The sequence below is a fragment of the Cellulomonas algicola genome (assembly GCF_019024305.1).
Classification (GTDB): Bacteria; Actinomycetota; Actinomycetes; order Actinomycetales; family Cellulomonadaceae; genus Cellulomonas; species Cellulomonas algicola.
On the sequence record NZ_JAHKSJ010000002.1, the window covers coordinates 575,857 to 632,866 of the forward strand.

General features: G+C 75.2%; 48 protein-coding genes and 2 pseudogenes (2 of these 50 running past the window's edge). 32 read left to right on the plus strand and 18 right to left on the minus strand.

The annotated features are described in order from the left end of the window. From KOV94_RS02675 to KOV94_RS02695, 5 genes are all read left to right on the plus strand, one after another. Positions 1-342, plus strand: partial view of a type II secretion system F family protein gene (locus KOV94_RS02675; RefSeq protein WP_308160327.1) — the 3' portion only. The gene continues 171 nt to the left of window position 1, outside the view; the window shows 342 of its 513 coding nt (coding positions 172-513); its start codon lies beyond the left edge, outside the window; its stop codon occupies positions 340-342. A gap of 227 nt (positions 343-569) precedes the next feature. Further along, the gene (locus KOV94_RS02680) at positions 570-1,106 is read left to right on the plus strand and encodes a type II secretion system F family protein (RefSeq protein WP_218051143.1); all 537 of its coding nucleotides are present in this window, start codon (positions 570-572) and stop codon (positions 1,104-1,106) included. A gap of 877 nt (positions 1,107-1,983) precedes the next feature. Beyond that, positions 1,984-2,115 (plus strand): DUF4244 domain-containing protein, encoded by a 132-nt coding sequence (locus KOV94_RS20530; RefSeq protein WP_372449426.1) that lies wholly within the window; start codon positions 1,984-1,986, stop codon positions 2,113-2,115. A gap of 59 nt (positions 2,116-2,174) precedes the next feature. After that, complete coding sequence (locus KOV94_RS02690; RefSeq protein WP_225915914.1) at positions 2,175-2,624, plus strand: TadE family type IV pilus minor pilin; 450 nt, start codon at positions 2,175-2,177, stop codon at positions 2,622-2,624. Continuing rightward, entirely contained in the window at positions 2,621-3,001 is a 381-nt protein-coding gene (locus KOV94_RS02695; protein ID WP_124341385.1) for an Rv3654c family TadE-like protein, read from the plus strand. Before KOV94_RS02690 ends, KOV94_RS02695 begins: the two co-directional genes overlap by 4 nt. A 139-nt stretch (positions 3,002-3,140) precedes the next feature. Here the strand turns inward: KOV94_RS02695 and KOV94_RS02700 are convergent, their stop codons facing one another. Further along, the gene (locus tag KOV94_RS02700; protein ID WP_124341386.1) at positions 3,141-5,825 is read right to left on the minus strand and encodes a DEAD/DEAH box helicase; all 2,685 of its coding nucleotides are present in this window, start codon (positions 5,823-5,825) and stop codon (positions 3,141-3,143) included. Positions 5,826-5,900: 75 nt separating this feature from the next. Here KOV94_RS02700 and KOV94_RS02705 point away from each other — a divergent pair, with 75 nt between their 5' ends. From KOV94_RS02705 to KOV94_RS02730, 6 genes are all read left to right on the plus strand, one after another. Beyond that, positions 5,901-6,677, plus strand: a complete 777-nt coding sequence (locus KOV94_RS02705; RefSeq protein WP_218051145.1) for a LamB/YcsF family protein — start codon at positions 5,901-5,903, stop codon at positions 6,675-6,677. A 93-nt stretch (positions 6,678-6,770) separates the two neighbouring features. Beyond that, positions 6,771-7,580 carry a 5-oxoprolinase subunit B family protein gene (locus KOV94_RS02710; protein ID WP_218051146.1) on the plus strand — a complete coding sequence of 270 codons (810 nt, stop codon included), beginning with the start codon at positions 6,771-6,773 and terminating at the stop codon, positions 7,578-7,580. Next, positions 7,577-8,512 carry a 5-oxoprolinase subunit C family protein gene (locus KOV94_RS02715; RefSeq protein ID WP_124341389.1) on the plus strand — a complete coding sequence of 312 codons (936 nt, stop codon included), beginning with the start codon at positions 7,577-7,579 and terminating at the stop codon, positions 8,510-8,512. Before KOV94_RS02710 ends, KOV94_RS02715 begins: the two co-directional genes overlap by 4 nt. Positions 8,513-8,773: 261 nt before the next feature. Continuing rightward, the gene (locus KOV94_RS02720; RefSeq protein ID WP_218051147.1) at positions 8,774-10,606 is read left to right on the plus strand and encodes a ribonucleoside triphosphate reductase; all 1,833 of its coding nucleotides are present in this window, start codon (positions 8,774-8,776) and stop codon (positions 10,604-10,606) included. Further along, positions 10,606-11,292, plus strand: coding sequence for an anaerobic ribonucleoside-triphosphate reductase activating protein (locus tag KOV94_RS02725; RefSeq protein WP_218051148.1), 687 nt, complete (start codon positions 10,606-10,608; stop codon positions 11,290-11,292). The genes KOV94_RS02720 and KOV94_RS02725 overlap by 1 nt, the downstream gene beginning before the upstream one ends. 173 nt (positions 11,293-11,465) lie before the next feature. Beyond that, complete coding sequence (locus tag KOV94_RS02730; protein ID WP_443090073.1) at positions 11,466-11,804, plus strand: STAS domain-containing protein; 339 nt, start codon at positions 11,466-11,468, stop codon at positions 11,802-11,804. A 72-nt stretch (positions 11,805-11,876) separates the two neighbouring features. Here the strand turns inward: KOV94_RS02730 and KOV94_RS02735 are convergent, their stop codons facing one another. The 9 genes and pseudogenes from KOV94_RS02735 to KOV94_RS21445 all read right to left on the minus strand — a co-directional run. Then, positions 11,877-12,896 (minus strand): hypothetical protein, encoded by a 1,020-nt coding sequence (locus KOV94_RS02735; protein ID WP_218051149.1) that lies wholly within the window; start codon positions 12,894-12,896, stop codon positions 11,877-11,879. After that, entirely contained in the window at positions 12,893-13,432 is a 540-nt protein-coding gene (locus KOV94_RS02740) for an RNA polymerase sigma factor (RefSeq protein WP_124344337.1), read from the minus strand. Before KOV94_RS02740 ends, KOV94_RS02735 begins: the two co-directional genes overlap by 4 nt. Positions 13,433-13,510: 78 nt before the next feature. Next, positions 13,511-14,725: a hypothetical protein gene (locus tag KOV94_RS02745; RefSeq protein WP_218051150.1), complete on the minus strand. Its 1,215-nt coding sequence runs from the start codon at positions 14,723-14,725 to the stop codon at positions 13,511-13,513. After that, positions 14,722-15,258, minus strand: coding sequence for a sigma-70 family RNA polymerase sigma factor (locus tag KOV94_RS02750; protein ID WP_124344339.1), 537 nt, complete (start codon positions 15,256-15,258; stop codon positions 14,722-14,724). The genes KOV94_RS02745 and KOV94_RS02750 overlap by 4 nt, the downstream gene beginning before the upstream one ends. Positions 15,259-15,376: 118 nt before the next feature. After that, complete coding sequence (locus tag KOV94_RS02755; protein ID WP_124344340.1) at positions 15,377-16,417, minus strand: hypothetical protein; 1,041 nt, start codon at positions 16,415-16,417, stop codon at positions 15,377-15,379. After that, positions 16,414-16,959, minus strand: a complete 546-nt coding sequence (locus KOV94_RS02760; protein ID WP_218051151.1) for a sigma-70 family RNA polymerase sigma factor — start codon at positions 16,957-16,959, stop codon at positions 16,414-16,416. Before KOV94_RS02760 ends, KOV94_RS02755 begins: the two co-directional genes overlap by 4 nt. A gap of 79 nt (positions 16,960-17,038) precedes the next feature. Then, a complete protein-coding gene (locus KOV94_RS21435; protein WP_443623164.1) occupies positions 17,039-17,332 on the minus strand; it encodes a WCX domain-containing protein in 294 nt (97 codons plus the stop codon). Between the two features lie 108 nt (positions 17,333-17,440). Next, positions 17,441-17,932 (minus strand): annotated as a pseudogene (locus KOV94_RS21440) (hypothetical protein); the annotation flags it as partial. After that, a pseudogene (locus tag KOV94_RS21445) lies at positions 17,878-17,991 on the minus strand (HTH domain-containing protein); the annotation flags it as partial. The pseudogenes KOV94_RS21445 and KOV94_RS21440, both read right to left, overlap by 55 nt. Positions 17,992-18,134: 143 nt before the next feature. On the opposite strand from KOV94_RS21445, the gene KOV94_RS02770 reads away from it, so the two are divergent. After that, positions 18,135-19,259 (plus strand): epoxide hydrolase family protein, encoded by a 1,125-nt coding sequence (locus tag KOV94_RS02770; protein WP_124344343.1) that lies wholly within the window; start codon positions 18,135-18,137, stop codon positions 19,257-19,259. A 74-nt stretch (positions 19,260-19,333) separates the two neighbouring features. Here KOV94_RS02770 and KOV94_RS02775 read toward each other — a convergent pair whose 3' ends face one another. The 3 genes from KOV94_RS02775 to KOV94_RS02785 all read right to left on the minus strand — a co-directional run bounded on the left by KOV94_RS02775 (position 19,334) and on the right by KOV94_RS02785 (position 23,034). Then, a complete protein-coding gene (locus tag KOV94_RS02775) occupies positions 19,334-21,298 on the minus strand; it encodes a diguanylate cyclase domain-containing protein (RefSeq protein WP_218051152.1) in 1,965 nt (654 codons plus the stop codon). Between the two features lie 189 nt (positions 21,299-21,487). Then, on the minus strand, positions 21,488-22,501 hold the full coding sequence (locus KOV94_RS02780; protein WP_218051153.1) for a hypothetical protein: 1,014 nt from the start codon (positions 22,499-22,501) through the stop codon (positions 21,488-21,490). Next, a complete protein-coding gene (locus KOV94_RS02785) occupies positions 22,498-23,034 on the minus strand; it encodes an RNA polymerase sigma factor (protein WP_124341103.1) in 537 nt (178 codons plus the stop codon). Before KOV94_RS02785 ends, KOV94_RS02780 begins: the two co-directional genes overlap by 4 nt. Positions 23,035-23,252: 218 nt before the next feature. Between KOV94_RS02785 and KOV94_RS02790 the strand changes: the two genes are divergently transcribed. The 3 genes from KOV94_RS02790 (at position 23,253) to KOV94_RS02800 (ending at position 27,112) form a co-directional block, all read left to right on the plus strand. Beyond that, entirely contained in the window at positions 23,253-25,553 is a 2,301-nt protein-coding gene (locus KOV94_RS02790) for a sodium-translocating pyrophosphatase (protein WP_124341104.1), read from the plus strand. Between the two features lie 100 nt (positions 25,554-25,653). Continuing rightward, positions 25,654-26,358 (plus strand): ThuA domain-containing protein, encoded by a 705-nt coding sequence (locus KOV94_RS02795; RefSeq protein WP_308160331.1) that lies wholly within the window; start codon positions 25,654-25,656, stop codon positions 26,356-26,358. A 13-nt stretch (positions 26,359-26,371) separates the two neighbouring features. Next, complete coding sequence (locus KOV94_RS02800; RefSeq protein ID WP_124341105.1) at positions 26,372-27,112, plus strand: endonuclease/exonuclease/phosphatase family protein; 741 nt, start codon at positions 26,372-26,374, stop codon at positions 27,110-27,112. Positions 27,113-27,183: 71 nt separating this feature from the next. Here the strand turns inward: KOV94_RS02800 and grpE are convergent, their stop codons facing one another. Beyond that, a complete protein-coding gene (gene grpE / locus KOV94_RS02805) occupies positions 27,184-27,870 on the minus strand; it encodes a nucleotide exchange factor GrpE (RefSeq protein ID WP_124341106.1) in 687 nt (228 codons plus the stop codon). 230 nt (positions 27,871-28,100) lie between these two features. On the opposite strand from grpE, the gene KOV94_RS02810 reads away from it, so the two are divergent. Continuing rightward, complete coding sequence (locus tag KOV94_RS02810) at positions 28,101-29,645, plus strand: DUF7059 domain-containing protein (RefSeq protein ID WP_218051154.1); 1,545 nt, start codon at positions 28,101-28,103, stop codon at positions 29,643-29,645. Between the two features lie 67 nt (positions 29,646-29,712). On the opposite strand, the gene KOV94_RS02815 is transcribed toward KOV94_RS02810, so the two are convergent. Further along, positions 29,713-32,733, minus strand: a complete 3,021-nt coding sequence (locus KOV94_RS02815; RefSeq protein ID WP_218051155.1) for a glycosyl hydrolase — start codon at positions 32,731-32,733, stop codon at positions 29,713-29,715. A gap of 336 nt (positions 32,734-33,069) precedes the next feature. On the opposite strand from KOV94_RS02815, the gene KOV94_RS02820 reads away from it, so the two are divergent. From KOV94_RS02820 to araA, 10 genes are all read left to right on the plus strand, one after another. Then, complete coding sequence (locus KOV94_RS02820) at positions 33,070-34,290, plus strand: efflux RND transporter periplasmic adaptor subunit (RefSeq protein WP_218051156.1); 1,221 nt, start codon at positions 33,070-33,072, stop codon at positions 34,288-34,290. Next, entirely contained in the window at positions 34,283-35,023 is a 741-nt protein-coding gene (locus KOV94_RS02825; protein WP_218051157.1) for an ABC transporter ATP-binding protein, read from the plus strand. Before KOV94_RS02820 ends, KOV94_RS02825 begins: the two co-directional genes overlap by 8 nt. After that, a complete protein-coding gene (locus KOV94_RS02830) occupies positions 35,020-36,252 on the plus strand; it encodes an ABC transporter permease (protein ID WP_218051158.1) in 1,233 nt (410 codons plus the stop codon). Before KOV94_RS02825 ends, KOV94_RS02830 begins: the two co-directional genes overlap by 4 nt. Positions 36,253-36,389: 137 nt before the next feature. Further along, on the plus strand, positions 36,390-37,439 hold the full coding sequence (locus KOV94_RS02835) for a hypothetical protein (RefSeq protein WP_218051159.1): 1,050 nt from the start codon (positions 36,390-36,392) through the stop codon (positions 37,437-37,439). Next, the gene (locus KOV94_RS02840) at positions 37,432-39,621 is read left to right on the plus strand and encodes an efflux RND transporter periplasmic adaptor subunit (RefSeq protein ID WP_218051160.1); all 2,190 of its coding nucleotides are present in this window, start codon (positions 37,432-37,434) and stop codon (positions 39,619-39,621) included. Before KOV94_RS02835 ends, KOV94_RS02840 begins: the two co-directional genes overlap by 8 nt. 306 nt (positions 39,622-39,927) lie before the next feature. Beyond that, positions 39,928-40,761: a pyrroline-5-carboxylate reductase gene (proC, locus tag KOV94_RS02845; RefSeq protein ID WP_124341323.1), complete on the plus strand. Its 834-nt coding sequence runs from the start codon at positions 39,928-39,930 to the stop codon at positions 40,759-40,761. 390 nt (positions 40,762-41,151) lie between these two features. Further along, the gene (locus tag KOV94_RS02850) at positions 41,152-42,141 is read left to right on the plus strand and encodes a LacI family DNA-binding transcriptional regulator (protein ID WP_168678531.1); all 990 of its coding nucleotides are present in this window, start codon (positions 41,152-41,154) and stop codon (positions 42,139-42,141) included. A gap of 222 nt (positions 42,142-42,363) precedes the next feature. Then, complete coding sequence (locus tag KOV94_RS02855) at positions 42,364-43,959, plus strand: xylulokinase (protein ID WP_218051161.1); 1,596 nt, start codon at positions 42,364-42,366, stop codon at positions 43,957-43,959. Between the two features lie 111 nt (positions 43,960-44,070). Further along, positions 44,071-44,838: an L-ribulose-5-phosphate 4-epimerase gene (locus tag KOV94_RS02860; RefSeq protein WP_218051162.1), complete on the plus strand. Its 768-nt coding sequence runs from the start codon at positions 44,071-44,073 to the stop codon at positions 44,836-44,838. Continuing rightward, positions 44,835-46,343 carry an L-arabinose isomerase gene (gene araA / locus KOV94_RS02865; protein ID WP_218051163.1) on the plus strand — a complete coding sequence of 503 codons (1,509 nt, stop codon included), beginning with the start codon at positions 44,835-44,837 and terminating at the stop codon, positions 46,341-46,343. The genes KOV94_RS02860 and araA overlap by 4 nt, the downstream gene beginning before the upstream one ends. Positions 46,344-46,399: 56 nt before the next feature. Here the strand turns inward: araA and KOV94_RS02870 are convergent, their stop codons facing one another. Both KOV94_RS02870 and KOV94_RS02875 read right to left on the minus strand, forming a co-directional pair. Next, positions 46,400-46,819 (minus strand): hypothetical protein, encoded by a 420-nt coding sequence (locus tag KOV94_RS02870; protein ID WP_124341318.1) that lies wholly within the window; start codon positions 46,817-46,819, stop codon positions 46,400-46,402. Between the two features lie 35 nt (positions 46,820-46,854). Further along, the gene (locus tag KOV94_RS02875) at positions 46,855-50,877 is read right to left on the minus strand and encodes an SGNH/GDSL hydrolase family protein (RefSeq protein WP_218051164.1); all 4,023 of its coding nucleotides are present in this window, start codon (positions 50,875-50,877) and stop codon (positions 46,855-46,857) included. A 584-nt stretch (positions 50,878-51,461) separates the two neighbouring features. On the opposite strand from KOV94_RS02875, the gene KOV94_RS02880 reads away from it, so the two are divergent. The 6 genes from KOV94_RS02880 (at position 51,462) to KOV94_RS02905 (ending at position 56,975) form a co-directional block, all read left to right on the plus strand. Further along, the gene (locus KOV94_RS02880; RefSeq protein WP_124341316.1) at positions 51,462-51,659 is read left to right on the plus strand and encodes a hypothetical protein; all 198 of its coding nucleotides are present in this window, start codon (positions 51,462-51,464) and stop codon (positions 51,657-51,659) included. 287 nt (positions 51,660-51,946) lie between these two features. After that, complete coding sequence (locus KOV94_RS02885) at positions 51,947-53,086, plus strand: hypothetical protein (protein WP_218051165.1); 1,140 nt, start codon at positions 51,947-51,949, stop codon at positions 53,084-53,086. 77 nt (positions 53,087-53,163) lie between these two features. Continuing rightward, on the plus strand, positions 53,164-54,669 hold the full coding sequence (locus KOV94_RS02890; protein ID WP_218051166.1) for a chaplin family protein: 1,506 nt from the start codon (positions 53,164-53,166) through the stop codon (positions 54,667-54,669). Between the two features lie 142 nt (positions 54,670-54,811). After that, positions 54,812-55,327, plus strand: coding sequence for a GNAT family N-acetyltransferase (locus KOV94_RS02895; protein ID WP_218051167.1), 516 nt, complete (start codon positions 54,812-54,814; stop codon positions 55,325-55,327). Between the two features lie 101 nt (positions 55,328-55,428). After that, entirely contained in the window at positions 55,429-56,076 is a 648-nt protein-coding gene (locus KOV94_RS02900) for a TetR/AcrR family transcriptional regulator (RefSeq protein WP_124341313.1), read from the plus strand. A 107-nt stretch (positions 56,077-56,183) separates the two neighbouring features. After that, on the plus strand, positions 56,184-56,975 hold the full coding sequence (locus tag KOV94_RS02905) for a putative protein N(5)-glutamine methyltransferase (RefSeq protein WP_218051168.1): 792 nt from the start codon (positions 56,184-56,186) through the stop codon (positions 56,973-56,975). Here the strand turns inward: KOV94_RS02905 and KOV94_RS02910 are convergent. Continuing rightward, positions 56,941-57,010: the end of a DoxX family protein gene (locus KOV94_RS02910; RefSeq protein ID WP_218051169.1), read on the minus strand. The gene runs 335 nt beyond the window's last position; the window shows 70 of its 405 coding nt (coding positions 336-405); its start codon lies beyond the right edge, outside the window — the gene reads right to left on this strand; its stop codon occupies positions 56,941-56,943. The two genes, KOV94_RS02905 and KOV94_RS02910, sit on opposite strands and share 35 nt — an antisense overlap.

Below are 57,010 nucleotides of genomic sequence, written 5' to 3' on the forward strand. Positions count from 1 at the left end.
CGCGCGGTCGTCGCCGCGGCGCAGCTCGCCGCCGACCTCGGGGCACCCCTCGCCGACGTGCTGGAGGGCGTCGCGGGTGCCGTCGCCGCGGACGAGGAGCACGACGCCGACGTCGCCACCGCGCTCGCGGGTCCACGCGCGACGGCACGCGTGCTGCTCGTCCTGCCGGTCGCCGGTGTCCTGCTGGGCACGTTGCTCGGCGCCGACCCGCTCGGCGTCCTGACGAGCGGCGGGGTCGGCACGGGGTGCGCCCTGCTCGGCGCCGGCCTGCTCGTCCTCGGCCGGTGGTGGACCGGTCGGCTGCTCGCGCGCACCGTCGCCGCGGGCCGGCTGGCCGCATGAGCGTCCTCGTGCTGCTCGCGGCGCTGACCGTCGCCGTGGCGTTCCGGAGCGGAGCGAGGCCGCGACTGCGAGGGCTCGCACGAGGTGCCCGTGACGCGCGTGTCGCACGGTCGGTACCCGGCGGCGGACACGTCGGTCCGGGACGAGCGTCGCGCGCGTCGGTACAGCCGGCCGTCGACGAGCACAGTGGGCCGGCGCGCTCCGTCCGAGGTCGAGGTCGAAGCGGCGTGCGAGGTCAGGGCCCGGCCCCGGGGCCGCACGTCGCCGTCGAGGTCCCTGGCGGCCTGCTGGTCCGGACCGTGGCGGCGGCCGGCCACCAGGGAAGGCAGGTCGAGGTCGACGTGGCCCTCGTGCTCGCCCTCGTCGAGGCCGCGCTCACGACAGGCTCCGCGATCCCGACCGCGCTCGCGGCGGTCGGTCGCGCGATCGGCGGGGTCACGGGCACGGCGCTCGAGCGCGCCGGTTCGGCGCTGGTCCTCGGCGCCTCGTGGTCGACCGCCTGGGCCGGTGCGCCCGCGTCCGTCCGGCCCGTGCGCGACGCGCTCGCGAGCGCGTGGGTCGCCGGCGCACCGCCCGTCCCCGGACTCCGCGCGCGTGCCGAGCGGCTACGACGTGAGCGACGCCGAGGCGTCAGGACCGCTGCCGCGCGGCTCGCCGTGCACCTCGTCCTCCCGCTGGGCGCGTGCTTCCTGCCGGCGTTCGTGCTGGTCGGCCTCGTGCCGATCGTGCTGTCGCTGACCGACGGGCTCGCCCACGTGCCCTGACACCCCACCGTCGTGCGCTGCCGACAGGGCCTGTGCGCCGAGGGATGGACCACCCACAGGTCGAGGCCCTCACAGCCCGACGGCACCTGGGCGAGCCCGCTCGTACCACCTCCCAGCTCGCCGCCGCGCCACTCGACGCGGTCACCCAGCCGGTGCCGCTGCCCGGCCGCGACCGGCTCGTCCCCGTCCCAGTGCGCGCCGACCGGGAGCACAGGGGCGACGAGCGTCGCGGGCTCGCCCACGCGCACGACGACGCACCCGTCCACGCGGTCGAGCACGCCCGCGAGCTGAGCGTCGTCGCCGCCGTCACCATCGGGCTCGTCGAGCGCGACGTCCGTCGCCGACGCCGTCGGGAGCGCCGACGGGTCGCCGCACGCGGTCGCCACGGCGATCACGACGCCGATCGTCAGGAGCAGGCGGCTTCGTGCCATGCGGTGCCCCCTCCTCGCCCGTTGATCGGCCGTCGACGACCGGAAGCATCGCAGGACCGACGGCCCACGTCTGTCCCTCGTCGGACGTCGTCCGACGAGCCGTCCACAGCTCCGGGCGGGCGTCGTGTCGTCCACGGTCCCGGTGGCTCCGGCACCGGGAGGCCGCAGGGCGAAGCACGGTGGGACGGCCGCAGGGTGCGGCGAGACGGGTCCTCGGCCCGTCGACGAGAGGAGGAACCGTGCGACGGACGACGGATGGCAGAGTCACGACGGAGACGGCGCGCTCGGGGGACGACGAGGTGGCCCGTCCGGTCGCGACGGGCGCGGGAGCGTTGCCGGGCCGGTCACGCGCGGTGTCGGCCCGGGCACGACGGGGCGTGCGCGCCTGCGGGCAGCTCGGGGCGACCGTGGCGCGACGGGCTCGTCGTCTGGGCGCCGACGCGGGCATGGCGACCGCGGAGTACGCGATCGTCACGCTGGCGGCCGTGGGTTTCGCCGGGCTCCTCGTGGTGATCCTCAAGAGCGGCGAGGTGAAGGGCCTGCTCACGGGCATCGTGCGGCAGGCGCTCTCGCTGTGACCGTCGACGCCGCACGGCCCGACGTGATGACGCGCGAGCGCCCTCGCCTTCGGCCCGCCGTGATCGCCCGGTTCGTCGGTGCCGGAGCGCAGCAGCGAGCCGCGACGAGCGGGGGCGCGACGAGCCGGGCCACGTCGCGGACGGTCGCGTACCGGCAGGCACCGCCCGCCACAGTGCGGGACGCGGGCAGCGTCACGGTGGAGCTCGCGGTCGGGCTGCCCGTCGTCGTGGCGCTCCTCGTGGTCGTGCTGGCCGTCGTCGGGGCCGGGCTGACGCGCGCCCAGTGCCTCGACGGTGCCCGCGCGGGCGCTCGTGCCCTCGCGCTCGGCGAGTCCTCGTCGGACGCCGCCGCGACCGCTCGCCGGGTCGCGGGGGACGGGTCGCGCGTCCGGACGACGCGCGACGGCGAGTGGGTCACCGTCGTCGTCGAGGCGTCGGTGCCCGTCGGTGGGCTGCGGCTCGGCCCCCTGGAGGCCCGGGGGTCGGCGACGGCGCGGGTCGAGCCGTGACGACGCCTGCCGGCGATGGGCGTGATCGGCGTCCGGCCGGCGCCGACGACGGCTCCGTCACCGTCGTCCTGGTCGCGGTCGTCGCGGTCGCGCTCGTGCTCGCAGCGTTCCTCGGCGTCGTGACCTCGGCGCACACGGCCCGGCTCCAGGCGCAGACCGCTGCCGACCTGTCCGCGCTGGCGGCCGCGACCGCGATGCGACGTGGGGGAGACGCCTGCGCGACGGCGGGGCTGGTCGCCGCGCGCAACGGGGCGAGCGTCATCGCGTGCGCGGACGAGGGCGACGGCGTGGTCCGCGTCGGCGCGCAGCGCCGCACGGGCGTCGGTCCTGCCTCCGCGGAGGCGCGTGCCGGCCCGCGGCCGGCGAGCGGCGGGTGAGGGCCTCGGTCGGGCTGACGGTGTCGGGCGCCTCGGTGCCGCGTCGGGTCGACGGCGCCGCACGGTGTCCGACGAGCCCGCTGCTCGGGCGTGGCGGGACGGCGCGGGTGGGCCTGTCGGTCGGCGGTGCGGCGAGGTGTCAGTCGGACTGCGGCGCGTGCGCGAGCACGACGTCGAGCAACCGGACGGCCGCCGCCTTGTCGAGCGGGTTGTTCGCGTTGCCGCACTTGGGGGACTGCACGCAGGCCGGGCACCCGCCCGGGCACGGGCAGGCCGCGATCGCGTCGCGGGTGGCCCGCAGCCACGTCGGCGCCACGCGGAAACCGTGCTCGGCGAACCCCGCACCGCCCGGGTAGGCGTCGTGGACGAACACCGTCGCGTGGCCCGTGTCGGCGTGCAGCGCGGTCGACAGGCCGCCGAGGTCCCAGCGGTCGCACGTCGCGAGCAGCGGCAGGAGGCCGATCGACGCGTGCTCGGCCGCGTGCAGCGCGCCCGGCGCGTCCTCCTCGCCGACGCCGGCGGCCTCGAGCACGTCCGCCGGGGCCGTCCACCAGGCGGCGGCGGTGCGCAGCGTGCGCGGCGGGAGGTCGAGGTCCGTGGCCCCGAGCACCTGGAGGTCAGGGATGCGTTTGCGTTGGTAGCCGAGGACCTGCGTCGTCACGTCGACCGCGCCGAAGCCCCAGGTGACAGGCCCCCACGAGATCTCCTCGTCGACGGAGACGATCTCGGTCGACGTGACCCAGCGCGCCCACGTCCCGTAGTCGACGTCGCGCCGGGTCACGAGCGCCACGCCGTCGTCGAGGTGCAGCTCGTCGACGACGAACGTCGCTCCCTGGTGCACGTAGACGGCGCCGTCGTGGACCGTCGCGTCTGCGGAGGCGGCGTCGACCGTGCCGAGCAGCCGGCCCGTGACCGACTCGACCACGCGGACCGGGTCGCCGCCCGAGCCGCGCAGGTCCGTGAGGCGGGTCGCCGGCTCGGCGTGCGTCCAGTACCAGCCCGACGAGCGGCGGCGCAACGCACCGCGCTCGACGAGCTCGGCGAGCAGGACGGGTGCCTGCGGGCCGAACACGTCGAGCTCGTCGGCGCGCAGCGGGATCTCGGCGGCCGCCGCGCACAGGTGCGGTGCGAGGACGTACGGATTGCCGGTGTCGAACACCGTGGCCTCGACGGGCGTGTCGAAGATCGCCTCGGGGTGGTGCACGAGGAACGTGTCGAGCGGGTCCTCGCGGGCGACCAGCGCGACCAGCCCGTCCGCACCCGCGCGGCCGGCACGGCCCGCCTGCTGCCACAGCGACACGCGCGTCCCGGGCCAGCCCGCGACGAGCACGGCGTCGAGGCCCGAGATGTCGATGCCGAGCTCGAGGGCGTTCGTCGTCGCGAGCGCGCGCAGGTCGCCCGTCCGGATCGAGCGTTCGAGCGCGCGCCGCTCCTCCGGCAGGTAGCCGCCGCGGTATGCGGACACGGCACGCACGAGGTCCGGGTCGACGTCGCGCAGGTGATCCCGCGTCGCGGACGCGACCGACTCCGCGGCACGGCGCGACCGGGTGAAGGCGAGGGTCCGCGCACCGACGACGACCAGGTCGGTCAGCAGGTCCGCGACCTCGGCGGTCGCGGTGCGGCGCGGACCGTCGTGCGGCTCGGTCACCACCCGCTCGCCCGTCCCCGACGGTCCCGACGCCGTCGGGTCGACGACCGCGTCTGCCGTGTGCGCGCGCGCCTCGACGTGCGACGTCCCCGGCGAGGCAGCGGCGAGGTCACCGAGCTCGGACGCAGCGCCGTCCGACCACGCCGACGTGGGCGCGTCGAAGTCCGTCGGCCCGTCAGTCGTCGGGTCGGCGACCGTCCACGGGTCGTCGGGCGCGGGTGGGCCGGGCGCGTCGGGCCGCACCGCGCCCCCGGGCGCCGCGACGGGCGTCGACCACGGGTCCTCGTCCGGGAGCAGGTCGCTCCACGGGGCGTCACCACCGGGGAGCAGCGGTGGCTGCCAGAGGACGAACGTCTTGCGGCCCGCGGGCGACGCGTCCTCGGTCACGGCGGTGACGTCGTCGGCGGGGACGCCGACGAGACGCGCGGCGCTGACCGCGGGGTCGGCCGTCGTGGCCGACGCGAGCAGGAACACGGGCGACGCACCGTAGGACCGGGCGACGCGTTGCAGCCGCCGCAGCACGAGCCCGACGTGCGCGCCGAAGACACCGCGGAACGCGTGGCACTCGTCGACGACGACGTACCGGAGCGCACCGAGCAGCCGCGCCCACCGACGGTGCTGCGGAAGCAGCGCGAAGTGCAGGAAGTCGGGGTTGGTGAGGACGAGGTCGGCGTGCTCCTGGACCCAGCGCCGCTCGTCGAGCGACGTGTCGCCGTCGGCCGTCGCGACGCGGACGTCCCGCAGGGCGGCGGCGCGCAGCAGGTCGTCGAGCGCCGCGAGCTGTCCCGCCGCGAGGGCTTTCGTGGGGCACAGGTAGAGGGTCGTCGCACGGCGGGAGACCGTCTCGATCCGGCCGGGGTCGAGCGTGCGTGCGGCCGCGGAGCCGCGTGCCGCCGTCAGGGCCGGCAGCCAGAAGGCGAGCGACTTGCCCGACCCCGTCGACGTCGACAGCACGGTGTGCCGGCCGGACCACGCCGCGTCGGCGGCGACCGCCTGGTGCGCCCAGGGCTGCTCGACGCCGAGCTGCCGGTAGCCGCGCACGACGTCCGCGTCGGCCCAGGTCGGCCACGGCGCCCGGACCCCCTCGCGTGCCGGGAGGTGGCGGACGTGCGTCAGCCGGTCGGCTCTCCGTCCTCCGGCGAGCAGCGCGTCGAGCAGCTCACCGGTCCGGACCACCGACCCATCCTCGCACCCGCCGACGCGCCGCCCGGCCCGCAGCGGTGCGGTGCGACGACGGGGGAGGATCGGGGCATGGGTGCGCGCATCGACCTCAACTGCGACCTGGGGGAGGGGCTCGACGACTGGGTCCCCGGTGTCGACGGGCCGGAGTCGCGCCTGCTCGACGTCGTGACGAGCGCCAACGTCGCGTGCGGGTTCCACGCCGGCGACGACCGGGTCATGGCGGCCGTGTGCCGGGCCGCGGCGGAGCGGGGGGTCGCCGTCGGGGCGCAGGTGTCGTACCGGGACCGGGCGGGCTTCGGGCGGCGGTTCCTCGACGTCCCGCCCGTCGTCCTGCGTGCCGACGTCGTCGAGCAGGTGCGCGCGCTGCGGCGGGCGGCGGCCGCGGCCGGCACGCGCGTGTCGTACGTCAAGCCGCACGGTGCGCTCTACAACGCGGTCGTGCACCACGCCGAGCAGGCGACGGCGGTCGTCGACGCGGTCGTCGAGGCGAGCGACGGCGACCCGCTGCCGCTCGTCGGGCTGCCCGGCGCGATCGTGCTGGACGTCGCCCGGGACCGCGGTCTGCGACCCGTGCGCGAGGCGTTCGCGGACCGCGGGTACCGCGCCGACGGGACGCTCGTGCCGCGGACCGAGCCGGGGGCGCTCGTCGTCGACCCCGACGAGGTCGTGGCGCGCGTGCTCGCGATGGCGAGGGACGGGCGGATCACCAGCGTCGACGGCACCCTCGTCCCGGCGGACGCGGAGTCGGTGTGCGTGCACTCCGACACGCCGGGCGCGGTCGTCCTCGCCGCCGCGGTGCGACACGCGCTGGACCAGGCAGGGGTCGCCGTCGGCCCGTTCGTCTGACCGGGCGGCCCTTCGTGCGCCGGTCGACCCGGTCGTCCGACCCGGCGGCCTGTCCGCCTGCCCTCGGTGGCCGCGGCGGGGCAGGATCGGCGCATGACCTCCGCGTTGCACGTCGTGCCGTTCGGCGACGACGCGCTGCTCGTCGAGGTCGCGGACCTCGCCGCGGTGCGGCGGCTGGACGACGCCCTGCGGCGCGCGCGTGAGGGAACCGACGCGTCGGTGTGGGGCGCGGTCGTGGACCAGGTGCCGGCGGCGACGACGGTGCTCCTGCGGACGACGCCGGGGGTGGACGTGGCGGCGCTCGCGGCGGCGGTCCGACGGGTCTGGCGGACCGCGCGCACCGCCGACCACACCGGCGACGCGGAGCCGGCGGACGCACATGGGCGGCGGGGTCTCGGCCAGGTCGTCGAGCTGCCCGTGCGCTACGACGGCGAGGACCTCACCGAGGTCGCGGCGCTCACCAGGCTGACGGTCGCGGAGGTCGTCCAGCGGCACGCCGGGGCGACGTACACGGTCGCGTTCGGCGGGTTCATGCCGGGGTTCGCGTACCTGGTCGGCCTGGACCCGGCGCTCCGGGTCCCGCGACGCGCGACACCGCGCGAGCGGGTCCCGGCCGGGGCGGTGGCGATCGCGGACGAGTTCGCCGCGGTGTACCCGGCGGCGACGCCGGGCGGCTGGCGGCTGCTCGGCCGGTGCGACGTGCCGCTGTTCGACGTGGCGCGGACTCCGCCGGCGCTGCTGACGCCCGGCTCGCGGGTGCGCTTCGTCCCGAAGCAGGAGCCAGGGCCGGAGCCGGAGCCGTGGCCCGAGCCAAGGCCGGAGCCGGATCCACGGTCGGAGCCAGGGCGGGAGCCGGAGCCTGAGGCGGCTGCGCCCCACGGACCTGCGGCTGCGCCCGCGTGAACGCGCCAGGTGGCGACGCGGCCCGCGGACGTCGGGAGGCCTCGCCGGGCCGCGAGGTCGTCGCCTCCGGGGCCCTCGAGGTGGTCGAGCCCGGGGTCCTCACGCTGATCCAGGACCTCGGCCGGCCCGGGTGGGCGCACGTCGGCGTCGGGCGGTCGGGTGCGGCGGACGCGTCGGCGCTGCGGCTGGCGAACCGCCTGGTCGCGAACGACGAGGGTGCGGCGGGTCTGGAGCTGCTCATGGGCGGTCTGCGGCTGCGGGCGCGCGGGCCGCTGACGGTCGCGTGCGCGGGTGCGCCCGCGCCGGTACGGGTGGGCGGTGTGCCGGTCGGGATGCACGCCCCGGTCGAGGTGCCGGACGGTGCGGAGATCCGCGTCGGCGCGCCGAGCCGCGGTCTGCGCACGTACCTCGCGGTGCGAGGCGGTGTCGACGTGCCGCCGGTCCTGGGCTCGCGCGCCACGGACCGGCTGGGCGGGATCGGCCCGGCACCTCTCGCGACGGGGGACGTCATCCCGGTCGCAGCCCCGCCCGCGGCCTGGCCTCCCGTCGACGTCGCCCCGGTCCGCCCCTGGCCGGAGGGGCCGTGGCGGCTCCCGGTGATGACCGGTCCGCACGCCGACTGGTTCGACGGCGGGCTCGACGCGTTGTGCGGGGCGGACGGGTTCCGGGTGACGCCGTCGTCGGATCGCGTGGCGCTCCGCCTGGACGGTCCGCGGGTCGTGCGCGTCCGGGCGCGGGCGGCTGCGGAGCTGCCGTCGGCGGGTCTGGTCCCGGGGGCGGTGCAGGTGCCGCCGGACGGCCTGCCGGTGGTGTTCGGCGTCGACCACCCGGTGACGGGCGGGTACCCGGTGGTGGCGGTCGTGCGGGCGTCGGCGCTCGGGGTCCTGGCGCAGGTGCGGCCGGGCGAGCCGGTCCGGTTCGTCCGCGGCTGAGCGCTTCGTCGCGACACGCCCCGACCGGCCGTCCCGCACGACACGCCGCACCCCGCGCACCCCCGTGCCGCGACACGCCGCGCATCCGGACGAGTTTTCGCCGCAGGGCCGTGCGTGCGCCCGCGGAGGCGGGACCTTCGTCCCCCGGAGGCCACGTCGTCGGGCATAGAACTGCCACATCTAGTCCTCCGGGGACGCCTCGACCACAACATGTGGGATCGCTGAGGCGGGAGGGCGCCAGGGACGAAGGGGACACCGCACATGACCGAGCAGGTCGTCGTCGAGGTCGGCTCGTCGATCGACGAGTACCTCGACCGCCGCGACTGGCGCGTCAACGCCAACGCCAACCAGGGCTACTCGCTGGGTGGGCTCATCCTCAACACGGCCGGGAAGGTCGTCGCGAACTACTGGCTGAGCCACGTCTACCCGGCCGAGGTGGGCCGGGCGCACCGCGAGGGCGACCTGCACATCCACGACCTCGACATGCTGTCGGGCTACTGCGCGGGGTGGTCGCTGCGGACCCTCCTGCAGGAGGGCCTCAACGGCGTTCCGGGCAAGGTCGACGCACGCCCGCCGAAGCACTTCGGGTCGGCGATCGGGCAGATCGTGAACTTCCTCGGCACGATGCAGAACGAGTGGGCGGGCGCGCAGGCGTTCTCGTCGTTCGACACCTACATGGCGCCGTACGTCCGGCTCGACGGCCTCACGTACGAGCAGGTCCGCCAGGGGATCCAGGAGCTCGTCTACAACCTCAACGTGCCGTCGCGCTGGGGCACGCAGACGCCGTTCACCAACCTCACGTTCGACTGGACGTGCCCGGAGGACCTGCGCGAGCAGGTGCCGTTCGTCGCGGGCGAGCCGTGCGACTTCACGTACGGCGACCTCCAGGCGGAGATGGACCTGATCAACCAGGCGTACATCGAGGTCATGACGGAGGGCGACGCGAGCGGGCGCGTCTTCACGTTCCCGATCCCGACGTACAACATCACGCACGACTTCGACTGGGACAGCCCGAACGCGGACCGGCTGTTCGCGATGACGGCGAAGTACGGCCTGCCGTACTTCCAGAACTTCCTCAACTCGGAGATGAACCCGGGCGACGTGCGGTCGATGTGCTGCCGCCTGCAGCTCGACCTGCGCGAGCTGCTCAAGCGCGGCAACGGCCTGTTCGGGTCCGCGGAGCAGACGGGCTCGCTCGGCGTCGTGACGATCAACTGCGCGCGGCTCGGCTTCCTCAACCCGGGCGACGAGCACGGTCTGTTCGACGCGCTGTCCGACCTGCTCGACCTGGCGCGCACGTCGCTCGAGCTCAAGCGCACGGTCATCCAGCAGTACATCGACGAGGGCCTGTTCCCGTACACCAAGCGGTACCTCGGCACGCTCGAGAACCACTTCTCGACGATCGGCGTGAACGGCCTCAACGAGATGGTCCGCAACTTCACGGGCGACGCGTACGACCTCACCGACCCGCGCGGGCACGCGCTCGTCGTCCGGGTGCTCGACTTCGTCCGCGCGCGGATGGTCCGGTACCAGGAGGAGACCGGCCATCTCTACAACCTGGAGGCGACGCCCGCGGAGGGCACGACGTACCGGTTCGCGAAGGAGGACCGCCGTCGGTACCACGGCATCCTGCAGGCCGGCACCGACGACCACCCGTACTACACGAACTCCTCGCAGCTCCCCGTGGGCTTCACGGACGACCCGTTCGAGGCGCTGTCCCGTCAGGACGACCTGCAGACGAAGTACACGGGCGGCACCGTCCTGCACCTGTACATGAGCGAGCGCCTGTCGACGCCCGAGGCCGCGCGCGAGCTCGTGCGGCGGTCCCTGTCGACGTTCCGCCTGCCGTACCTCACGGTCACGCCGACGTTCTCCGTCTGCACCCGGCACGGCTACCTCTCGGGCGAGCACCCGACGTGCCCGCGCTGCGCCGACGAGGGCTACGGCGAGGTCGTGTGCGAGGTGTGGACGCGCGTCATGGGCTACCACCGGCCGGTGAGCTCGTTCAACATCGGCAAGAAGGGCGAGCACATGGAGCGCACGCCGTTCCAGGAGCGCGCCCTCGCCGCGGCCGGTGCGGAGCAGCAGGCCTGATGACGGACCGCACGACGACGGCGGCGGCGGACGGGCTCGCGATCGCGGGCCTGACGCCGCTGTCGTCGTGCGACTGGCCCGGCAGGCTGGTCGCGACCGCGTTCCTGCAGGGCTGCCCGTGGCGCTGCACGTACTGCCACAACGCGGCGATCCTCGACCCGCGCACGCCCGGCGTCGTGCCGTGGTCCGACGTGCGGGACCTGCTCGCGCGACGGCGCGGGCTGCTCGACGGCGTCGTCTTCTCGGGCGGCGAGCCCACCCGGCAGGCCGGCCTGGTCGACGCGGCGCGCGAGGTGCGCGACGCCGGCTTCCTGGTCGGCCTGCACACCGGCGGCGCCTACCCCCGGCGGCTCGAGGCGCTGCTGCCGCACGTCGACTGGGTCGGGTTCGACGTCAAGGCGCCCGCGCGCCTGTACCGCGCGATCACGCGGGCCGGGGGCCCGACGACCAGCGCCGACGCGACGTTCAGGTCCCTCGCGCTCGTGCTGGCGTCCGGCGTCGACGTGCAGGTCCGCACGACCGTCGACCCGACCGTCCTGGCACCCGCCGACGTCGACGAGGTCACGGCGACGCTCGCCGGCCTCGGCGTGCGCGACCACGTGCGGCAGGAGGTCCGCCCCGACGGCACGACCGACGAGTACCGGCAGGCACTCGCGTCGGTGCGACGCGTGCCGTCGGCCGTCTGATCGCGGGCATCCCCTGACGGAGCGCGCAGGTGGGCACGACTCGGGACACGTAGCCCTCGGTGCAGCACGCCGATACCGCCGCCCGGGTGAAAACACGCCGCTCGATGCGCTCGTCGCGGGCCCGTCGGGAATGTTTGAATTTCCGACGAGGGACGGGGGAGCACAGGGTGCGCGTGACCAGCAGGGACGTGGGGACGCGGACTGTCGTGGAGGTCGACGGTGAGGTCGACGTGTCCACGGCGGACGCGTTGCGCGAGTGCGTCCACGACCTGCTCGACCGTGAGCGCACCGACCTCGTCGTCGACCTCGGCCACGTGACCTTCATGGACTCGACGGGCCTCGGCGTGCTCGTCGGGTCGCTCAAGAAGGTGCGCCTGCTGGGCGGGCGGCTCCAGCTCGTCATCTCGACCGAGCGGGTCCGCCAGCTGTTCCGCATCACCGCGCTGCTGCCCGTCTTCACGGTGCACGACACGCTCGACGACGCGCTCACGGACGACGGCTCCGTCGCCTGAGCCCGTCCCGCGGTCCCGGCCCACGGCACCGGCCGGCCGCACGGTCCCTCCACCACGCGACCGGCCGGAGGATCAGCGGGGGGCCAGCACGTAGAAGACGGTCTCCACCCCGTCGACCTGCGACGCCTTGATCTCCACCGTCCACTCGGCGAGCGTCGTCCCGTAGAACGACGCGCCAGGCCCTCGGCCTGCGTCGGGTGCCGACCCGTCGAGGAGAGCTCCCGCGCGCGACACCCGGTCGTCGGCCGGCGTCGCGATCTCGACGAACCAGCCGCCGTCGTCGAGGCGTCGGACGTCGAGCAGCTGGCCCGGGACCAGCGGCACGTCGTCGGGGAAGTCGGCGGGCAGGCCCGAGACGGCCGTCTGGTCGACGACGCGCACGGTCCACGACCGGGAGACGGAACCGACGGGGGCGTCGAGCGGGCCGTCGTCGGGTGCGACGTACACCTCGTAGTCGCCCGCGGGCAGCGCGTCACCGCCGGGGCGGCCCGGCTCGTCGCAGGTGACGAGAGGGACCACCAGCGGGTCCCAGCCGGTCGGCGAGTACGGGATGCCGCCCACGACGGTCTGCTCGATCGACGTCCCGACGACCGTCCCCTCGTGCGCGAGGACGACCCGGACGAACGGTGGGGTCTCGACGTCAGGGCGGGGGACGAGGGGGTACGCCTCCAGGTCGCGCACGCCGCCGAAGGACGGCCACAGCCACACCGACGGACCGATGACGCTGGTCAGGGCCCCCTCGTGCGCATCGGGGGGCTGGACGGCGACGTTGGCGTCGTCGGTCGTCGCGGTCAGCGTGAGCGCGTCCTCGACCGGGAGGCCGCGCAGCGCGCCGGTGTCGGAGCCGCAGGTTCCCGCCGGTGCGCCCGCGACGGCGGGCGGCAGGACGCTCGCGTCGCGCCCACTGACCTGCACGGCGCCCACGGCGACGGCGCCGGCGGCGCCCACCCCGACCGCGCCGCGCGTGGCGGTGCGCGCGACGCGCCGTCGCCGCGCGCGGGACCGGACGCGCGTCATGTCGAAGGCCGTCGGGACTCCCGCGGGCTCGCCGTCGATCGTCGCGTGCAGTGTGCGGGACAGGTCGGTGCTCATCGTGCCTCCCGGGTGTTCACGAGCTCGATGTCGGTGGTGCGGTCCGCGTCGAGCGGGCCGAGGACCCCTTCGAGGGCGTCCATCGCGTCGGACAGGTAGCGCTTGACGGTGCCGTCGGCGAGCCCGAGCGTGCGGGCGATCTCCGCGACGGTCAGGTCGTCGTAGAACCGCAGGACGACGCACGCCCGCAGTCGTGGGGACAGGGTCGCGAGCGCGGCCTCGACGCTGGCCCGCTCGACGGCGGACGCCTCGGGCGACTCGACCTGCTCGTCGCGCGCGACGAGGTGCCGGACGCTCCGCCACCGCGTCGTGCGGCGGTGCCCGTCCAGGAACTCGGTCAGGATCGCGCGGCGCACGTACGCCTCGGCAGCCACGGTGTCGCGCAGCGGGCGCGTCCGGCCGAAGCAGCGGACGAGCGCCTCCTGGACGACGTCCTCCGCCTGCCGCCGGTCGCCCGTGAGGTACGTCGCGTACCGCACGAGCGCGTGCCCGCGCACCTGCACGAGGTCGTCGAGCACCTGTTCCCACGCCGCCATGCGTGCCTCCTGTCCGGTCGTCGCGCTCAGGACGCTCGGGGCGCCGAGAACGTTGGGTCGGCCGCCGTCAGGCGCGCGTCAGCGGGGGCGCACCTCGTAGAAGAGCGACGTCTCGTCGCCCTCGTCGCCCGGGTGGATCTCGACGAACCAGCCGGGGACGTCGACGGTGACGCCGAGCGGGTCGCGCCCCTCCTCCTTCGCACCGTCGAGCGCCGTCAGGAGGTCGGCCGCCACGAACAGTCGGTCGTCGCCCGCGACGTCCAGCTCGACCGTCCAGCCGGCCGCGGCGTCACCGGCGACCGCGAGGACGGTGCCCGGGGGCATCGGCACGGCGTCCACGGGGAAGTCGCCGGGCAGGCCGGATGCCGCGCTCGCGTGCGGGGGGATCGTCAGGGTCCACGGCCCAGAGGCGGACGTGAGCGGCCCGCCACCGCGCGCGACGACGACCTCGTACGTCCCTGCCGGCAACGGGTCGCCGCCGACGCCGTCGACCGTGCACGTGACGAGGCCGAGCCGCACCTGCTCGGACAGCAGGCCGCTCGTCGCCCGGTTCCACACGGCGACGGCGTCGGACGTGCCCTCCTCGGGCAGGACGGCCGTCGCGACGACGCGCTCGCCGTGGGTGACGAGCACCCGCACCTGCGCCACGGCCGGGGTCGCCGGCGGTACCTCACCGTCGGCGACCCTCGCGTCGATCGACGCCTGGAGGGCGGCGACGGTCTCGGCGCGCTCGTCGAGCTCGTCCTGGCTGACGTCCTTGCCCGCCGCGCGCGCCGCGAGGCGGTCCGTGTAGCCCTGCTCGACGAGCGCGAGCGTGTCCTGCAGGGACGACAGCTCCGTCGCGGGCTCGCCCGCACCGTCCTGGGGCCGCGAGCTCACGGCCTGCACCCAGACCTCGCGCCCGACGTAGGTGCCGAGGTCGCCGGGTCCGGGCACCGCGCCCGGCCCGCTCGCTGTCGCGGGGAACCCGGGTGCCGACCACGACGACCGCGCCAGGCCCAGGGTCGGGTCCGGGGTGCGCCCCAGGCCCGCGACGCTCGACCCGCACTCGCCGGGAGCCGCGTCGGGGTCGGACGGCAGCACGGTGCGGGCGTCACGCGCCCCCGCGAGGTGGACGGCCCCGAGCGCCATGGCACCCGCGGCTCCGACGCCGACCGCTCCCCGCGCACCGAGGTGCACCGCGCGGCGGCGTCGCGCCTGCGCCCGCACCCGTGGGACGTCGACCGGGGCCGGGCCGTCGGGCCGCCCTCGGTCGACCACGTCGTGCAGCACTGCCGCCAGGTCGATGCTCATCGTGCCTCCTCCACCGTGACGCTCTCGTGCCGGTCGGTACCGGTCGACACCGGCCCCAGCACGTCCTCGAGCTGCCCGACCGCGTCGGACAGGTAACGCTTGACCGTGCCCTCGGCGAGACCGAGGCGCCGTGCGACCTCCGGGACCGTCAGGTCGTCGTAGAACCGCAGGACGACGCACGCGCGCAGCCGCGGGCGCAGCATGCCGAGCGCCGCCTCGACGCTCACCCGCTCGACCACGGCGGGCTCCGGGCCGTCCACGGTCTCGCGCCGGATGACGAGGTGCCGCACGGCCGCCCACCGGGTGCGTCGCCGCTGCCCGTCGAGGAAGGCCGTGAGGATCGCCCGCCGGACGTACGCCTCGGCCGCGACGGCGTCGCGGAGCGGACGAGCCTGGCCGAAGCACCGCACGAGGGCGTCGTGCAGCAGGTCCTCCGCGGTGTCCCGGTCACCCGTGAGGAGCGCCGCGTACCGGGCCAGCGCGTGCCCGCGGACCTGCACGAGGTCGTCGAGCACCTGGTCCCACGCCGCCATCGGCCCTCCTGTCCCGAGTCGTCATGGTCCAGGACGCGGAGGGATGGCGGATCGTTGGTCACCCGCTCGGACGCCGGGCACGGACGCCCGGGAGGTCAGGTCCCGGTGGGTCGGTCGCTCAGCCCACGGGTCGCACGTCGTAGGAGATCCGCTCGCCGCGGTCCCACGGCTGCACGTCGACGGTCCAGTCGCCGCTCGCGGTGACGTACCCGGACAGACTCCGCTCGGTGTCGGCGTGCGCGCCGTGCTCGGCCAGGAGCCGCCAGGCGCGCCCGTGCGCGTCGACGCCGGGCACCCGGACCTCGAGGTGCCAGCCGCCGCCGACGTGCGGCGCGGCCGCGACGAGCTCGCCCGGCAGCACCGGCACGTCGTCGACGGGGAAGTCGTCGGGCAGGCCGGTCACGGCAGGGCCGGGGTCGAGGAGGTCGACGGTCCAGCCGGACGCGACGTCCGCGACAGGCGCGTTCGCCGTGACCGGGCCGTCGCCGACGTACACGTCGTACGTCCCGGCGGGCAGGTCGCTCCCGGCGCACGCGTGGAGGTCGAGCCAGGCGTAGGCGGTGAGCATCGTGGTGCCCGGGACGACGACGGGCTCGGGCGTGTCGACCGTCGCGGCCTGCTGCCACGTCGACGCGGCGTCGTCACCGCGTGCGACGTTCTGCGCCCAGCCGACGACCTCGCCGTCGCGCGCGAGCATGACCCGCATCCCCGCGCCGTCACCCGGCGCGTGGTGGTCGTCCGCGACGTGCGCGGCGACGAGCTCGAGCGTCCGGCCGGCCCACTCCCCGAGCGGACCGCCCGCCCCGACCTCGCGGCCCTCGTCGACGTCGCCGAGCGACCGCAGCTGCGGCGACATCTCGCGCCCCGAGGGCTGGGCGACGACGCGCAGGTCGTCGTCGCGGTGCGTGCGCGCCCACGCGGCCACGTCCGTGCCGCACGTCGTGCCCGGACGCAGCTCGCCGTCCCCCGAGCCGGCGGCGAGGTGCACGCCGCCGGCCGTGACGGCGCCCGCCGCGACGAGCCCGACGGCGCCCTGCGCGCCGGAGCGGACGGCGCGACGGCGTCGGATGCGGCGCAGCAGGTCGGCGGACGTGAGCGGGGAGTCCTGCGTGCCGCCGTCGATCGCGGCGTGCAGGTCCGTGCGCAGGTGCGTGCTCATCGGGAGCTCCTCTCGGGGATGGCGTCGATCAGGGAGACGTCGTCGCGGGCGTCCTGCAGCGGGCCGAGCAGGCGCTCGAGCCGCTCGGTCGCCTCGGACAGGTACCGCTTGACCGTCCCGTCGGCGATCGCGAGGGTGCGGGCGATCTCGGGGACGGTGAGGTCGTCGTAGAACCGCAGGACGACGACGGCGCGCTGCCGCGGCGGGAGGGTCGCGACGGCGGACTGCACGTCGAGGCGCGCGCTGCTCGTCGGCTCGGGTCCGGGTGACTCGTCGGCCCGGGCCAGCAGGTGCTGGACGGCGCCCCAGCGGCGGCGTCGGCGGTGCTCCTCGACGAACAGCGTGAGGATGGTCCGCCGCACGTAGGACTCGGCGGCGTGCGCCTCGCGCAGCGCATACCGGCGGGTGAAGCAGCGCACGACGGCGTCCTGCACGAGGTCCTCGCCGCTGCGGCTGTCGCCCGTGAGCATCGTGGCGTAGCGGACGAGCGCGGCGCCGCGGGTGCGGAGCAGCTCGTCGAGCACCTGTTCCCAGGCGGGCATCGGACCTCCCTGTCGTGGCCGTCATGGTGCACGACGGTCGGCGGGGCCCGGATCGTTGTGGCGGCGCTCCACCCCGGTGCTACGTGCCGGGGACGGCGCGCGCGTAGCGCTCGGCCAGGACCCGGACGTGCGCGACGAGCGCGGGCGGCTCCTCGACGTGGAAGTCGAGGCCGAGCATGCCGATCCACACGGCGACGACCTCGACGCTGTCCCCGCCGGTGACGAGGACGCTGCGCCCGTCGTCGGTGGCCTCGACGGTGCCGACGGTCGGGTTGATGCGGGCCAGCACCTCGTCGGGCGGGGCGTCGACGGTGACGCACGCGTGGACGGTCCAGCCGGTCCGCGCGACCTCGCGGACGGTGAACTCGGTCATGTCGCCGGGGAACGGCGTGGGCGTGAAGCGTCGGCCGCCGGGCGTGCGCAGGCGGAGCCAGTCGACGCGGTACGGCGCCCAGGTCCCGGTCGACGGCGCGCGGGCGACGAGGAACCAGCGGCGCTGCCACGCGACGAGGCGGTACGGCTCGATCTCGACGGGCTCGTCGCGGTAGTAGGCGCGCAGGCCTGGTGGTCGCGGACGGCGTCGGCGAGCGCCGCGAGGACGACCGTGTCGACGGCCGGGTCCTCGACGTTCGAGTCGGTGTTCTCGGGTCCGCTCGCGCTGGCGTCGCGGATCGACGCGAGCCGCCGGCGGAGCCGGTCGGGCATGACCTGCTCGAGCTTGGCGAGCGCGGACCGGGCGGGGTCCTCGAACCCCGCGGTCGCGGTGGTGCGGCGCAGGCCGACGGCGACGGCGACGGCCTCGGCGTCGTCGAGCAGGAGGGGTGGCACGCGCGCACCGGCGCCGAGCCGGTAGCGGCCGCCGGGTCCGCGGACGGCGTCGACGGGGTAGCCCAGGTCGCGCAGCCGCGCGACGTCGTTGCGCACCGTGCGGTCGGTGACGTCGAGCCGCTCGGCGAGCTCGGCGCCGGACCAGTCGGGGCGGGACTGCAGGAGGCCCAGCAGCGTGAGCAGGCGGGCGGACGTCGTGGCCATGGGCGCTCCCGGACCTGGTGCGAACCCGCCCCGGACCGCCGCAGGTCCGGCGGGAGAAGCGGAAAGAACCGTTCCGCAACGGCTCCTAGCGTGAGGGTACCGAGCAGGACGAAGACCCCGCTTACGGACCCGCGGAGACCACCATGACCGCCACCCCGCTCTCGATCCGCCCGTTCGCCGTCCACGTCCCGGACGCCGACCTCGACGACCTGCACGAGCGGCTCGCGCGCACCCGCTTCGCCCCCGCCGCGCCCGACGACTCCTGGGAGTACGGCACCCCGCAGTCGTACCTGCGGGACATGGTCGCGCGCTGGACGACGTTCGACTGGCGGGCGGTCGAGGACCGGCTGAACGCGTACCCCGGCTTCGTCACGGAGATCGACGACCAGCCGCTGCACTTCCTGCACGTCCGCTCGGCGCACGCCGACGCGACGCCGCTGCTGCTCGCGCACACCTACCCGGGATCGGTGCTCGACTTCCTCGGCATGATCGACGCGCTCGTCGACCCGACCGCGCACGGCGGCCGGCCGCAGGACGCGTTCCACGTGGTCGTCCCGTCGATGCCGGGCTTCGGCTTCTCGACGCCGCTCGTCGGGGCGGGCTGGACGATGGCGCGCGTGGCGCGCATTTACGACACCCTCATGCGCGGGCTCGGCTACGACGCCTACGGCGTGCACGGCAGCGACGGCGGCGCGATGGTCGGTCGTGAGCTCGCGATCCTCGACCCCGACGGCTTCCGCGGCGCGCACGTGCTGCAGCTGTTCTCGTTCCCGACGGGCGCACCGGGGGAGATGGACGGCTTCGGCCCGCAGGAGTACGCCGCGCTCGCGCACATGCAGTGGTTCCAGTCGGTCGGCGCGTACAACACGATGAACGCGTCCCGGCCGCAGACCGTCGCCGCCGGCCTCGCGGACTCGCCCGTCGCGACGCTCGCGTACCACGAGCTCTTCGAGAGCTTTGGCAACGGCACCTCGCTCGTGACCGCCGACCAGGTGCTCGCACAGGCCAGCCTCTACTGGCTCACCAACACCTACGCGACAGCCGCGCGGTACCACTACGCCGAGCAGCGGTCGGGTGCGGAGCCCGTCGTCAGCACCGGGCGGATCGGTGTCGCCGTCTTCAAGGACGACTTCCAGACGATCCGCAGCCTCGCCGAGCGCGACAACGCCCGCATCGAGCACTGGACCGAGCACCCGCGCGGCGGGCACTACGCGGCGCTCGAGGTCCCGCAGGACGTCGTCGACGACCTGCGCGTGTTCTTCGCCTGACGCACTCGTCGTCACCCGGTCGGGGGCGGTGACCCGCGTCGTCGGGCCGCCGCCCCCGCGCCCGTCGCCGACGCTCAGCGGCCGCCGACGCCGCGCGTCGTCAGGCCCTCCAGCGCGGCGGCCGCGCGCGCCTGCTTCACGCGGTACATTGCCGCGTCCGCGTCCCGCATGACGTCGTCCGCGGTGCCCGGGACCCGCTCGCTCGTCGCGATGCCGACGCTCACCCCGACCTGCACGGTCGTCCCGCCGACGTCGAGAGGCTCGAGCAGCGCGCGGCTCAGGCGTTCGGCCACGGCCGTCGCGTCGGCCGTCGACGACATGCCGTCGAGCAGCACGACGAACTCGTCACCCCCGAGGCGCGCCGCGAGGTCGTTGGCCCGCACGGCACGGCTGATCCGCCCGGCGACGGCGACCAGCACCTCGTCCCCGACTGCGTGGCCGAGCGAGTCGTTGACCTCCTTGAACCCGTCGAGGTCCAGGAACAGCACGCCGAAGTGGTAGTGCATGTGGTGCTGGGCGCGGGTCACGGAGCGCTGGAGCTGCTCGGTGAAGAGCGCACGGTTGGGCAGCCCGGTCAGCGGGTCGTGCAGCGCGGCCCGGCGCAGCTGTTCCTCCTGGTGCCGCAGCTCGAGCGCGACCGTCAGCAGGGCCGTGCACTGGTAGGGGCTCTCACGTCCGTTCTCGACGCCGGTCTGCAACGGGCCGACGAACGTGAGCAGCCCCCAGTCGCTGTCGTTGACCTTCGCCGGCACGACGAGCACGACGTCCTCGGGGTCGCGCGCGAGCGCGATCACGTCGCGCGGCGGGAACGACCGGACGCCGGTCCGGCGGGCGACCGGGTGCGTCGCGACCGGACCCGCCGCGTCGCCGTCGGGCGAGCGCTCGTACGTCCCGGTCACCCGGAGCGTCCGCGCGTCCGGGTCGGGCACCGACCGCTCGCCGGTCGTCCACAGCCCGAGGCAGCCCGCGCGGGCGAAGGTGTGCCGCATCCAGCGCAACGCGGCCGGGTCCTCGTCGGGCGTGTGCAGCAGGTCCATCGTCAGCTCGTAGTGCATCGCCAGGGTCCGGCCGAGCGCGCGCGCCCCGGCGAACGTGCGCTCGCGGGCGTCGTCCGCCCGGTCGGCTCGGTCGGCGTCCGCCGTGCCGGGCGCCGGGCGCTCGACCGGGCACCCGCACGACTCCCGCGGCACGAACGTCGTCGGCACCCGGACGGTCCGCGGTCCCTCGGCGGCGGCCCGGCGGTCGCGGAGCAGCTCGACCGCCGTCGCGCCGATCGCCTCCATCGGCTGCGCGACCGACGCGAGCCCCGGCGACTCGAACCGCGCCCGGTCGATGTCGTCGAACCCCACGACGGCCTGGTCGCCGGGTACGTCGTGCCCCGCCTCGCGAAGTACCCGCATCAGGCCGATCGCGTTGAGGTCGGTTCCGCACACGACGGCGGTCGACGGCAGCCCCGCCGCGAGCATCGCGCGCGCCGCCACCGCACCGCCGCCCTCGAGGTTGTCGGGCGCGTCGTAGACCAGGTCGTCGGCGGGCACGATCCCGGCCGCGTGCAGGCCGTCGCGGTACCCGTCGTAGCGCTCCGCGACGTCCGGTGCGCCCCGGAACCCGGCGAAGGCGATCCTCGTGTGCCCGTGCGCCGCGAGGTGCGCGACCGCCGCCGCGACGCCCGCCGCGTTGTCGGCGCGCACCGACGTGATCCCGGGCAGCGAGTGCCCCACGAGGACGACGTCCGCACCGCTCGCGTGCAGGTCCTGGACGTAGTCGTCCGCGACCGCGCCGACCGGCACGACGAACCCCTCGACGTGGTCGTGCGCGACGGGCGGCAGGTGCTCGGGCACCGTGTGCGCGTCGATCCGGAACGACGCCGCGTCGAGCGTCTGGACGACGAGGAGGCGGCTCGCGGTGCGCCGCGCGCCCCGCTGCGTGCCGTTGAGCACCCGCCCGTAGAACGGTCCGCCGATGAACGGCGACAGGACGCACACGAGCGGCTCCCCGGAGGGTCGGCGCCTCCCGCCGTCCAGGAGTCCGTCCGCCATCGGTGCCGCCGCTCGTCGTCGCCTCGTCGCGCTGTCGCCCGTGCGTATCGGTCGCCCGGGGCACGTGCTGAGCCGCGGGTCGCGGGACCACCCGCCCGGCGCATCGGGACGCGCCGTGGGCACGGGCCAGGCCGGGTGCGACGGGTCCCTCCACCTGCGCACCCGGCCCGTGACCGGGGACCGCCGCCGTCAGCGTGGCGCGACGTCGTACCGGAGCAGCATGCCGCCGTCGTCGGACGCCTCGACGCCGAACCACACGAGCCAACGTCCGTCCGGGGAGACGAAGGCACCCGACGGGAAGCGGTCGTCGTCGAGCGTCTCGGGGTCGAGGTACGTGGGCGCGTCCGCGCCGCTCTCGAGGCTCCGCTGCGCGTCACCGGCGGGGTCGACACCGACGGCCCGCAGCGTGAACGACCAGCCGCCGTCGGGCCGCTCGGTCGCGTCCAGCAGGGTTGCCTCCGGGAGCGGGAGCCCGGCCGGGAAGCCCGCGGGGAGGGCGACGCCCTTCGGAGCCGTGCTGACCTCCGTCGTCCACGGCCCGGCGAAGCCCGTGCCGGGCGCCTGGGCGACGTAGACGTCGTACCTGCCGGCGGGCACGGCGTCCTCGTCGTCGCACGGCTGCGGGGACACGAACACCGTCCCCGTCTCCCAGACGCCCGACGTCGCCGGGTCGGGCACGCTCTGCAGACGCCACCGCTCGTCGCCCGGCAGGCCGTCCTCGCCCCACGCGACGACGCGACCGTCCCGCGCGAGCAGCACCTGCGTGCCCTCCCGCGGGGCGTCCCCGTCGTCGTTGCGGCGCACCAGCGCGAACTGGAGCCAGTGCGGGTCGGAGACGCCCAGGTCCGTCTCGAGGACGACGTCCGGTGCGCGCAGGTGCTGCTGGAGCGTGCGGTGGACGTCGACACCCTGCCCGAGCGCGAGCCACGTGGGGTCGGGGTCCGGCGGCAACGACTCCACGGCGACCCCGCACAGGTCCGCGGGGGACTCGCCGGCCGCGGTCGTCGCACCCTCGCGCTCGGCGAGCTGCACCCCGCCGATCGCGACCGCGCCCGCCGCGCCGACGCCCACCGCCGCCCGTCCGCCCGCGCGCGCGGCCCGGCGCCGTCGGATCCGCCCCGCCAGCGCGTCCACCGCGAGCTCCGCGTCGGGGCGGCCGGGGTCGACCGCGTCGTGCAACGTCCGGGACAGCAGCCTGCTCATCGCTCCTCCTTCGTCGTGACCAGCTCGATCTCCTCGTGCGCGTCCGGCAGCGGGCCCAGCACGGCCTCCAGCTGCGCGGCCGCGTCGAAGAGGTACCGCTTGACGGTGCCGTCGGACAGGTCCAGCCGGCGCGCGATCTCCGGCACCGTCAGGTCGTCGTAGAACCGCAGCACCACGCACGCCCGCAGCCGCGGCCGCAGCGTCGCGAGCGCCGCGTGCACGTCCAGCCGGTCGGGCGCCGACTGCTCCGGCCCCGACGTCTCCTCCGGGCGGGCGACGAGGTGCCGCAGCCCGTCCCAGCGCACCCGGCGCCGGTACCCGTCGAGGAAGATCGTCAGCACCGTGCGCCGCACGTACGCCTCCGCCGCCCCGACATCCCGCAGCGCCGACCCACGGCTGAAGCACCGCACGAGCGCGTCCTGCACCAGGTCCTCCGCGGACCGCACGTCCCCCGTGAGCAGCGCCGCGTACCGCACGAGCGCGCCGCCGCGCGTGCGGACGAGGTCCCCGAGCACCTCCTGCCAGACCGCCACGTGCGCATCCTCCCGTCGTCGTCCACCGTCACGGAGAAGGACGAACGGGCGACGTGCACCGTTGGTCGCGCGACCCACGGTGGACGTCCACCTGCGCGTCACGTCCTCGTGCGACCCAGGTCACATCGCGTGGCTAGACTCTGCGGGTCCGGCGGCAACGGGGCCGCGGGACAGGCACGGTCAGGGGGAGCGTGCCGGGCACCATCCTGGGAGGATGCATGGTCGAGCTCGGTTCCACGAGCATCACGATCGTCGTGGTCATCGCAGCGGTCGCGGTCGCGTCCCTGGTCGTCGCTGCCGTGCTGCGCCGTCAGGTGCTCGCGGCCGGTGAGGGTACGGCCTCCATGCGCGAGATCGCGCGCGCGGTCCAGGAAGGGGCGTCGGCGTACCTGAGCCGGCAGTTCCGCACCCTGGCCATCTTCGCGGTCGTCGTCTGCGCCCTGCTGTTCCTGCTGCCGGGAGACGCCGGCATCAAGGTGGGGCGGTCCATCTTCTTCCTCGTCGGCGCGCTGTTCTCCGCGTCGATCGGGTTCCTGGGCATGTGGCTCGCGACGCGCGCGAACCTGCGCGTCGCGGCGGCCGCGTCCCAGCCCGGCGGTCGCGCCGAGGGGGCGCGCATCGCGTTCCGCACCGGCGGCGTCGTCGGGATGAGCGTCGTCGGCCTCGGTCTGCTGGGTGCCGCGGCGGTCGTGCTGCTGTACCGCGGCGAGGCGCCCGGCGTCCTCGAGGGCTTCGGCTTCGGCGCCGCGCTGCTCGCGATGTTCATGCGCGTCGGCGGCGGCATCTTCACCAAGGCGGCCGACGTCGGCGCCGACCTCGTCGGCAAGGTCGAGCAGGGCATCCCCGAGGACGACCCGCGCAACGCCGCGACCATCGCGGACAACGTGGGCGACAACGTCGGCGACTGCGCGGGCATGGCGGCCGACCTGTTCGAGTCGTACGCCGTGATGCTCGTCGCCGCGCTCATCCTCGGCAAGGCGGCGTTCGGCGAGCACGGGCTCGTCTTCCCCCTCGTCGTGACGACCGTCGGCGCGCTCGTCGCGGCGCTGGGCGTCGCGATCACGCGGGTCCGCGGCAACGAGAGCGGCCTCACCGCGATCAACCGCGGCTTCTACATCTCGGCGCTCGTGGGCGTCGCGCTCGCGGCCGTCGCGGCGTTCGTCTACCTGCCGTCGTCCTTCGCGGACTTCACGGGCGGCACGGCCGGGCTGGAGAACCACGCGGGAGACCCGCGGCTCATCGCGTCGGCCGCCGTCGCGATCGGCGTCGTGCTCGCCGGGATCATCCTGTGGGTCACCGGTTACTTCACCGGCACGACGAGCAAGCCCACGCTGCACGTCGCCAAGACGACCCTGACCGGCGCCGCGACCGTCGTCCTGTCGGGCATCGGCGTCGGGTTCGAGTCCGCGGTCTACACGGCGGGCATCATCGCCGCCGCGATCTGCGGCGTGTTCCTCATCGCGGGCGGCAACGTCGCGCTCGCCCTGTTCCTCATCGCGCTCGCGGGCTGCGGTCTGCTCACCACCGTCGGCGTCATCGTCGCGATGGACACGTTCGGGCCGGTCAGCGACAACGCGCAGGGCATCGCCGAGATGTCCGGCGACGTCAGCCCCGAGGGTGCGCAGATCCTCACCGACCTGGACGCCGTCGGGAACACCACGAAGGCCGTCACCAAGGGCATCGCGATCGCGACCGCCGTGCTCGCCGCGACCGCGCTGTTCGGGTCCTACGCGGACGCGGTGCGGGTCGCGCTGGGCGACATCACCGGGTCGGTCGGCGACGACATCGCCACGGCGATGCTGTCGTACGACATCATCAGCCCGGTCACGCTCGTCGGCGTGATCCTCGGCGGTGCGACCGTCTTCCTGTTCTCCGGCCTGGCGATCGACGCCGTGACCCGCGCCGCGGGCGCGATCGTCTTCGAGGTGCGCCGCCAGTTCCGCGACTTCCCCGGCATCATGACCGGCGAGACGCGGCCCGAGTACGGCAAGGTCGTCGACATCTGCACGCGCGACTCGCTGCGCGAGCTCGCCACCCCGGGCCTCCTCGCGGCGTTCGCGCCCATCGCCGTCGGCTTCGGCCTCGGCGTCGGGCCGCTCGCCGGGTTCCTCGCCGGGGCCATCGGCGCCGGCGTCCTCATGGCCGTGTTCCTCGCGAACGCGGGCGGCACGTGGGACAACGCGAAGAAGATCGTCGAGGACGGGCACTACGGCGGCAAGGGTTCCGACGCGCACGCCGCCGCCGTCATCGGCGACACCGTCGGCGACCCGTTCAAGGACACCGCGGGCCCGGCGATCAACCCGCTCATCAAGGTCATGAACCTCGTCTCGGTGCTGATCGCGCCGGCCGTCGTCGTGATCTCCGTCGGCGACGACGCCAACCACGTCGCGCGCCTGTCCATCGCGGTCGTCGCGGCGCTCATCGCGTTCGGTGCCGTCATCGCCTCCCGGCTGCGCGCGGCGCGCGTCGACCGTGAGGAGACCGTCGCGGCCGAGGCGGAGCGCGCGCTCGCGCGCTGACCGACCCGCACCACCCGGACGCCGTCTGCCCGATCGGGGGTGGGCGGCGTCCGGCGTCGCGCGGGCGTCGTCGCCGTGGGTGAGACTCGACCGTCCGGCGGTGACGCGGGGCCGATCGACGCAGGAGGTGGCGGTGGCGCGGGTGATGGTGCTCGTCGGGCGGGACCGGTACGGGGACCCGTGGCACGACCACGCGGCGACGTCCGACGCGGTGGCCGTGCTGCTGCGCGACGACGGGCACGCCGTGACCGTCCGCAGCGTGTTCCCGGACGCGCTCGACGACGTCGGCCGGCCCGACCTGCTGGTCGTGAACTGCGGGCAGGGGCCGCTCGACACCGCGGACGCCGACGCGTGGCGCGGGTTCCACGACCGGCGCGCCGCGCTCGTCGACGACGGCGTCGCCGTCCTCGGGCTCCACCAGGCGGCCAACACGTTCGGCGACGACCCGCGCTGGGCGGCGACGCTCGGCGGACGGTGGGACGACGACGTGTCGTGGCACCCGCCGCTCGGCGCGGCACGGTTCCGGGTCGTCGACGCGACGCACCCGGTGACCGACGGGCTCGACGACGTCGACGCGGTCGACGAGCGGTACGCGGACCTCCGCGTCGCGGACGACGCGCACGTGCTGCTGGTGGCCGACGTCTCGGACGACGACGGCGCGACGCGCGCGCACCCCGTCGTGTGGGCCGCCGCCGGTCCGGGCCGCGTCCTCTACGACGCGCTCGGGCACGACGTCCGGTCGTACGCGTCCCCGTCGCGGCGCGCGCTGCTGCGCCGTGAGGTCGCGTGGCTGCTCGACGCGTGATGCGCTGGTCCCCGTGACGCTGCGACTCATGTCCTACAACGTCAAGGGCCTGCAGCAGGACGGGCGGGCCGTGGCGGAGGTCGTGCGCGCCGAGCGCCCCGACGTCCTCGCCGTGCAGGAGCCGCCACGCGGCCCCCTCGGGTGGTGGCAGCTGCACCGGTTCGCGCGACGTGCCGGGCTGCGCGTCGTCGTCGGCGGGCGCGGCGCGCGGACGACCGCGCTGCTCGCCGCCCCCGGGCTCCCCGTGACCCACGCGCACGCCCTCCCGCTGCCGTGGCAGGCGGGCACCGTTCGGCGCGGGGTCGCGCTCGCGCGCGTCGGGGGCGTCGTCGTGGTGGCCGTGCACCTCTCGCTGGACCGTGCCGAACGGCTGCGGCACCTCGACGTGCTCGACGCGCACCTGGTGGGTGCCCAGCGTCCGCTGGTGCTGGTCGGCGACCTGAACGAGCAGCCGGGCGGCCCGACCTGGCAGCGGCTGCTCGGGTCGGGGACCGCGGGGGGACTCGGGGGTGCCGGCGGGACCGCGGGGGCGCAGGCCGGGCTCGCCGGGCTGCTCGACGCGGCGCCCGACGGCCCGCCGACGTACCCGGCCGTCGACGCGCGCCACCGGATCGACGTCGTCCTGCACGACGCGAGCCTGCGCGTGGTGGCCGCGCACGTGCGCGACGACGCGCTCGTGCACCGCGCGAGCGACCACCGGCCGCTCGTCGTGGACCTGGACCTGAACCTCGGGCCCCGACCCGCGGACCCCTGACGCGCCGGCGCGTGCGAGCCGCGCGGGTCGACGTCGCGTGCGGGACGTGTCGCGTCCGCGCCGTCGACGCGTCAGCGCGGGTCGACGTACAGCTCGACGTCCGCCGGGCGCAGCACGTCGGTGGTCGTCGCCCAGCCCGACGCGTGCACCGTCGCGACCGTGCCGAGGTACTCGGGGGTCGGTGCGGGGCGGGCGTGGCACACGACGTGCAGGTCAGGGTCGAACGGGTCGCCCGCCTGCACGGGGAGCTCGCGGATCCCGACCGCCGAGAGCACGCGCCGCAGCTGGAGCGCCGCCTCGTCGGTCGTGACGAGGTCGGCGAGCGCGAGGAGCTCCTCGACCGCCGCGTCGTCGAGGTGCGGCCACTCGCCGGCCGCGAAGGCGCGCTCGGCGGCGTGCGCGCGCTCGGCTGCGAGCGCCCGCTCGACGGCGAGGGCCTGACCGACCTGCAGCGCCGGTTCGACGGCGCGGGCCTGCTCCTGCGCCCACGCGCGCTCGTCCTCGAGCTTCTTCTCGGTGTCCTTCAGCGCGGACCACGCCTGCTTGAAGCGGGCCGTCGTGTACCGGTCGTGGCGGCGTGCGCGGCGACGGCCGACGAGCGCGACGAGCGTGACCAGCGCGAAGAAGCCCGCGACGGCCCACGGCAGCCACGGGGGAGCGGCGTCGGCCCACGCGGTCACCTCGGACCACGACGGCACGGCGAGGACGGACGTGTCTGCTGTGCGCGGCCGTGCGCCCAGCGTGAGTTCGAGTGCCATGCTGCCGACGTACCTTCTGCGTGCGACTGTCCCGGGCGGGGGACCCGGGACGGGGCGGCCCCAGGGCGTCATCGTGGCGCAGAATCCGGCACACCGGGACGGATCGGTCGCGGCGCGCCTCGGACGGCGCAGGAGGACCGCTCGTTCGGGTGACACGTGCCGCCCGCGCCGCTCCTCCCGCCCCGCCGACGGTGCGCGGCCGCGCGGGCTTGCGAGGGGAGAATCGGGGCATGAGCGTCGACGTCCCGCAGCCGGACCCCGCCCTCCTCGACCACCTGCGCGACGACCTGCGGCGTGCGTCGTTCACGGTCGCCGCCGTCGAGGACCTGCTCGGGCCGGTCGCTGCGGGCGCCCTGCACCGCGAGGAGCCCGTGCCCGCGTTGCGCGCCACGGCCGCGTCCGACGAGCCCGTCGCGACGCTCGTCCGCGCGTTCCTGCTCGGCTGCCGGGTGCGCCGCGACGCGCTCGACCGGGCGCTGCCGACGCTGGGCTCGCGCGGGGCGCACGCGCTCGGTCTGGTCGACGCGAGCGGCGCGGCCCCCGACGACGACGTGCGCGCGCTCGTCGACCTGCGCCCGTACGCCGCGTCCGACGGGTCGGGCGACGTCGACTGGTGGGTCGCGTCCGACCTCGGCGAGCTCGCGACGGGGACCGCGCTGCGGACGGACCACGTGCTCGGCGTCGGCGGCGCGTCGACGACGCTCGCGCAGGTGACGGTGCGGTCGCCGCGCCGGCGGGTCCTCGACCTCGGCACCGGGTGCGGGGTGCAGGCGCTGCACGCGACGCGGCACGCCGACGCGGTCGTCGCGACGGACATCTCCCGGCGCGCGCTCGCGTTCGCGCGGTTCAACGCGGCCCTGGCGGGTGTGGCGCAGCAGGTCGAGCTGAGGGAGGGGTCGATGCTCGAGCCCGTTGCCGGGGAGCGGTTCGACCTCGTGGTCAGCAACCCGCCGTTCGTCATCACGCCGCGCTCCGCCGACGTCCCCGCGTACGAGTACCGCGACGGCGGCCGGGCCGGCGACGCGATCGTGCGCGAGCTGGTCGAGGGCGTCGGCGACGTGCTGGAACCCGGCGGGGTCGCGCAGCTGCTGGGCAACTGGGAGGTGCGACGCGGCGAGTCGTGGGACGAGCGGATCGGCGCGTGGGTCCACGCGTCCGGGCTGGACGCGTGGGTCGTGCAGCGCGAGCTCCAGGACCCCGCGCAGTACGCCGAGACGTGGATCCGCGACGGTGGCACGACGCCCGACCGGGACCGCGACGCGTGGGCGGCCCGCTACGGCGCGTGGCTCGACGACTTCGCGAGCCGCGACGTCGAGGCCGTCGGGTTCGGGATCGTGACGCTGCGCCGCCCGCTCGACGGTGCCGGCCGGACGCTGCGTCGTCTGGAGGAGGTCACGGGGACCGTCGCGCAGCCGCTCGGGCCGGTCATCGGTGCGGCGCTCGACGCCCACGACTGGCTCTCGGCCCGGAGCGACGCCGACCTGGCCGACGCACGTCTGGTCGTCGCCCCCGACGTCACCGAGGAGCGCTACCTGACGCCGGGCGCCGTGGACCCGCAGGTCGTGCTGCTGCGGCAGGGCGGCGGGTTCGGCCGGACGGTCCAGGCGGGCACGGCGCTCGCGGGCTTCGTCGGGGTGTGCGACGGCGAGCTCACGGTCGGCCAGATCGTCGGCGCGCTGGGCGCGCTGCTGGAGGTGGGTGCCGAGGCGGTCGCCGCGGACGTCCTCCCGTCGGTCCGCGGCCTGGTGACGGACGGCCTGCTCCTCCCGTCGTGAGGCGGACGCGCCGAGGGCCGGCCACCCGTGCTGGGTGACCGGCCCTCGGTCGTGCGTCACGCCCGCGTCAGCGGAGCTCGACGTCGTCGATCACGTGCGTGCCTGCGTTGAAGTAGAGGTTCACGCGTTTGACGTCGGACAGCAGCGCACCGCACTCGGCGGTCAGGGTCGTCAGGTCGACGACGAGCGGGTCGTCGCCGGTCCGGGGCCCGGAGACCCAGCCGACCTGCGCCGTCTCGCACCACTGCCACGACGAGCCGAGCTGGATCGCGGCCTTGGTGTCGAACCCGGTCGTCGAGACGACGTCGAGCGCGAGCGACGTGCGGCCGGTCCAGTCGGCGGCGGACGGGGTGAACGAGAACCACCCTCCGTCGGGTGCGGCGGCCTCGATGGCGAGGGCCCCGCCGGACGCCGTCGCCGAGCCCGGGCCGTTGTCGAGCGGCCCCCAGCCCTGCGCGCCGTCGGCGAAGTCCGAGAGCACGACGGGCTGCAGCGGCGACGGGAGCGCGTCGAACCGGTAGAGGTACCGGGCGACCTCCTGCCGCTGCACGGGCTTGAGCACCCCGAACGTGTACGGGGAGGCGGGGTCGATCACGCCGACCTCGGTCGCCCACGTGATGGCGGTCCGGTACGGGTGCCACGTCGGGACGTCGCGAAACGCCTCGGTGCCCTCGGGCTCGGGGGAGCCGGCGAGCCGCCACAGGAGCTCGGCGGTCGACGACCGGTCGAGCGGCGCGTTCGGCAGGAACAGGAGCCCGTCGTCGACGAGGCCCTCGGCGACCAGCCACTCGACCGCCGTGTAGGCGGCGTTGCTCTTCTTGACGTCGAGGAACGACGGCTTCGCGGGCGGCGTGAACGACGCCTTCTCGTAGGCGAAGAGCAGCCGGGCCGCGTCGCCGCGCTTCACGACCTTCGTCGGCTTGAACGTGCCGTCCGGGTACCCGTCGTCGAGGCCCTGGGCGTGGAGCCAGAGGATCTCGGTCTCGTACGGGTGGCCCTTCGGGACGTCGGAGAACAGCGGCGGCGGCTCGACGCCCGGCAGGGCGGCGATGTCGTCGACGACGATCGACCCGGACGCGGCGCCACCGTCGACGCTGTTCACGTAGATGTTGAACGACGTCAGGGCCTTGAGGTCGGCGTCGGAGATCCGCCGATCGGCGTGCGCGGTGTCCCACGGCGCCGGCCGCCAGTCGACGAACGGGATCGTGACGAGCTGCGGCTCGTCGCCTGCGAGCGACGGGTAGGCCTCGTAGGCGACGCCGCCGGCGTTGAGCTGCAGGACCATCTTGTTGTTCGACCCGTCGGGGTCGACCCAGATCGCGAGCTCGTTGAAGTCGGACCAGTCACCGCCGATCTGCTTGCCCAGGCCGGTGTACGTCTGCGTCGCGAAGTCGTAGTCGAGCCGCAGGGCCTTGGCGCCGCTCCCGACCGAACCGGTCTCGAGCGAGATGGTGTTGGCGCCGTAGGTGACGTACTCGGCGCGCAGCGCGGTGTCGTCGCCGTAGCCCTCGAAGTCGTCGACGACGCCGGGCGCGAACGTCGGCTTCGGGCCGAGGACGACCTGGTTCGTCGCGTCGAGCGTGCCGCCGCCGGCGAGCGTCGCCGTGGCCGACACCGTGTACGTGCTGTTGTCGAGCTGCGCGGCGGTCGGCGACCACGGCGCGCTCCACCAGAGCGACCCGTCGTACGTCAGGTCGAGCGTGTCGACGACCGTGCCGCCCTTGGCGATCTGGACGCTCGCCGCCGTGGCCGAGGCGTTCGTGACGCGCACGCGCACGGTCGACGGTGACGTGGCGACGCGCGCGGCGTCGGCGGGCGACGCGATGTGCACGACCGGCTCGGCCGGCGCGGCGTCGACCGCACGGTCGAACGCCCCGCTCACCTCGGACGCGAACAGCGTGAACGGGTCGGCCGCGTACGCCTGGAAGTCCTCGAGCAGCGCGTCGCCGGGCACGGGCACGAAGTGCTGGCCCGCGTCGAAGTTGGCCCACGTCTCCATGTACGCGTTGCGGCTCGCGACGGGGTCGGCCTTGATCGCCGCGAGCACCTTCGTGAACCACTGCGCGGGCGACGAGCCGCTCGTGCCGACGCCGCCGGTCACGCCGAACTCGGTGAACGCGGAGATCTTGCCCTTCTCGTCGGCGATCTCGGCGATCATCCGGAGGTCCGCGACGAGGCCCGTGAGGAACGCGTCGGACGCGGTGTTGTCGTACGTGTCGAGCCCGAGGACGTCGACGAACTGGTCGCCGGGGTAGGTCCGCAGGTACACGTCGCGGTTGCCGCCGAACCCGCCGCCGGGCCCCCACGCGTAGAGGAAGTTGCTCACGCCCTTGACGTCGCGCAGGTACTCGACGGTGAACCGGTAGAGCTCCTGGTACTCGCCGGGCGACCCGAACGCGGCGCCCCACCAGAACCACGAGCCCGCGTTCTCGTGCCATGGCCGGAAGATGATCGGGATGAGGTTCCCGTCCGCGTCGCGCGACTGGTCCGCGAGCTCGGCGATGTCGTCGAGGTAGGCGACGAGGTCGGCGTGGTGCGAGCCACCGGGCAGGACGGCCCGCAGCGTGTCGCCCGAGGTGTCGTAGAACGACCCACCGGTCACGAAGTTCTCGACGTGCGCGCTCACGGTGTTGATGCCGCCGAGCGCGTCGGCCTTGGCGATGTAGTCGGCCATGACCGCGATGTTCTGGTCGCGCGTGTTCTCCGCGACGCCGGGCCGCTCCTTGCCCTCGATGATGAGGGTGTCCCAGCCGAAGACGGCGGGGAAGTCGCCGGTGACGTTCATGACGTCCGAGGTCGTGCCGTCGGTCGGGCCGGTCGTGAGGCCGAAGGACGTCGTGTGCTGGTGGCCGAACAGGATGCCGTCGCCGCGGACGTCGTCGAGGTAGGAGAAGAGGGACCGGGTCTCGGCGGTCGCGCCCGTGTCGACGATGTTCACGGTGTCGTCGGCGGGGGCCGCCGGTACGGGCGGGGCTGACTGGGCGGGGAGCGCGGACAGCCCGGTCACGGCGAGCGCCGCGGCCGTGGCGGCCAGGGTGCGGGCCGCCGACCGTCCGCGCGCGGGGCGCGGCAGGCTGCGGTTCGTCATTGAACCTCCAGGTGACGGTCGGGCCGAGCACCGGTGCTCGACCCTCCAGGGACCACGGCCGTCGCGAACCGGACGGGCGCGGACAGACTTCGTCAAGTTACCAAACTTAGTCGGAGCGGCCTAGACCGGGCGGCGCGGCAGCCGGGCCGCCTAAGCGATTCGCGCCCGCCCATGCCGCTGGCGGCGCCGGCTGCGGCCCTCGCCCGCCGGCGCCGGCGCCGGACGGGATGCCGACGCCGTCGGGTGCACAGGTCGTGCACAGCCTCGCGACAGGTCCGCGCCAGGACGCGTCCCTAGCGTCGCCAGCGCCCACCCCGACACACGAAGGACACCCGCATGCTGCGCGCCTGGAGGAGGCCCCGTCGCTGGGTCCGGGCCCTCGTCGTCGCGCTCGCCGTCGGAGCGGTCGCCACCGGCACCTGGTGGTTCACGCTCCGCGACCCGAGCAGCGCCGCCGCCGAGGAACCCGTGACCCGCACCGTCACCGCGAGCCTCACGACGATGGAGAAGACCGTCGACGGCACCGGCACGCTGACGCCGGCCGTGCAGGAGGACGTGTCCTTCGCGGTCAGCGGGACCGTCACGTCGGTCGCCGTCACGCAGGGGCAGACCGTCACCGCCGGGCAGACCCTCGCGACCGTCGACACGCTGCGCCTCGACGCCGACCTGCTCGCCGCGAAGGCCACGCTCGCCACCGCGCAGGCCCGCCTCGACGACGCGCAGGACGCCGACGACGGCACGTCGACGGCCGACGCCCAGATCGCGTCCGCGCAGGCGCAGGTCGAGGTCGCGCAGGCGCAGGTCGACGACGCGCAGGCGGCGCTCGCGGACGCGACGCTCGTCGCACCGGTCGCCGGGCTGCTGACCGTGGTGGACCTCGAGGTCGGGGACGCGGTCACCGGCATCGGCGACTCCGGCGCGACGAGCCCGCAGGGCGGTGACACCACGGCCACCGCGCAGTTCACGATCGTCGGGACGGACGCCTGGCAGGTCGAGGTCGGGGTCTCCGACGCGGACGTCGCGCTCGTCGAGGTCGGCGACCAGGCCGAGCTCACGGTGGACGGCGCCGACGGCACCGTCTTCGGCACGGTCGCGTCCGTCGGGCTGCTGTCCACCAGCGAGGACGGCGTCCCGTCCTACCCGGTGACGATCGCCGTCACCGGCGACCAGGAGGGGCTTCACGACGGGGTCTCCGCGGACGTGAGCGTCGTCTACGAGCGTCGGACCGACGTGCTGACCGTGCCGAGCATGGCGGTGTCGACCGTCGACGGGCAGACCGTCGTGACGAAGGTCGAGGCCGACGGGACGCAGGTCGAGACTCCGGTCACGACCGGGGAGACGTCCGACACCCTCACCGAGATCACCGACGGCCTGACCTCGGGCGACTCCGTGGTGCTCGCGGTGTTCACGCCGCGCGCGACGCAGGACGGCGGCGGTCAGCAGTCGTTCCCCGTGCCCGGCGACGGCGACATGGTCTTCCAGGGCGGCCCGGGCGGCGTGGCTCCCGGCGGCGGCACGTTCCAGGGCGGCCCGATGCAGGGCGGCGGCAATGGCTGAGTCCACGACGCTGACCGCACCCCGGCCCGCGGACGCGGACACGCCGGCCCCGGTCATCGAGCTCACGGGCGTCCGCAAGACCTACCGCACCGGCACGGTCGAGTTCGAGGCGCTGCGCGGCGTCGACCTGCGCATCGACGCGGGCGAGTACGTCGCGATCATGGGGCCGTCCGGGTCCGGCAAGTCGACGCTCATGCACATCCTCGGCTGCCTCGACGTCGCCACCGCGGGCACCTACCGGCTCGCGGGGGAGGACGTCGGCGACCTCGACGAGGTCGACCTCGCCGACATCCGCAACCGGCGCATCGGGTTCGTGTTCCAGCAGTTCCACCTGCTGCCGTCGCTGTCCGCGTGGCGCAACGTCGAGCTGCCGCTCGTCTACGGGCAGGTCGCAGCGGCCGTCCGGCGCGACCGTGCCGTCGCGGCGATGCAGCGCGTCGGCCTCGGCGACCGGCTCGACAACCGCCCGGGTGAGCTGTCCGGCGGCCAGCAGCAGCGCGTCGCCGTCGCGCGTGCGCTCGTCGGCGAGCCCGACCTGCTGCTCGCCGACGAGCCCACGGGGAACCTCGACTCCGCCTCGACGCGCGACGTGCTCGCGCTGCTCGACGAGCTGCACGCGCAGGGCCGCACGATCGTCCTCATCACGCACGAGGAGGAGGTCGCGCAGCGCGCCGGACGGGTCGTGCGCGTGCTCGACGGGCTGGTCCGCACCGACGCCGGAGGTGGGCGGTGACCTGGACCGAGACCCTGCGCACCGGCTGGTCCGCGATCCGCACGCACGCCATGCGGTCGACCCTGACGGTCCTCGGCATCCTCATCGGGATCGCCGCCGTGATCCTCACCGTCGGCCTCGGGCTCGGCACCCAGAAGGACGTGTCCGACCAGATCAGCGCGCTGGGCAGCAACCTGCTCATCGTCCGGCCGGGGTCGTCGACCGACTCCTCGGGCATGCGCGGCGGGTTCGGCACCGGCACGACCCTGACCCGGGCCGACGCCGAGGCGCTCGCGTCCGACGTGAACGCGCCGGACGTCGCGGGTGTCGCCGCGGAGAAGTCGTCGGGCGCGTCGGTCGAGGCCGGTGACACCAACTGGACCACGCAGGTCGTCGGCACGACGACGTCGTGGCTCGACGTGCGCGGCCGTGAGGTCGCGTCGGGCGAGTTCTTCACCGCCGCGGACGGGGAGTCCGGCGCGGCCGTCGTCGTGCTCGGTCCCGAGACCGCGACCGAGCTGTTCGGCACGACGCGCGTCGTCGGGCAGACCGTGACCGTGGACGGGACGGATCTGCAGGTCGTCGGGGTCCTGGCGGCGGCCGGCGCGAGCGGTGACAGCGACCTCGACGACGTCGCCGTCGTGCCGATGTCGACCGCGGCCGACACCCTGTTCGGCGGCACCGACCGCAACGCCGTCTCGACGATCTACCTGCAGGCGGAGTCCTCCGACGCGCTCGGGGCCGCCTACCAGGAGGCCCAGCAGACGCTGCTCGCGCTGCACGGGATCACCGACGCCGACTCCGCCGACTTCACGATCAACAGCCAGGACGCGCTCGTGTCCACCGCGACCGCCGTCTACCGGACGCTGACCGTCCTGCTCACGGGCATCGCCGCGCTGTCGCTGCTGGTCGGCGGCATCGGGGTCATGAACATCATGCTCGTGTCCGTCACCGAACGGACCCGCGAGATCGGGCTCCGCAAGGCACTCGGTGCGCCGCCGTGGGCGATCCGACGGCAGTTCCTCGTCGAGGCCGGGGTCCTCGGGCTCGGCGGCGGCGTGCTCGGTGCCGTGCTCGGCATCGTCGGCGCGCGGGTCCTGCCCGGGCTGCTCGACACGTCCGTCGTCGTGTCCGGTGCCGCCGTCGCCGGGTCGATCGTCGTCGCGCTCGCCATCGGGCTCGTGTTCGGCGTCTACCCCGCGACGCGCGCCGCGCGGCTCGCCCCCATCGACGCGCTGCGTGCGGAGTGAGCGTGCCCCGCCGACCCCGTGGACCCGGCCGGCCCCGTGGACCCGGCCGGACCCGCCGACCACGCCGACCGTCCGTCACACCCCCGACCCGGCACGCCGCCCGGCCCACCGTCCGCGCCGCCGAAGGAGCCCTCACCATGACCCGCACCCCGCTCGACCACGGCGACCGACCCCGTCAGGGCCGGTCCGCTCCGCTCGACCGCCCCGCGACGGCCCGTCGCCGGACCGCGCTCGCGCTGCCCGCCGTCGGCCTCGTCCTCCTCCTCGCCGCGTGCTCCGGTGCGGCGGGTGACGCGGGCGCCGACCCGTCCGTGTCACCCGCCGGTGGCGGTGGTGGTGGACCGCAGACCCAGCGCGTCGACGACCCCGGCCGCGTGGTCGGCGAGATCGTCTCCGTCGACACCGCGCTCATGCAGGTCCGGGCCACCGACGAGCAGACCGCCGTCACCTGGTCCGGCACGACCACCTTCACGCAGACCGTCGCCGGCACGCTCGCCGACGTGACCGTCGGGTCGTGCGTCGTCGCGGTCGCGACCCCGACCGACGACACCGCGACCTCGGACGACACCTCGAACGGCACCTCGGACGCGCCGCTGGACGCCACGACCGTCACGATCGGCGCGGCCGCCGACGACGGCACGTGCTCCGGCGTCGGCGGGTTCGGGGGACCGGGCGGTCGCGGCGGCGGCACGCCCGACGGCGCACCCACGGGCCTGCCGACCGGCCTCCCGTCCGGAGCCCCGCGGGGCGGCGACGGCGAGCGCCCCGACGGCGCGCCGACCGACCTGCCCTCGGGGGCCCCGACGACGCGCGCGTTCGGCGGCGTCGTGGGCGGGCAGGTCACGGCCGTCTCCGGCGCGACGCTGACGGTCTCCGTCACGACCGGGCCGGGGGCGTCCGACGACGACGCCTCGTCCGACGAGCCCGTCGACCGGCAGGTCGTCGTCTCCGACGCCACGACGTACACCCGGACCGTGGACGCCGACGCGTCCGCGCTCACGGTCGGTCGCTGCGCCGCGGTCCGTGGCGAGGCCGACGACAGCGGCAAGGTCGCGGCGACGTCCGTGCAGGTCAGCGACCCGACCGACGGCGGCTGCACGTCGGCCCTCGGCGGCACGGTGATGCGCGGCGGCCCCGGCGGCATGCCGGGCGGGCCCGCCCAGGACGAGGAGGGCAGCGATGCGTGACGCCACCCGGCCCGCTGACGACGCCGCCGTCCCGGGTGCCGCCGTCGTGCCCGGTGCCGGTGCCGCGCCGCGCCCGTCGCTCGCACGTTCGGCCCGTCGCCGTGCCCGCCGTCGCACCGTCGCGCTGGCCACCGCCGGAGCCGTCGTGCTCTGCGGCGTCGGCGGAGGCGTGGCCCTCGCGCTGGGCGGCGACGGCACCGGGCGGTACCGGACCGCGACGGCCGAGACCGCGTCCGTCGAGCAGTCCGTCGACGCCGTCGGCTCCGTCGCGTCGGCCACGCGGCGCGACGCGTCGTTCTCCGTCGCGGGCACGGTCGCGACCGTCGACGTCGCCGTCGGGCAGCAGGTCACCGCCGGCCAGACGCTCGCGACGCTCGACCCTGCCGCGCTGCAGGAGGCGGTCGACGACGCCGAGGCGGCGCTCGCCGACGCGCAGGACCAGCTCGACACGGACCTGGCGTCGCAGACGTCGAGCGCGTCGACGTCCACGGGCTCGCCGTCGTCCACGGGCTCCACGTCGACGGGCTCGACGCCGCCCGGCGGGTCGACGCCGTCGACCGGCTCGACCGGCTCGACCGGCTCGACCGGCGCGACCGGCTCGACCGGCTCGACCGGCGCGACCGGCTCGACCGGCTCGACCGGCTCGACCGGGGACGCCGGGTCGACCGACCCCGGCACGACCGGCCCCGGAGGCGGTCCCGACGCGTCCGACGACGCCGCGGTGCAGGCGGCCGTCGCCGACGTCCGGAAGGCCCAGCAGGACCTCCTCGCACAGGCCACCGCCGCGCACGACGCCCTCGCCGCCAGCAGCACGAGCGTCGAGGCGTCCGAGGCGGCGTGCACGGCGTTCCTCGACCTCGTCGCCGACGACGAGCCGAGCCCCGAGCCGACGGACGGCGACCCCGCGTCCGGCGTCCCGTCGGGTACGGGTGGGGCGGCCTCGTCGACGGGCGACGCGACGGGCACCGGGGGCGACGTCACCGGCACCGGCGCGACGACCGACGCAGCAGACGCCGCCGACACCGACGGCCCGGACGAGACCGACGGCGCCGACGGCCCGGACGTCGACGCCGCCCTGACGGACGCCCTCGCCGCCTGCCGCGACGCGATCGGCGGCACGCTCGACGCGCAGCAGGCCACCGACGCCGCGCAGCAGGCCCTCACGGTGCTCGCGACGACGCTCGACCAGGCGGTCGTCGCCCTCCAGCAGGCCGTCGCGGCGGCCCGGTCGTCGACGGACGGCACGAACACCCCGGGCACCGGCGCGACCGGCAGCGGGACGACGGGCGCCGACACCTCGGGCTCCGGCTCGTCGAGCACGACCCCGTCCCCGTCCAGCAGCACGACGACGGCCCCGAGCGCCTCGAGCGCGTCGTCCGACCGCACGTCCGCGAGCGACGGCTCGACCGGCGGTGCCGCGTCGGCGGCGACGATCCTCGCGGACCAGGCGGCGGTCGCCGCCGCGCAGGCGGAGGTCGCGATCGCCCGGGCGGCACTGCCGTTCGGCACGCTGACCAGCCCGATCGCCGGTACGGTCGCGGGGGTCGCGCTGGCGCCCGGCGACGCGGTCGGGGCGTCGTCGACGACCGCGGTCGTCACGGTGCTCGGCGGCGACGGCCACACGGCGACGACCACCGTCGGCCTCTCGGACATCGACCTCGTCGCCGTCGGCCAGGCTGCCACGGTGACGACGCCCAGCACCCAGGCGGCGCTCACGGGGACCGTGAGCAGCGTCGGGGTCCTCGACGTGTCGTCGACGTCGGAGCCGTCCTACACGGTCGAGATCGCGCTCGACGCGACGCAGGAGCGCCTGTTCGACGGTGCGTCGGCGCAGGTCGTCGTGCAGGTCGCGGGCGTCGACGACGTGCTGACCGTCCCGACCTCCGCGGTCCGGACGGCCGACGGCGCGACGACGGTCCAGGTCCTCGACGGCGACACCCCGAGCACGGTCGAGGTCGAGGTCGGCGCCGTGGGCGCGGAGCGCACCGAGATCGTCTCGGGCCTGTCGGCGGGTGACGAGGTCGTCCTCGCGGACCTCGACCAGCCGGTCGAGGGCTCGTCGGGCAGCACCTCGACGGGCCTGTCGGGCCTCGGCGACGACCAGCGCGGCCCGGTCGTCCTCCAGGGCGGCCCTCCCGCAGGCTTCCAGGGCGGCCCGCCGCAGACCCGCACCGGCGGCTGACCGCCTCGCCCCGCCCGCCTCAGCGCCCCGTCCTCGCCGTCCGCGCAGGAGGTCCCGCTCGTCGTCGTACCCGCGAGCTCGCATGTGCGCCGACCACCGGCACCCCGCACCCCACGCCGACCGATCCGTCGCGTCGTCGAGGTCGTCACCTCCCGGCGGGGTGGTGAGCCGCACCTCACGAGCTCGGCGCGATCGCACACCGGCGGGCGCGCGGTGGCGGACGGGTCGGGCGGCGGCGAGGGTGCGCCGCGCGCGTCGGTAGGCTCGCGACGTCGCCCGACGCCGGGCGCACGAGGGAGGACGACGATGACGGACACAGCGGGCGGCACCCCGCAGGTGGCGGTCCTGGGCGGCGGCGTGATGGGGGAGGCGCTCCTCGGTGCGCTGCTCACGGCGGGCTGGACGCCCGAGCAGGTCGAGGTGACGGAGCACGCGACGGCGCGCGCGGACGAGCTCGCCGGCCGGTACGCGGTCCGGACGGGCGCGTCGAACGTGGACGCGGCGGCGCGCGCGGACGTCGTGCTGGTCGCGGTGAAGCCCCACGTCGTCGGGTCGGTGCTGGACGAGATCGCGTCGGCCCTGCGGGGCGGCGCGCTCGTGGTGTCGGTCGCGGCCGGTCTGCCGATCGCGTTCTACGAGCAGCGACTGCCGGCCGGCACGCCGGTGGTCCGGGTCATGCCGAACACCCCGGCGGTCGTCGGCAAGGGTGCGAGCGCGATCGCGGGCGGCGCGCACGCGACCGAGGGGCACCTGGTGCTCGTCGAGAAGCTGCTCGCCGCGACCGGCCTGGTCGTGCGCGTCGCGGAGAAGGACCTCGACGCGGTCACCGCGATCTCGGGCTCGGGCCCGGCGTACGCGTTCTACCTGGTCGACGCGATGGCCGAGGCAGGCGTGCTGCTCGGGCTCACGCGGGACCTGGCGACGCGCCTCGCGGTCGCGACGGTCGAGGGTGCGGCGGCGCTCGCGGCGCAGTCGGGGGACCATCCGGTGGTGCTGCGCGAGCGCGTGTCGTCGCCGGGCGGGACGACGGTGGCGGCGGTCGCGGCGCTCGACGCGCACGGTGTGCGCGCGGGCGTCGTCGCGGCGGCACGCGCGGCCGCGGAGCGTTCCCGGGAGCTCGGCGCGCAGTACGCGGGCTGACGGCGCGCGTCGCGCCCTGGCGCGGTCGGAGCCGGGCGCACGCCCGTCGGACGCGTCGAAACGAGTCGGTGACGGCACCACCGCTCGACCGGGCGCCGGGTCGCCCGCGCTGCGCGGGACCAGCGTCGCGACGGGGCACGAGGGGCGATCATGCGGGTCGTGGACTATCGAAACATGGGCGCGGCGGCACGGGTCGGCGCGATCGAGCCTCCCGGGACCCGGTGAGGCGGTAGGACTGGCGGGACGGACGTCGCGAGGCGGCGGACGGCGGACGGGGACGGACCCCGGACGAGCACGGGAAGTCGAGGCGGCGTGGCCGAGATCGGGACGGACGGGGCGACGGCGCGCCCGGCCGCTGCGCGCAACGGGACGACGGGCCGACCACCGGCGATGAGCGACGTCGCGGCCCGCGCGGGCGTGTCGCACCAGACGGTGTCGCGCGTGCTCAACGACCACCCGTCGGTGCGCCCGGAGACGCGGGACCGTGTGCTCGCGGCGATCGCGGAGCTCGGCTACCGGCGCAACAGCGCGGCGCGTGCGCTGGTCACGCGCCGGACGGGCACGGTCGGGGTCGTGACGCCCGCGACCGCGCTCTACGGGCCGACGAGCACGCTGGTCGGGGTCGAGGAGGCCGCGCGGGTCGCGGGCTGGTTCGTGTCGGTCGCGACGCTGCGGCAGTTCGACGGCGACGCGATGCACCACGCGTTCGAGCACTTCCTGGGGCAGGGCGTGGACGGCGTGGCGATCATCGCGCCGACGGTGCAGGCGGTCGACGTGCTCGCGGCGCTCGACTCCCCGGTGCCGGTGGTCGTGGTGTCGTCGGCGGCGGACGTGCCGTCGGAGCCGCACCTGCACGCGGTGGGTGTCGACCAGCAGCAGGGCGCGCGGCTCGCGACCGCGCACCTGCTCGAGGCGGGGCGGTCGCGCGTGCTGCACGTGGCGGGTCCGCAGGACTGGTTCGACGCGCAGGACCGGCTGGTCGGGTGGCGTGCGGAGTGCGCGGCCGCGGGCGTGCCGGTCGACGAGCCCGTGGTCGTCGGCTGGGGTGCGTCCGACGGGTACGACGTGGGGCGCCGCCTGGTGCGCGAGGGCCTGCCGGACGCGGTCTTCGCGGCGAACGACCAGCTCGCGCTGGGTCTGCTGCACGCGTTCTGGGAGGCGGGGGTGCGCGTGCCGGACGACGTGGCGCTGGTGGGCTTCGACGACGAGGTCGGCTCGGCGCACTACGTCCCGCCGCTGACGACGGTGCGGCAGGACTTCTCGGCGCTCGGGCTGCTGGCGATCGACACGCTGGAGACGGCGATGTCGGGCGGCGACCCGGGCCACCGGCTGATCCCGGCGGAGCTCGTCGTGCGGGTGAGCAGCGGTGCCCGTGCCTGACGGGACGCTCTGCGTCGCCGGGGCCGCCGGACCGCGCAAGACGCCGCGCGGCGGACCGTGCCCGACGTCGCGCGACCGATCGTGGCGTGGGACCTCCGGGCTGGACCGCCCACCCGATGTGAGCGCTAACATTGGCTCACGCACCGCGATCTGACGGTGCACGAGCGAGGGGTGCCCGGCACGTCGTCGGCACCCGCCACCAGCGACGAAGGAGCCGCGACGATGGTCGACCCCGCCCAGGCACGAGACGCGATCAGCGCAGGCGAGGCGACCCTCGGCATCGAGCTCGGCTCCACGCGCATCAAGGCGTGCCTCGTCGCCGCCGACGGCACGGTCCTCGCGACCGGCAGCCACGCGTGGGAGAACCAGTTCGTCGACCGCACGTGGACGTACTCGCTCGACGCCGTCTGGACCGGCCTGCAGGAGTCCGTCGCGGCGCTGCTCGCGGACGCCGAGGAGAAGCACGGCGTGCGGCCGACGGCCCTGCGCGCGCTCGGCGTCTCCGCGATGATGCACGGCTACCTCGCGTTCGACGCCGACGGCGAGCTGCTCGTGCCGTTCCGCACGTGGCGCAACACGTCGACCGAGGCCGCGGCCACCGAGCTCACGGGCCTGTTCGGGCACAACATCCCGCTGCGCTGGTCGATCGCGCACCTCTACCAGGCGGTGCTCGACGAGGAGCCGCACGTCCCGCAGGTCGCGTTCGTCACGACGCTCGCCGGGTACGTGCACTGGAAGCTCACCGGCAGCCGGGTGCTGGGCGTCGGCGACGCGTCGGGCGTCTTCCCGATCGACCCCGCGACGCGCGACTACGACGCGCGCATGCTCGCCCAGTTCGACGACCTCGTCGCCGAGCGCCAGCCCGGCCTGCGCCTCGCCGACGTGCTGCCCGAGGTGCTCGTCGCGGGCCAGGAGGCGGGCCGCCTGACCGACGAGGGCGCCGCGCTGCTCGACCCGTCGGGCACGCTGCGCTCCGGGACCCCCTTCTGCCCGCCCGAGGGCGACGCCGGCACCGGCATGGTCGCGACCAACGCGGTCGCGCCCCGCACCGGCAACGTCAGCGTCGGCACCAGCATCTTCGCGATGATCGTGCTCGAGAAGGCGCTCGAGCGGGTGCACACCGAGATCGACCTCGTGACGACGCCCGCGGGCGACCTCGTCGCGATGGTGCACTGCAACAACGGTGCGAGCGAGCTCGGCGCGTGGGCCGAGGTGTTCCGCCAGTTCGCGGTCGCGTCCGGCCACGACACCGACGCCGACGCGGTCTTCGGCACGTTCCTGCGCGCGGCGCTCGACGGTGACGCCGACGGCGGCGGCCTCCTCGCGTACAACTTCCTGTCCGGCGAGCCCATCGCGGGCCTCGCGGAGGGCCGCCCGCTCGTCGTCCGCACGCCCGACAGCCGCCTCACGCTCGCCAACGTCGCGCGCACCCAGGTCTACGGCGCGTTCGGCACGCTCAGCCTCGGCATGCGGCTGCTCGCCGAGGAGGGCGTCGAGGTCGACGCGCTCTTCGCGCACGGCGGCCTGTTCCGCACCGCGGGCGTCGCGCAGCGGCTGCTCGCGGCCGCCGTCGACGCGCCCGTCGCGGTCGGCGACACCGCGAGCGAGGGTGGCGCGTGGGGGATCGCGGTGCTCGCCGCCTACCTCGACGCGTCCGACGAGCTCGACCTCGGCGCGTACCTGAGCACGCGGGTCTTCGCCGACGCGAAGGTCGACGTCGTCGAGCCCGACGCGGACGACGTGCGCGGCTTCACCGCCTACCTCGAGCGCTACACGGCCGGCCTGGCGATCGCGCAGGCGGCGGCGGACGCCGTCTGAGGCTGCCACCCGCACCGCCCGCACCCGCCCGGCGCACCGACGACACCCGCACGACGTACGCACGACGCACGACGCACGACGCACGACGACGAGACACGGAGCGAGACCCGCATGACGACACCCCTGGACGCCTACCCCGACGACGTGCGCGCCGCCGTCGCCACCACGCGCGAGGTCGTCGCGCGCCTGCACGCCGAGCTGCCGCGCTGGGGGCTGGTCGTGTGGACCGCGGGCAACGTCTCGCAGCGCGTCGTCGTCGACCCGGCAGGCCCGGGCGCGCGGGACCTGCTCGTCATCAAGCCGTCGGGCGTGACGTACGACGAGCTCACGCCCGAGTCGATGGTCGTCTGCGACCTCGACGGGAACCTCGTCGACGGCACGCGCGCCCCGTCGTCCGACACCGCGGCGCACGCGTACGTCTACGCGCACATGAGCGAGGTCGGCGGCGTCGTGCACACGCACTCCACGTACGCGACGGCGTGGGCCGCGCGCGCCGAGCCCGTGCCGTGCGTGCTCACGATGATGGCCGACGAGTTCGGCGGCGACATCCCGATCGGGCCGTTCGCGCTCATCGGCGACGACTCCATCGGCCGCGGCATCGTCGAGACCCTGCGCGAGTCGCGCAGCCCGGCGGTCCTCATGCGCAACCACGGCCCGTTCACGATCGGCCGCGACGCGAAGGCCGCCGTCAAGGCCGCCGTCATGGTCGAGGAGGTCGCGCGCACCGTGCACATCTCCCGCCAGCTCGGCGAGCCGCTGCCCATCGCGCAGGAGCACGTCGACTCGCTGTACGACCGCTACCAGAACGTCTACGGCCAGGGCACCGCAGCCCCCGCCGCCGGCACCACCACCGACACCGAGCAGGAGAACGCCCGATGACCAAGCCCTACGCCGACCGCGAGATCTGGTTCCTCACCGGCAGCCAGGACCTGTACGGCGAGGAGACGCTGCGCCAGGTCGCGGAGCAGTCGCAGGAGGTCGCGCGCCTGCTGCAGGACTCCGACGAGGTCCCCGCGACGGTCGTCTGGAAGCCCGTCCTCAAGGACTCGGCCGCGATCCGCCGCGCCGCGCTCGACGCGAACGCCGCCGACAACGTGCTCGGCGTCGTCGTCTGGATGCACACGTTCTCCCCGGCGAAGATGTGGATCGCCGGCCTCGACGCGCTGCGCAAGCCGCTCCTGCACCTGCACACGCAGGCCGACGTGGAGCTGCCGTGGGACACCATCGACATGGACTTCATGAACCTCAACCAGGCCGCCCACGGCGACCGTGAGTTCGGGTACATGGCGACGCGCCTCGGCACCGCGCGCAAGACCGTCGTCGGGCACGCGTCGAACCCCGCCGTCCGCGCGTCCATCGGCACGTGGGTCCGCGCGGCCGCCGGCTGGGCCGCGACGCACGAGCTCCGCCTCGTCCGGTTCGGCGACAACATGCGCAACGTCGCCGTCACCGAGGGCGACAAGACCGAGGCCGAGCTGCGGTTCGGCGTCTCCGTCAACACGTGGGGCGTGAACGACCTCGTCGCCGCGGTCGAGGCCGTCGACGACGCCGCGGTCGACGCGCTCGTCGCCGAGTACGAGGACCTGTACGACGTCGTCCCGTCGCTGCGTCGGGGCGGCGACCAGCACGAGTCGCTGCGGTACGGCGCGCGTCAGGAGATCGCGCTGCGCACCTTCCTCGAGTCCGTCGGTGCCAAGGCGTTCACGACGAACTTCGAGGACCTGGGTGCCCTGCGCCAGCTCCCCGGGCTCGCCGTCCAGCGGCTGATGGCCGACGGCTACGGCTTCGGCGCCGAGGGCGACTGGAAGACCGCCGTGCTCGTCCGCGCGGCCAAGGTCATGGGCCAGGGCCTGCCCGGCGGCGCTTCCCTCATGGAGGACTACACCTACGACCTCACGCCCGGCGACGAGCGCATCCTCGGCGCCCACATGCTCGAGATCTGCCCGACGCTCACCACGTCGAAGCCGACGCTCGAGATCCACCCGCTCGGCATCGGCGGCAAGGAGGACCCCGTCCGCCTGGTGTTCGACACCGATCCGGGCGTCGGCGTCGTCGTCTCGCTCGCCGACATGCGCGACCGGTTCCGCCTCACCGCGAACGTCGTCGACGTCGTGCCGCCGACCGCCGCGCTCCCGAACCTGCCCGTCGCGCGTGCCGTCTGGCAGCCCCGCCCCGACTTCCGCACCTCCGCCGAGGCGTGGCTCACCGCGGGCGGCGCGCACCACACCGTGCTGTCCACGGCCGTCGGCATCGAGGTGTTCGAGGACTTCGCCGAGATCGCCCGCACCGAGCTCCTCGTCATCGACGAGTCCACGACCCGCCGCGGCTTCCGCGAGCAGGTCCGCTGGAACCAGGCCTACTGGCGGCTCGCCCAGGGCCTCTGACCCGGGTCCGACCACGGACGAGGGGGCCCGACCGGCGCGGTCGGGCCCCCTCGCCGTCACTGCGCCAGGTCGGCGTCGATCCCGTCGCGCGGCGCGTCGGCTTCCTCCGGGCAGTCGACGTCGGTCAGCCTGACCTCTCGCGTCGTGTACTCGAGGGTGATCTCGACGCACAGGTTGGCGAAGACGCTCTCGTAGCCGATGACTCCCTGCTCCTCCGCAGACCCGACGACGAGGAGCTGCCAGGCGGCAGATCCTCCGCCGGTCGACGAGCGCTCCCACCACCGCACCTGGCCCTGGTTCGAGAGCTCCTGCTCGACCGCCTCCACGATCTGCTCAGGCTCCGCTCCGGTGTCGCGCTCGACCGCGTCGCGCACGACCGCCTCGACGACCGCGCCGTCCAGCTGCGCGTCCCTGACCGCCCGGCGGTCGACCGAGGAGCAGCCGGTGGCGACGGTGGTGGTGACGGCTGCGAGCACCGCCGTCACCACCACACGGCGTCGGGACGTCGGTGTCATCCGCCCATCGCCGTGAACGCGCTCGTCGCGACGCCTGCGTAGGCCCGGTACCCGTCGACCGTGGGGTGCATGCCCTTCGCCGCGGGCTTCCACCAGTCGTCCCACCCGGACTCGTCGCTCTCGCTCTTGTCCCACATCACGCTGTGGATGTACGCCGGCGAACCTCCGCAGATCGTCTTGCCGTCGAACGCCTCCACGGGCGAGGCGAACGTGGCGAACTCGGTCCCCTCGATGTCGTTCGCACGGTCGACCGCCGCCGACATCTCCGCGTTGAGCAACTCGCTCACGCGGTTCAGCCAGTCCACCTCGCTGGCGTCGATGGCGATCGAGACCGGGTCCAGGCAGACGTGTCCCGAGAAGAGCTTGGGGTATCCCATGAGCATGACCTTGGCGTTCTCCCCTCGGTCCCGGATGGCGAGCAAGGTCTCGGTGACGGCCGGCCCCACCTCGTCCGCGATCTTGTTCTCGATCCCCGCCGCGTAGGGGCTCCTGCCGTCCGTGATGACGTTGTAGTGGCAGTGCGGGGTGATGCTGCAGAACATCGCGATCTTCGAGAAGCCGGTGTCGTTCCCCCCGATGGAGATCGTGACCCGGGTGGTGCTCTCGTCGATGAACCCCCGATCGAGCTGCGACAGCGCCTGGTACTGACCGTCCGTCACGACCTGGTTCGTCTTGGCGCCCGAGCAGGCGAGCAGGTGGTAGTCCATCGTCGGGTCCAGCGCGTCGGCGCGCTGACCGATCGTCTGGCTCGACCCGGGCATCGTCGCCAGGCGGGACCAGGTCTGCGGCGAACGGTGGCACGCGTTCCGGTACCGCGGATCGTTGCCGAACTGGTTCGACTCCGCGTAGTAGTCGTCCGTGCCCTCCCCCGAGGAGTACGAGTCCCCGAGCGCGACGACGATGTCCTTGGGGCGCTGAGGGAGCGGGACGAAGGCGACTGCGTCGAACGCGATGTCCTCGTTCTTGCTGGGAGTGACAGGGTTGCCCTGCCCGTCCACCGTGTCCCCGTGCTCCGTCTCGGTCGAGAGCGAGACCTTCGGGACGCCGTCGATGTCGAAGACGCCGAGCGACACCCACCCGTTGCGCTCCGTGCGCTGCAGGACGGATCGCAGCTTCGGCTCGCCGACGCCGGTGTGGACGCGGTAGTTCGCCTCCTGCGTGTGCGCGCCGTGGTCGGGCAGGTGCACGAGGACCCGCGCCCACTGGTCGAGGGGCCGGTCGAGCGTCCACGTACCCGTGAACTCCATCGACCCGTTCCGCACGGCCTCCGTCCGCGTGTGCCCGAACCAGAAGTGCGCGCCGTAGCCGGCGCCGAGCTGGTGCAGGTCCATCTTGGACGGGAACTCGGTCGGATCGTCTGCGCTGCTGAACGTGAACCTGAAGGTTCCGGCGGACGTGGCGGGCGACGAGCAGCCCGAGCGGACCGGTGCTGTGCCGGCGGGGACGTCGTCGATGACGAGCGCGTTCGAGGGGAGCCCTGTCGGTCCGCAGACCGGTGGGTACGCGTTGCCGTCCTCCTGGTAGGCGTACCCGGCGACGAAGCGGATGAACGGGTTGCCGCAGCTGTAGGAGCAGTTGGTCTTCCACATGACGGGTTTGTGGGACCAGCAGCGGTAGTCCATGACGCCGTGGCTGTTCTTGTGCACGCACTGGCCGTAGGAGTCCATGTACACGCAACCGTCAGCCGGGTCGCAGAACGCGCCGACGGGCGGCTTCGCGCCGAGCCGGTTGCTGTTCTCGAGCGTGTTCTCGCCGTTCCACCATGCCGGCCGGAAGGCCCCGACGAAGGTGCCGGGCGACTCGAGGAGCGACGGGGGGAAGGCGGCGAACCCGATGACCCGCTCGGGGTAGGGCCAGTCCTGCGGGTGCGTCGCGTCGGCAGGGTTCTTGTGGAAGAACCCTCGGGTGGGCGGGTAGCTGGGGTTCGCCGGGTTGTTCACCCAGCCCACGCCCCAGGCGCCGTTGCGCTCCTGCGTGTTCTTGTCGGCCTCCGGGTAGAAGCCCGAGTTGTACGCCCAGATCGCGTAGAACCAGTTCTCGATCTTCGAGGGGTCGCCGCCGTTGATCTTCATGCCGGCGTCGTACGTCTGGTTCCACTTCTCCTGCAGGATCTGAAGGCCCGCGGCGACGTTGGCGGCGAAGTCGAGCGCGATGGCGCGCTGCTGGTTCCAGCTGCGCCCGCCGGGCATCCCCGTGTCCGCGAGGCGCATGCCGTCCGTGACCTGCGCGACCCCGTACCCGCAGTCGACTGCGGCGAAGTCGGGGTTGAACCGGTCGGGGTCGTTCGCCTCGAGGCCGTTCTTGATCCCGTAGTAGTTGCCGATCAGAGGGCTGCCCGACACGCCGGGGACGACGTAGCCGTTCGCCTGCCACAGGTTGGACTCCTGGGCGAGGATGCCGAGCATCACCTGCGAGGGCACCTCGCCGCCGCCACGGAGCGGGATCGACGGGAACATCCCCTGCGGCGTGTAGGCGGGCATCTGGAGGTTCTTCCAGTTGGCCGGCCGCTGGACGGTGAGCGCACCCTTCACGGCCTGGTTCACGGCCCACTCGACCTGCCGCGGCTTGGGCTGGACCGTCTGGTTGAGCAGCGAGTTGCGCGGCACGGAGCAGCCACGGCCCACGTCGACCGTGTCGTGCACGCCGTACGGGTCGTCAGCGGCGGTCGTCACGGCGGACGGCGCGGTCACCCCGCGGTCGAGGGTGCGCGACGGCGGGGCCGAGAGCGGCCGCTGGTCGGCGCCGGTCGGCTCGGCGGCACCGGCGTCCGGCGCTGCGGTGCCGGGCGCGACGCCGTCGACGACCGCGTCGACGGCGACCGTGCGACCGGTCGAGAGGCTGGTGACGCGGGTCTCGAGCGTCGAGAGCGGGGCGGTCACGTCGACGCTCCCGTCGGGTCCGCGCACCGGGAGGTGGTCGGACGTCACGTCGACGACGACGGAGCCGTCGACGCTCACCTCCGCGTCCGTCGGCACAGCCGCGACGCGGACCGTCGCGGGGAGCGTGCGCGAGGCCTTGGCCTTGCCCGTGAGCAGGACCTGACCGCGCGGCGTGCGTGTCACGCCGACCTCGGCGAGGGGCCCCGTCGCGAGTGCGGGAGCGGCCGTCCGCGGCCGGGGCTTCGTGATGCGTGCGGCGTCGAGGCGGCGTGCGGTCGCCGTCGTCCCGTCGTGCTCGAGGAAGACGACCCCACCGTCCGCGTCGGTCGTCAGCTCGTAGGGCACCGAGGTCGTGCGGGCGAGCGCGATGACGTGACCCGCGCCGTCGATGCGCGCGACCTGCGTCCCGACGGCCGCGACGACCCCGGAGCCGGTCGGGACGGCCGACGTGACCTGACCCGACACGTCGACCGGGGCGTCGACGGTCGCGGCCACGGCGTCGACGGTGACCAGTCGCGTCGCGGCGAGCTCGTCGCCACCCGACACCGTGAGCACGGCGTCCTCGTCGTGCCCGCACGACGGCGTGAAGTACTCGAGGCTCCCGCGGACCGGCAGGTCCGCCACCGTCCCGCTGGTCAGGTCGACGACCGCCGTCCACGCGCCCTGGAGGAACAGCTCGGGCTCGTTGGTGAACGAGCGCGGCGCGTAGGCGACGACGAGCCGGTCGCCCGACTCCGTGAGGCACGCGTTCCCGATCCATCGGTCGGTCTCGATGCCGGGCTGGGCCAACGTCGCGACCGTCCGCCACGCGTAGCCGTCGGACGCGTCGGCGAGGAGGACGTGCAGGCCCGCGGGGTCGCCGGAGAGCGTCCACGCCTGGTCGGTCGAGGTCTCCCACCCGTCGCCGAGCGTGGCGTCGCGCTGGTCGATCGGGATCTCGGTCGTGAGGTCGTCGACCGCCGGCGCCTCGACCACCTGGTCCGTGCCGGGTGGGAGCTGCGACGGGCCGGCGGGGGCGCCCCCCGCGGCGGCGGCCGGCGGCGCGTCGGGCTGGGTCGGCGCCGCCTGGGCGCCGGTCACCGTCAGCGCACCGAGCGCGACGAGGACGGTGAGAGTGCGTGCCGGACGACCGATGCGCATGCGTGCCCCCTGAGTCGGCGAGCAGCGCGTGCGGCCGTCGCGGGCGACACCCTGGTGGATACGAGGACGCTGCGTCAATGGTCGTGTGACCGACGAGCCCCGCCATAGCACAGCGGGTCCTTCTTCGAGCAGGATTTTCCCCCAACCGCACGATCTGACGTGGGCAGACGTGCGTTCTCTCACCCCGTCGAAAGGCGTCGGACGCTATGACTCTCGACGGGTCGAGGGTGCTTCACGGGTCCCGGCCGAACCTGTCGGGCACGAAACCGGGCACGCGTGAGAACGTCGGAGAAACGTCGCCGCCGATCGCCCGCCGCGCCGTTCTTCGCGGGCTCGGCGGGACCTCCGCCTGGTGCTCCGAGGTGCAGGGACGTCGCTCGTCCCGGTCGTGGGACACGCACGTCGTGGCAGGCACGTGTCGTTTCGGTCGATGCCCCGCGGGAGCATTGCCGAGGCGGGACCAGAATGCCGTGACGGTCCACCTCCCTCGCACGTGCCACGACGGAATGCGAGCCCCCAGGCGGGCGTTGTGCCGGGTGAGTCGCCGCGACCCGGTCTGCGGCGGCCACGAGGAGGGGCGGACGATGAGCGAGGCAACCGGCACGACGACGACGGTCGACCTGGACGACCCGCGCACCCTCATCGAGTTCAGCGTCCTCCTCGCCAACGGCCGCCTCGCCGGTCGGAAGTTCGCCTCACGCGCCGACGCCGAGGCGTGGGCCCGGCCGGACGAGGGTGACGAGGTCGTCGAGTACAACCTCGTCTGCGAGTGCGCGGTCTGAGCTGAAGGGCCGGCGGCGGGGCCGCTCGAGAGTTCCCCGCACCGTCACGCACGCGATGCCGGACGACCCGCTGGTCCGAACGGATGACGCGTCCGGCTCCGCCGCGGTGTGTCTTGTCGAGGAGCGGCGGCCGTCGGGCCCGTGCCGACCTGCGGTGACGCCACGACCGCGGCGACGTGCACGCGCGCGCTCACGTGCCCCGTGCCCGACCGCCCTCCGGTTGCCGGGCGCAACCGGCCTTCGTACGGTCGGTCGCACGGAGAAGTTGCTCAGGGGGAGTGACGACGATGTCGACGACTCGCAGCGGTGCGACGGCCGCAGGAGCCACGTGGCTCCTGCGCGGCCTCCTCGCGCTCGTCGGCCTCGCCCTCCTCGTCCTCGTGCAGAGCGTCCTGTCCGCGCCGCGCGCCCACGCCGCCGAGCCGGCACCGACCGACCTCCACGCGAGCGGGGCCGCGGCCGAGGGCGGTGTGCCGACCGCGCTCGCGGGGGTCCTCCCCGCGGTGGTCGACGCCGTCGTGGCCCCGGTCGTCGAGCCCGTCGTGGAGCGGGCCGTCGCACCCGTCGCGCAGCCCGTGGTCGAGCACGTCGTCACGCCGGTGGCCCAGTCCTTCGTCGAGCGGGTCGTCACGCCCGTCGCGCAGCCGGTCGCGGAGCAGGTCGTCGCGCCCGCCGTCCAGCCCACCCTCACGACGGTCGCCGCACCCGCGGCGCCGGTGAGCGCCCAGGTCACGGCCCCTGCGGCGGCCGTCGCCGCACCCGTCGGCGACGCTCTCGCCCCGACGGTCGAGGCTCTCGACGCCGCCGTCGCACCGTTGCGCCCCGTCGTCGACGCGGTCACGCCGGTCCTCGACGGGGCGGCGCCGCTGGTCGGACCGCTCGCCTCCGCTCTCCGACCGCTCACCGACGTCGTCGCACCCTTGGGCGGGGCGCTCGCGCCCGCCACCGACGGCCTCGACGTCCTCGATCCCGTCGTCGACCGACTCCGGCCGGTCGTCGACGCGGCGCTCCCGGGGGCCGTGCCCACCGACGCGGCGACCGGGGTCGCGCAGCCGGCGTCGACGGCCACCGCGCCCGAGCCGCTCGTGACGTCCGAGCCCACCAGCCCGGTGACCGTCGCGGCGCGCCACGCGGTGCCCGTGCGTTCCGCCGGTGACGTGCCGGCGGGTCCGTCGACCGTCTCGACGACGACCGCACGCTCCTCCGGTGTGCCGGTGCCGTCCGATCCGGCCGGCCGTGGCCCGTCCGACGTGCCCGGCAGCACCCCGACCACGCCCAGCAGCACGTCCGGGGCGCGCGGCGGCGACACGCCCGCCGTGCTCGCGACCGCCGCGCACCAGCCGGACGTCGGGCGCTGCCTCCTCGGCGGCACGCTCGCCGTGCCCGCGACCCCGCCCGCCGCCGAGGTTCCCCGCTCTCCCGCCTGACGGAGGACCGGCCGCGCACGTCGCGGCACGCGTCCACGGCCCGCACGGGCCACCCATCAGCACGGAGGAGCACCACCATGCACACGTTCGTCCGTCGAGCGCTGCAGACAGCGCTCGTGAGCGGCGGCATCGTCGTCGCCGGGGCCGGCCTGGCCCACGCCACGGAACCACCCGCCTCACCCGCCACCCTGTCCGTCGAACTCCAGGTCGGCGGTGCGGACGGTCTCCTCGGGCTCGCACCCGACGCGGGCACGCTCGTCCAGGCACCGGTCACCGTGCCGGTCGACGTCTCCGGAGTCGCCGTCGCGGTCGGCGGGGACGCGACGTCCGTGTCCGCCGCGCCCGCCGCGGACCCGCCGCCCGCGCCCGTCACCAGCCCGGCACCGGCGCCTGCCGCGCCCGCCGCGCTCGTCGAGGTACCGGTCGTCGCGCCGGTGGACGTCGCCGGCGTGGCCATGGGCGTCCTCGGTGACGCCACGGTCGGCTCGTCCGCGTCGACCGCAGGGTCGACGGGCGGCAGCCGTCCGGACGCGCAGGGCACCGACGACGAGACCGCCGTCGCCCTTCCCGTCACCGCGCCGATCACCGTGTCCGGTGTCGCGCTCGGAGTCCTGGGTGGCGCCGCCGTCGACGGCGCGCCCACGTCCGACACGGCGGGCACCTCCTCGACGTCCGCCCCTGCCGCGCTCGTCAGCGCGCCGGTGACCGCGCCCGTCCACCTCTCGGGCATCGCGGTCGGCGTGCTGGGGGACGCTTCGGTCGCGGGTGCGCCCGTCGGCACGAGCGACGGGCCGGCGAGCCGACCGGAGACGGACGGCTCGCCGGTCAGCGCGCCGGTCACCGTGCCGGTCAGCGTCTCCGGGGTGGCGCTCGGCGTCCTGGGCGACGCGGTCGTCGAGGGCGCGTCCGACACGACGCCCTCGGCCACGGGTCCGACCGGTGCGACGTCCGGCGGCGCGCTCGTCGAGGCACCGGTGACGGTCCCGGTCGACGTGTCCGGGGTCGCACTCGGTGTCCTGGGTGACGCCGCCGTCGACGGCATGTCGACGAGCACGGGGTCGGCGGGCTCGACGTCCGGCGACGGGCTCGTGTCCGTGCCGGTGACGCTGCCGGTCGACGTCGCGGGCGTCGCCGCCGGCATCGGTGGTGACGCGACCGTCGGGACCGCGGCCGGGACGACCCCCGGCACGGTGCCGGGCTCGACGGGCTCGACGAGCTCGACGGGCTCGAACGGATCGGTGTCCGGCGGCGGCACCGTGGGCACGGGCGGCAGCGCGGTGGGGACGCTGCCGGTCGTGGGGGGTGGCGGAGCGTCGGGCTCCGCGCCGGCGTCGACGCCGACAGGGGCGGCGCGTGCCGCGACCGCGATCACGGCGGGCTCCGGGGCGGCGCTCGCGGCTGCCGGGCTGCCGTCCGCACTCGCCGCGACGGGGGCCTCGCCGTGGCTGGGCGGTCTCGCGGTGGTCGCGCTGGTCGGCATCGGCCTGACGCTCCGTCAGGCCGCGACCTCGACCCGCGACCACGGTCGTCGTCAGCTGCTCGACCACGTGCCGACGCAGCGCCAGGCGCCGCCGACGCGGTGAGCGCGTCCCGTGGGGCGGCCGGACGACGGTCGCCCCACGGGCGTGCCCTGGCGAGTGCCGCCGCGCCCGCGCACGCCGACCGTCGGGCCCGTGCGTGGACCTCCGGACGGTCAGGACCGGTGCGCGGGTAACGTCACGGCCCGTGACCACGACGCTCTCGGGTGGCGCCGTCCTGCGCCCCGCCCGCCCCGGTGACGAGCCCGGCATCCTCGCCTGCATCCGCGAGCTCGCGGAGTACGAGCGCGAGCCGGACGCCGTCGAGACGACCGAGACCGACCTGACGGCCGCGCTGTTCGGCGACCACCCGGCGGTGTTCGCGCACGTCGTCGAGCGCGACGGCGCCGTCGTCGGGATCTCGGTGTGGTTCCTCAACTACTCCACGTGGACCGGCCGGCACGGCCTCTACCTCGAGGACCTGTACGTCCGCGCCGACCAGCGTGGCCACGGCTACGGGCAGGCGCTGCTGCGGAACCTCGCGGCGATCGCGGTCGAGCGCGGGTACGCCCGGGTCGACTGGGCGGTGCTCGACTGGAACGCGCCGTCGATCGCGTTCTACCGCTCGCTCGGCGCGTTCCCGATGGACGACTGGACGGGCTACCGCCTCACGGGCGACGCCCTGGTGGCGACGGCCCGACCGGTCGCCGTCCGGGGTGCGTAGAGGGAGCAGCCGCGACGGAGGTGGCCCGCGCCGACGTCCGACGCGCGGACGTGACCGCGACGCACCGGTCCGGTCTCGTCGCGCCCTCCTACGCTGGGCTGGTGCAGTCCGCCCCTGACGTCGACCCCGGCGCCGAGCCCGCGCAGACGCCGCGCCCGCGCGGGCGGCGTCCCGCCGGCGAGGACACCCGCGGGGCGATCGTCGCGGCGGCGCGCGCGGAGTTCGCCGAGAAGGGGTTCGACGCCGCGAGCGTGCGGTCGGTCGCACGTCGGGCGGGCGTGGACCCGGCGCTCGTGCGGCACTACTTCGGCGACAAGGCGTCGCTGTTCGCGGCGGGGGTCATCCCGCAGGGTGTGGACCCGGGTCGCACGGCGGCGGCCATGGTCGCCGGCGGCCTCGACGGGCTGGGTGAGCGTCTGCTGCGGACCGTCGTGGGGGTGTGGGACTCCGACGGCGGCGCGACGTTCCGCGCCGTGTTCTCGGCGCTCGGCTCCGACGGCGTCCCGCCGCACGTGATCATGGGCTACGTCGGTCGCGAGGTGTTCGCGCAGGTCAGCAGGGTCCTGCCCGGGCCTGATCCGGCCGTGCGCGTGTCGCTCGTCGCGTCCCACGTCGTGGGGGTGCTCGTGGCGCGGCACGTGCTGGGCGTCGAGCCCCTGGCGTCCCTCGACGTCGACCGGCTCGCGTCGCTCGTCGGGCCGACGCTCCAGCGCTACATGACCGACCCGCTGCCCGACACCTCGACGTGACGACCCCCGCCGTCTCCGGAGCGGCCTGCCCCCGCACGAGGTGCTCCGGGCACGACGAGCGGTCGGACCCGTCGCGCGACCGGTCCGTGCGGGCGTAGGTTCCGCACGTGCTGCCCGACATCCCCACGCTGGCCGCGCGGTTGCGCGCCGCCGGGTGCGTCTTCGCCGAGGACGAGGCCCGCCTCCTGCTCGACGCGACCGTCGACGCCGACGCGCTCGAGGGGATGGTGGCCCGACGCGTCGCGGGGGAGCCGCTCGAGCAGGTCGTCGGCTGGGCGGAGTTCTGCGGTCTGCGCGTCGTCGTCGCGCCGACCGTCTTCGTGCCGCGCCGCCGCACGGAGCTGCTGGTGCGCGAGGCCGTGGCGCTCGCCCCGGCGCGCGACGCGGTCGTGGTCGACCTGTGCTGCGGGACGGGTGCCGTGGGTCTCGCGGTGGTGTCGTCCCTGGTGGACGCGGTCCTGGTCGCGGCCGACGTGGACCCGGCGGCGGTCGTCGTGGCCCGCCGCAACCTCGTCCCGGTCGGCGGGGTCGCGCTGCTGGGCGACCTCGACGCGCCGCTGCCGGACCACCTGCGCGGTCGGGTCGACGTGCTGACCGCGAACGCCCCGTACGTGCCGTCGGACGAGGTGCGCCTCATGCCGCCGGAGGCCCGCGACCACGAGGCCCTGGTCGCGCTCGACGGGGGAGCGGACGGGCTCGACGTGCAGCGACGGGTCGCGTCCGCGGCGCCCGGCTGGCTGCGTCCGGGCGGCCACCTGCTGATCGAGACGAGCGGGCGGCAGGCGCCCGCGACCGCGGCGGCGATGTCGTCTGCCGGGCTGTTCCCGCGGGTCGTCGCGGACGACGACCTCGGGGCGACCGTGGTCATCGGCCGGTGGCACGGTCCGCTCGACGACTGACCGCGAGCGCCCACGCGACGAGGGGCACCTGGAGC

Excerpts from the sequence above, each read along its gene's own strand:
- KOV94_RS20530 (WP_372449426.1), top strand. The coding sequence starts at position 1,984 with ATGGCGACCGCGGAGTACGCGATCGTCACGCTGGCGGCCGTGGGTTTC.
- KOV94_RS02705 (WP_218051145.1), top strand. The coding sequence starts at position 5,901 with ATGGGTGCGCGCATCGACCTCAACTGCGACCTGGGGGAGGGGCTCGAC.
- KOV94_RS02710 (WP_218051146.1), top strand. The coding sequence starts at position 6,771 with ATGACCTCCGCGTTGCACGTCGTGCCGTTCGGCGACGACGCGCTGCTC.
- KOV94_RS02720 (WP_218051147.1), top strand. The coding sequence starts at position 8,774 with ATGACCGAGCAGGTCGTCGTCGAGGTCGGCTCGTCGATCGACGAGTAC.
- KOV94_RS02725 (WP_218051148.1), top strand. The coding sequence starts at position 10,606 with ATGACGGACCGCACGACGACGGCGGCGGCGGACGGGCTCGCGATCGCG.
- KOV94_RS02735 (WP_218051149.1), bottom strand. The coding sequence starts at position 12,896 with ATGAGCACCGACCTGTCCCGCACACTGCACGCGACGATCGACGGCGAG.
- KOV94_RS02740 (WP_124344337.1), bottom strand. The coding sequence starts at position 13,432 with ATGGCGGCGTGGGAACAGGTGCTCGACGACCTCGTGCAGGTGCGCGGG.
- KOV94_RS02745 (WP_218051150.1), bottom strand. The coding sequence starts at position 14,725 with ATGAGCATCGACCTGGCGGCAGTGCTGCACGACGTGGTCGACCGAGGG.
- KOV94_RS02750 (WP_124344339.1), bottom strand. The coding sequence starts at position 15,258 with ATGGCGGCGTGGGACCAGGTGCTCGACGACCTCGTGCAGGTCCGCGGG.
- KOV94_RS02755 (WP_124344340.1), bottom strand. The coding sequence starts at position 16,417 with ATGAGCACGCACCTGCGCACGGACCTGCACGCCGCGATCGACGGCGGC.
- KOV94_RS02760 (WP_218051151.1), bottom strand. The coding sequence starts at position 16,959 with ATGCCCGCCTGGGAACAGGTGCTCGACGAGCTGCTCCGCACCCGCGGC.
- KOV94_RS21435 (WP_443623164.1), bottom strand. The coding sequence starts at position 17,332 with ATGACCGAGTTCACCGTCCGCGAGGTCGCGCGGACCGGCTGGACCGTC.
- KOV94_RS02770 (WP_124344343.1), top strand. The coding sequence starts at position 18,135 with ATGACCGCCACCCCGCTCTCGATCCGCCCGTTCGCCGTCCACGTCCCG.
- KOV94_RS02775 (WP_218051152.1), bottom strand. The coding sequence starts at position 21,298 with ATGGCGGACGGACTCCTGGACGGCGGGAGGCGCCGACCCTCCGGGGAG.
- KOV94_RS02780 (WP_218051153.1), bottom strand. The coding sequence starts at position 22,501 with ATGAGCAGGCTGCTGTCCCGGACGTTGCACGACGCGGTCGACCCCGGC.
- KOV94_RS02790 (WP_124341104.1), top strand. The coding sequence starts at position 23,253 with ATGGTCGAGCTCGGTTCCACGAGCATCACGATCGTCGTGGTCATCGCA.
- grpE (WP_124341106.1), bottom strand. The coding sequence starts at position 27,870 with ATGGCACTCGAACTCACGCTGGGCGCACGGCCGCGCACAGCAGACACG.
- KOV94_RS02810 (WP_218051154.1), top strand. The coding sequence starts at position 28,101 with ATGAGCGTCGACGTCCCGCAGCCGGACCCCGCCCTCCTCGACCACCTG.
- KOV94_RS02815 (WP_218051155.1), bottom strand. The coding sequence starts at position 32,733 with ATGACGAACCGCAGCCTGCCGCGCCCCGCGCGCGGACGGTCGGCGGCC.
- KOV94_RS02820 (WP_218051156.1), top strand. The coding sequence starts at position 33,070 with ATGCTGCGCGCCTGGAGGAGGCCCCGTCGCTGGGTCCGGGCCCTCGTC.
- KOV94_RS02825 (WP_218051157.1), top strand. The coding sequence starts at position 34,283 with ATGGCTGAGTCCACGACGCTGACCGCACCCCGGCCCGCGGACGCGGAC.
- KOV94_RS02835 (WP_218051159.1), top strand. The coding sequence starts at position 36,390 with ATGACCCGCACCCCGCTCGACCACGGCGACCGACCCCGTCAGGGCCGG.
- KOV94_RS02840 (WP_218051160.1), top strand. The coding sequence starts at position 37,432 with ATGCGTGACGCCACCCGGCCCGCTGACGACGCCGCCGTCCCGGGTGCC.
- proC (WP_124341323.1), top strand. The coding sequence starts at position 39,928 with ATGACGGACACAGCGGGCGGCACCCCGCAGGTGGCGGTCCTGGGCGGC.
- KOV94_RS02850 (WP_168678531.1), top strand. The coding sequence starts at position 41,152 with ATGAGCGACGTCGCGGCCCGCGCGGGCGTGTCGCACCAGACGGTGTCG.
- KOV94_RS02855 (WP_218051161.1), top strand. The coding sequence starts at position 42,364 with ATGGTCGACCCCGCCCAGGCACGAGACGCGATCAGCGCAGGCGAGGCG.
- KOV94_RS02860 (WP_218051162.1), top strand. The coding sequence starts at position 44,071 with ATGACGACACCCCTGGACGCCTACCCCGACGACGTGCGCGCCGCCGTC.
- araA (WP_218051163.1), top strand. The coding sequence starts at position 44,835 with ATGACCAAGCCCTACGCCGACCGCGAGATCTGGTTCCTCACCGGCAGC.
- KOV94_RS02875 (WP_218051164.1), bottom strand. The coding sequence starts at position 50,877 with ATGCGCATCGGTCGTCCGGCACGCACTCTCACCGTCCTCGTCGCGCTC.
- KOV94_RS02880 (WP_124341316.1), top strand. The coding sequence starts at position 51,462 with ATGAGCGAGGCAACCGGCACGACGACGACGGTCGACCTGGACGACCCG.
- KOV94_RS02885 (WP_218051165.1), top strand. The coding sequence starts at position 51,947 with ATGTCGACGACTCGCAGCGGTGCGACGGCCGCAGGAGCCACGTGGCTC.
- KOV94_RS02890 (WP_218051166.1), top strand. The coding sequence starts at position 53,164 with ATGCACACGTTCGTCCGTCGAGCGCTGCAGACAGCGCTCGTGAGCGGC.